Source organism: Aeromicrobium sp. 636, assembly GCF_024433585.1.
Lineage (GTDB): Bacteria > Actinomycetota > Actinomycetes > Propionibacteriales > Nocardioidaceae > Aeromicrobium > Aeromicrobium senzhongii.
This window is the reverse complement of record NZ_WNJU01000001.1, coordinates 111871-169541: the sequence shown is the minus strand read 5'-3', so window position 1 is coordinate 169541 and position 57671 is coordinate 111871. Positions and strand designations below refer to the sequence as shown.

General features: G+C 70.7%; 43 protein-coding genes and 1 tRNA gene (2 of these 44 only partly in view). 13 read left to right on the top strand and 31 right to left on the bottom strand.

Annotated features, from left to right (window positions below; genetic code table 11):
* Both coaE and GL325_RS00825 read right to left on the bottom strand, forming a co-directional pair.
* Positions 1-593 carry the 5' portion of a dephospho-CoA kinase gene (gene coaE, locus GL325_RS00830; RefSeq protein WP_187768312.1) on the bottom strand. The gene continues 16 nt to the left of window position 1, outside the view, so 593 of the gene's 609 nt are visible here — the first part of the coding sequence; the start codon lies at positions 591-593; its stop codon lies beyond the left edge, outside the window.
* Positions 594-595: 2 nt separating this feature from the next.
* Complete coding sequence (locus tag GL325_RS00825; protein WP_187768311.1) at positions 596-1501, bottom strand: SH3 domain-containing protein; 906 nt, start codon at positions 1499-1501, stop codon at positions 596-598.
* 101 nt (positions 1502-1602) lie between these two features.
* Here GL325_RS00825 and GL325_RS00820 point away from each other — a divergent pair, with 101 nt between their 5' ends.
* A complete protein-coding gene (locus tag GL325_RS00820; protein ID WP_187768310.1) occupies positions 1603-2931 on the top strand; it encodes a class I adenylate-forming enzyme family protein in 1329 nt (442 codons plus the stop codon).
* Positions 2932-2935: 4 nt separating this feature from the next.
* Here GL325_RS00820 and GL325_RS00815 read toward each other — a convergent pair whose 3' ends face one another.
* Entirely contained in the window at positions 2936-3892 is a 957-nt protein-coding gene (locus tag GL325_RS00815; protein ID WP_154594811.1) for a helix-turn-helix domain-containing protein, read from the bottom strand.
* A gap of 83 nt (positions 3893-3975) precedes the next feature.
* On the opposite strand from GL325_RS00815, the gene GL325_RS00810 reads away from it, so the two are divergent.
* On the top strand, positions 3976-4125 hold the full coding sequence (locus GL325_RS00810; protein WP_154594810.1) for a hypothetical protein: 150 nt from the start codon (positions 3976-3978) through the stop codon (positions 4123-4125).
* Positions 4126-4189: 64 nt separating this feature from the next.
* On the opposite strand, the gene rpsA is transcribed toward GL325_RS00810, so the two are convergent.
* The 6 genes from rpsA to GL325_RS00780 form a co-directional block, all read right to left on the bottom strand.
* Positions 4190-5647: a 30S ribosomal protein S1 gene (gene rpsA, locus GL325_RS00805; protein ID WP_154594809.1), complete on the bottom strand. Its 1458-nt coding sequence runs from the start codon at positions 5645-5647 to the stop codon at positions 4190-4192.
* Between the two features lie 127 nt (positions 5648-5774).
* A complete protein-coding gene (locus GL325_RS00800) occupies positions 5775-7799 on the bottom strand; it encodes a CotH kinase family protein (protein ID WP_187768309.1) in 2025 nt (674 codons plus the stop codon).
* Between the two features lie 68 nt (positions 7800-7867).
* Positions 7868-9118 (bottom strand): M18 family aminopeptidase, encoded by a 1251-nt coding sequence (locus tag GL325_RS00795; RefSeq protein WP_187768308.1) that lies wholly within the window; start codon positions 9116-9118, stop codon positions 7868-7870.
* A gap of 9 nt (positions 9119-9127) precedes the next feature.
* Positions 9128-10060 (bottom strand): NAD-dependent epimerase/dehydratase family protein, encoded by a 933-nt coding sequence (locus tag GL325_RS00790; protein WP_187768307.1) that lies wholly within the window; start codon positions 10058-10060, stop codon positions 9128-9130.
* Between the two features lie 61 nt (positions 10061-10121).
* The gene (locus GL325_RS00785; RefSeq protein WP_187411396.1) at positions 10122-10868 is read right to left on the bottom strand and encodes a bifunctional 2-polyprenyl-6-hydroxyphenol methylase/3-demethylubiquinol 3-O-methyltransferase UbiG; all 747 of its coding nucleotides are present in this window, start codon (positions 10866-10868) and stop codon (positions 10122-10124) included.
* On the bottom strand, positions 10865-11557 hold the full coding sequence (locus tag GL325_RS00780) for a class I SAM-dependent methyltransferase (RefSeq protein WP_222865750.1): 693 nt from the start codon (positions 11555-11557) through the stop codon (positions 10865-10867). The genes GL325_RS00785 and GL325_RS00780 overlap by 4 nt, the downstream gene beginning before the upstream one ends.
* Positions 11558-11764: 207 nt before the next feature.
* On the opposite strand from GL325_RS00780, the gene GL325_RS00775 reads away from it, so the two are divergent.
* Positions 11765-12868, top strand: a complete 1104-nt coding sequence (locus tag GL325_RS00775) for a glycosyltransferase family 4 protein (RefSeq protein WP_154594805.1) — start codon at positions 11765-11767, stop codon at positions 12866-12868.
* Between the two features lie 75 nt (positions 12869-12943).
* Here the strand turns inward: GL325_RS00775 and GL325_RS00770 are convergent, their stop codons facing one another.
* From GL325_RS00770 to GL325_RS00755, 4 genes are all read right to left on the bottom strand, one after another.
* Positions 12944-13915, bottom strand: coding sequence for a DUF3068 domain-containing protein (locus GL325_RS00770; protein ID WP_154594804.1), 972 nt, complete (start codon positions 13913-13915; stop codon positions 12944-12946).
* 94 nt (positions 13916-14009) lie between these two features.
* On the bottom strand, positions 14010-14579 hold the full coding sequence (locus tag GL325_RS00765; RefSeq protein WP_187768306.1) for an HAD-IIIA family hydrolase: 570 nt from the start codon (positions 14577-14579) through the stop codon (positions 14010-14012).
* A gap of 2 nt (positions 14580-14581) precedes the next feature.
* Positions 14582-15235, bottom strand: a complete 654-nt coding sequence (locus GL325_RS00760; protein WP_187768305.1) for an SIS domain-containing protein — start codon at positions 15233-15235, stop codon at positions 14582-14584.
* On the bottom strand, positions 15217-16299 hold the full coding sequence (locus tag GL325_RS00755; RefSeq protein WP_154594802.1) for a GHMP kinase: 1083 nt from the start codon (positions 16297-16299) through the stop codon (positions 15217-15219). Before GL325_RS00755 ends, GL325_RS00760 begins: the two co-directional genes overlap by 19 nt.
* A gap of 87 nt (positions 16300-16386) precedes the next feature.
* Between GL325_RS00755 and GL325_RS00750 the strand changes: the two genes are divergently transcribed.
* Positions 16387-17577, top strand: a complete 1191-nt coding sequence (locus GL325_RS00750; RefSeq protein ID WP_187768304.1) for an acyltransferase — start codon at positions 16387-16389, stop codon at positions 17575-17577.
* Here the strand turns inward: GL325_RS00750 and GL325_RS00745 are convergent.
* From GL325_RS00745 to GL325_RS00720, 6 genes are all read right to left on the bottom strand, one after another.
* A complete protein-coding gene (locus GL325_RS00745) occupies positions 17477-21271 on the bottom strand; it encodes an alpha-(1->3)-arabinofuranosyltransferase family protein (RefSeq protein WP_187768303.1) in 3795 nt (1264 codons plus the stop codon). The genes GL325_RS00750 and GL325_RS00745 overlap by 101 nt on opposite strands.
* A gap of 91 nt (positions 21272-21362) precedes the next feature.
* A complete protein-coding gene (locus tag GL325_RS00740; protein WP_154594799.1) occupies positions 21363-21509 on the bottom strand; it encodes a hypothetical protein in 147 nt (48 codons plus the stop codon).
* Between the two features lie 99 nt (positions 21510-21608).
* A complete protein-coding gene (locus GL325_RS00735) occupies positions 21609-23327 on the bottom strand; it encodes a hypothetical protein (protein ID WP_154594798.1) in 1719 nt (572 codons plus the stop codon).
* Positions 23324-24433, bottom strand: a complete 1110-nt coding sequence (locus tag GL325_RS15850) for a glycosyltransferase (protein WP_223110941.1) — start codon at positions 24431-24433, stop codon at positions 23324-23326. The genes GL325_RS00735 and GL325_RS15850 overlap by 4 nt, the downstream gene beginning before the upstream one ends.
* Before the next feature lie 10 nt (positions 24434-24443).
* Positions 24444-25259, bottom strand: a complete 816-nt coding sequence (locus tag GL325_RS00725; protein ID WP_154594797.1) for a glycosyltransferase — start codon at positions 25257-25259, stop codon at positions 24444-24446.
* The gene (locus GL325_RS00720; RefSeq protein ID WP_187768302.1) at positions 25252-29337 is read right to left on the bottom strand and encodes an alpha-(1->3)-arabinofuranosyltransferase family protein; all 4086 of its coding nucleotides are present in this window, start codon (positions 29335-29337) and stop codon (positions 25252-25254) included. The genes GL325_RS00725 and GL325_RS00720 overlap by 8 nt, the downstream gene beginning before the upstream one ends.
* Before the next feature lie 114 nt (positions 29338-29451).
* Between GL325_RS00720 and GL325_RS00715 the strand changes: the two genes are divergently transcribed.
* Positions 29452-30639, top strand: a complete 1188-nt coding sequence (locus GL325_RS00715) for a lipopolysaccharide biosynthesis protein (protein ID WP_187768301.1) — start codon at positions 29452-29454, stop codon at positions 30637-30639.
* Between the two features lie 6 nt (positions 30640-30645).
* Here the strand turns inward: GL325_RS00715 and GL325_RS00710 are convergent, their stop codons facing one another.
* Genes GL325_RS00710 through GL325_RS00695 form a run of 4 tightly spaced genes read right to left on the bottom strand, consistent with a single transcriptional unit; the run spans position 30646 to position 36182 of the window.
* Positions 30646-31479 (bottom strand): class I SAM-dependent methyltransferase, encoded by an 834-nt coding sequence (locus GL325_RS00710; RefSeq protein ID WP_187768300.1) that lies wholly within the window; start codon positions 31477-31479, stop codon positions 30646-30648.
* Positions 31480-31534: 55 nt separating this feature from the next.
* Entirely contained in the window at positions 31535-33568 is a 2034-nt protein-coding gene (locus GL325_RS00705; RefSeq protein WP_187768299.1) for an acyltransferase, read from the bottom strand.
* Entirely contained in the window at positions 33517-35481 is a 1965-nt protein-coding gene (locus GL325_RS00700) for an acyltransferase family protein (RefSeq protein ID WP_187768298.1), read from the bottom strand. Before GL325_RS00700 ends, GL325_RS00705 begins: the two co-directional genes overlap by 52 nt.
* The gene (locus tag GL325_RS00695; protein ID WP_187768297.1) at positions 35478-36182 is read right to left on the bottom strand and encodes a sugar phosphate nucleotidyltransferase; all 705 of its coding nucleotides are present in this window, start codon (positions 36180-36182) and stop codon (positions 35478-35480) included. Before GL325_RS00695 ends, GL325_RS00700 begins: the two co-directional genes overlap by 4 nt.
* Positions 36183-36249: 67 nt before the next feature.
* Here GL325_RS00695 and GL325_RS00690 point away from each other — a divergent pair, with 67 nt between their 5' ends.
* The 3 genes from GL325_RS00690 to GL325_RS00680 are packed head-to-tail and all read left to right on the top strand — an operon-like array spanning position 36250 to position 39911.
* Positions 36250-36711, top strand: a complete 462-nt coding sequence (locus tag GL325_RS00690; protein ID WP_154594790.1) for a hypothetical protein — start codon at positions 36250-36252, stop codon at positions 36709-36711.
* A gap of 27 nt (positions 36712-36738) precedes the next feature.
* Positions 36739-38679, top strand: coding sequence for an acyltransferase family protein (locus GL325_RS00685; protein WP_187768296.1), 1941 nt, complete (start codon positions 36739-36741; stop codon positions 38677-38679).
* Positions 38676-39911, top strand: a complete 1236-nt coding sequence (locus tag GL325_RS00680) for a lipopolysaccharide biosynthesis protein (protein WP_154594788.1) — start codon at positions 38676-38678, stop codon at positions 39909-39911. The genes GL325_RS00685 and GL325_RS00680 overlap by 4 nt, the downstream gene beginning before the upstream one ends.
* A 3-nt stretch (positions 39912-39914) precedes the next feature.
* On the opposite strand, the gene polA is transcribed toward GL325_RS00680, so the two are convergent.
* On the bottom strand, positions 39915-42575 hold the full coding sequence (polA, locus tag GL325_RS00675; protein ID WP_187768295.1) for a DNA polymerase I: 2661 nt from the start codon (positions 42573-42575) through the stop codon (positions 39915-39917).
* Between the two features lie 31 nt (positions 42576-42606).
* Positions 42607-43206, bottom strand: coding sequence for a GNAT family N-acetyltransferase (locus GL325_RS00670; RefSeq protein WP_154594787.1), 600 nt, complete (start codon positions 43204-43206; stop codon positions 42607-42609).
* 209 nt (positions 43207-43415) lie between these two features.
* Here GL325_RS00670 and GL325_RS00665 point away from each other — a divergent pair, with 209 nt between their 5' ends.
* The 4 genes from GL325_RS00665 to GL325_RS00650 are packed head-to-tail and all read left to right on the top strand — an operon-like array spanning position 43416 to position 47444.
* Complete coding sequence (locus GL325_RS00665) at positions 43416-44753, top strand: branched-chain amino acid ABC transporter permease (protein WP_187768294.1); 1338 nt, start codon at positions 43416-43418, stop codon at positions 44751-44753.
* A 3-nt stretch (positions 44754-44756) separates the two neighbouring features.
* Positions 44757-45752 carry a branched-chain amino acid ABC transporter permease gene (locus tag GL325_RS00660; RefSeq protein ID WP_154594785.1) on the top strand — a complete coding sequence of 332 codons (996 nt, stop codon included), beginning with the start codon at positions 44757-44759 and terminating at the stop codon, positions 45750-45752.
* Complete coding sequence (locus GL325_RS00655) at positions 45742-46653, top strand: ABC transporter ATP-binding protein (RefSeq protein ID WP_154594784.1); 912 nt, start codon at positions 45742-45744, stop codon at positions 46651-46653. The genes GL325_RS00660 and GL325_RS00655 overlap by 11 nt, the downstream gene beginning before the upstream one ends.
* On the top strand, positions 46650-47444 hold the full coding sequence (locus tag GL325_RS00650) for an ABC transporter ATP-binding protein (protein WP_154594783.1): 795 nt from the start codon (positions 46650-46652) through the stop codon (positions 47442-47444). The genes GL325_RS00655 and GL325_RS00650 overlap by 4 nt, the downstream gene beginning before the upstream one ends.
* A gap of 141 nt (positions 47445-47585) precedes the next feature.
* Here GL325_RS00650 and GL325_RS00645 read toward each other — a convergent pair whose 3' ends face one another.
* Both GL325_RS00645 and GL325_RS00640 read right to left on the bottom strand, forming a co-directional pair.
* Entirely contained in the window at positions 47586-48845 is a 1260-nt protein-coding gene (locus GL325_RS00645) for an ABC transporter substrate-binding protein (protein ID WP_154594782.1), read from the bottom strand.
* A gap of 148 nt (positions 48846-48993) precedes the next feature.
* Positions 48994-49602 (bottom strand): ANTAR domain-containing response regulator, encoded by a 609-nt coding sequence (locus tag GL325_RS00640; protein WP_255467021.1) that lies wholly within the window; start codon positions 49600-49602, stop codon positions 48994-48996.
* A gap of 28 nt (positions 49603-49630) precedes the next feature.
* Between GL325_RS00640 and GL325_RS00635 the strand changes: the two genes are divergently transcribed.
* Positions 49631-49713 (top strand) — tRNA-Leu (locus GL325_RS00635).
* Between the two features lie 91 nt (positions 49714-49804).
* On the opposite strand, the gene pyk is transcribed toward GL325_RS00635, so the two are convergent.
* From pyk to miaB, 4 genes are all read right to left on the bottom strand, one after another.
* Positions 49805-51271, bottom strand: coding sequence for a pyruvate kinase (gene pyk / locus GL325_RS00630; protein ID WP_187411401.1), 1467 nt, complete (start codon positions 51269-51271; stop codon positions 49805-49807).
* 62 nt (positions 51272-51333) lie between these two features.
* Positions 51334-52800 (bottom strand): glutamate synthase subunit beta, encoded by a 1467-nt coding sequence (locus GL325_RS00625; RefSeq protein WP_187768293.1) that lies wholly within the window; start codon positions 52798-52800, stop codon positions 51334-51336.
* Positions 52793-57331, bottom strand: coding sequence for a glutamate synthase large subunit (gene gltB, locus GL325_RS00620; protein ID WP_154594781.1), 4539 nt, complete (start codon positions 57329-57331; stop codon positions 52793-52795). Before gltB ends, GL325_RS00625 begins: the two co-directional genes overlap by 8 nt.
* A gap of 175 nt (positions 57332-57506) precedes the next feature.
* On the bottom strand, positions 57507-57671 hold the 3' portion of the coding sequence (miaB, locus tag GL325_RS00615; RefSeq protein ID WP_187768292.1) for a tRNA (N6-isopentenyl adenosine(37)-C2)-methylthiotransferase MiaB. The gene runs 1320 nt beyond the window's last position; the window shows 165 of its 1485 coding nt (coding positions 1321-1485); its start codon lies beyond the right edge, outside the window; it ends in the stop codon at positions 57507-57509.

The window sequence follows — 57671 nt, the reverse complement described above, 5'->3', positions numbered from 1 at the left end:
TCGACCAGGTCCTTCCAGACCTCGTCGATCCGGGCGCTCAGTTGTTCCAGGGTGCCGGTGTTCTCGATGACGACGTCGGCGACGGCCAGGCGCTCCTCGCGCGATGCTTGGGCGGCGATGCGCGCCCGGGCGTCCTGCTCGGTCATCTGACGGTCGCGGACCATGCGGTCGACCTGGAGCTGCTCGGGGACGTCGACGACGATCACGACGTCGCAGGCAGCGGCGGCGCCCATCTCGACCAGCAGCGGGTTGTCGTGGACGACGATCGCGTCGGGCCCGGCCCCCTGCTCACGGGCGGCGGCCAGGGCGCGGATCGCCGGGTGGGTGATGGCCTCGAGGTCCTTCAGCGCCGACGGGTCGGCGAACACGATCGCGCCGAGCACCGGGCGCACGAGGGTGCCGTCTGGCGCGATCACGTCAGCGCCGAACCGGGCGGCGATCTGGTCCAGGGCTGGGCTGCCGGGCTCGACGACGTCACGCGCGAGGCGGTCGTAGTCGATGACGACGGCTCCGAGCTCGGCCAACCGAGCACTGACCGTGCTCTTGCCCGACGCGATGCCGCCGGTCAGCCCGACGCGCCGTGCTCTCGGCACGCTCACAGGGATCCGGCGTTGCCGAACGTCGTCACGTGGACGTGGTCGTAGTGGTTGGCGGTGGCGCCGCCACGATCACTCATGCCGCGCCATCCCTCGCCGCCACGCTGGACGGTCCAGATCCGCTGCTCGTAGATGAGGTAGCTGACACCCAGCTCGACGCGGTTCGCCTGCAAGAAGGCGGCGATGTCCCAGCCGAGCTGGCCGCCGACCATGATGTCGAGCGAGTGGCCGGTGGCGTGCTCGCCGCGGCCGGCCAGACCGCCGTAGCTGGTGATCTGCGGGAAGCGCGCGCAGACGGCGCGGTAGACGCGCACCGTGTCGGCCTGCAGGCCGGACTCGATGCCGGAGCCGATGCCGCACGGGGCGGTCGACAGCGTGCCCTCCTCGGGGGCCAGCTTCGGCTCTTCCTCGTCGACGAGCTTCGTGGCGACCCAGCGCGGGAGATCGTTGTGGACGACCTGCGTCCACCCGCCGCGGGTCTCGCCGGTGACCTGGAGCGTCTTGCCCTTGGCGACCGTCGCCAGCACGGGCGAGTCCTCGGAGGCGTCGGCACGGACCGGCACGGTCTTCTGGGCGTACAGCGAGCCCTCGATCATGGCCTCGGCCTCGACGGCCGAGGGCAGCGGCGCGCGTTCGGCGCTGCTGCGGCTCGTGCGCACGGGAGCGGCTCCGTCGAGCGCCTCGGTGACGATGTCACCGGAGCCGGCGGGAGCGGACTCGGAGGTCGTGTGCGACACGTGCGTCGCATCCGCGACGGTAGCCGAGGAGGTGCCGAGCGAGGCGACCGCCGCGACGCCGAGCGAGGCGACACCGGTCGCGATCGCCGTGTGCTTGCGCGCACGGACGTACCAAGGGTCGCGGACCACGGGCTTGCGCCGGCGTCCGGGCTTGGAGGTCTGGGTCATCGATACCTATGCAGGTCGGGGGGTACTGCCGCTGGCCAGTCAACCATACTGACGTCCCAGATCCCAGTGAGACGGACAGGGTCAGGCGAGAGGAATGGGCGATGTCACACGATGAGGGCACCGTGCGGGCCACCACGGCCGCCGAGCTGCGCGATCTGGCGTCCCGCGTGGCCGCCGGTCTGCGCGGCCTCGGGGCCGGCGAGGGCGACCGTGTCGTGGTCAGCCTCCCGAACGGCATCGAGCTGCTGGCGGCGGTGTGGGCGTGCGTCGCGACGGGCCGCGTGCCCGTGCCCCTCGACCCCCGCCTGACGCCCCACGAGCGCGGTCCGATCATCGAGGACGTCTCCCCCGCCGTCGTCCTGGACTCCCTCGTCGGCTTCGCCGCTCTGGTCGGCGACGAGCGCGAGGAGCTCGACCCGGAGCCGCGCTGCCGGCCGATGCACTTCACCTCCGGGACCACCGGGCGGCCGAAGGGCGTGTGGTCGGGATTCTGGGACCGGGACGACGCCCGGTCCGCCGTCCTGGAGGAGCGCGACCTGTGGGGGTTCACCGCGACGGACGTGAACCTCGTGCTCTCACCGCTGTACCACTCCGCTCCCCTGCGCTTCGCGCTCGGGACGGCGCTGGCCGGTGGCGCGGTCGCGGTCCTGCCGGCCTTCACGCCCGAAGGATTCTGCGAGGCCGTCGAGCGGCTGCACCCCACCACGATGTTCTGCGTGCCGGCCCATCTGCAGCGGCTGCTGGCGCACCTCAAGGAGGCTCCGACGCCGGACCTCTCGAGCTTCCGCCTCGTGGCCCATGCCGGCGCGCCGTGCCCCGAGCCCATCCGGCGCGGCGCCCACGAGTTGTTCGGCACGGACGTCGTGTGGGAGTTCTACGGCTCGACCGAGGGCCAGTTCACGGCGTGCTCGGCCCAGGAGTGGATCGACCACCCCGGAACGGTCGGTCGGGCCCGACCGGGCCGTGTCATCACGGTCGACGCCGAGGACGAGCTGTGGTGCGCGGTGCCGCCGTGGGGGCGCTTCTCCTACTGGAACGACCCCGGGCGGACGGCGCAGGCCTGGCGCGACACCCCTGACGGGCCGGCCTTCACGGTGGGCGACCTCGGCCGCGTGGACGACGCCGGCTACGTGTACCTCGACTCCCGCCGCACCGACCTGATCATCAGCGGTGGCGTCAACGTCTATCCGGCCGAGGTCGAGGCGGCCCTGGTCGAGGTGCCGGGCGTCGTCGAGGTCGCCGTGTTCGGGCGACCCGACGAGCGCTGGGGCCAACGGGTCGCCGCGGCGTACGTCGGCGACGCCAGCGAGAGCGAGCTGCGCGACGCCGCGGCCCAGCGCCTCGCCCCACCCAAACGGCCGAAGGAGTACGAACAGGTCTCGGCGCTGCCCCGGACCGCGACCGGCAAGGTGCGCCGCACCGAGCTGTGACCCCTCAGGCGGACTCGACGCAGGTGAACGACCGGCGGTAGGCCTGCGGACTGGTGCCGCGCACCGCCCCGAAGTGGTGCCGCAGCGTCGCCGCGTTCCCGAATCCCACCCGCTGGGCGATCTGCTCGATCGCGAGGGTGGAGGTCTCGAGCAGCTCCTCGGCCATCGCGACCCGGCGCCCCAGCAGCCACTGCCACGGGGTCGTGCCGGTCTCGTCGCGGAAGCGGCGCGCGAACGTGCGCTCGGACATGTGCGCCCGGCGGGCGAGGGTGGCCACCGTCAGCGGCTCGGCGAGGTGCTCCTCGGCCCAGGCCAGCACCGGCGCGAGGGTCTCGGCCTCGACGACCGGCATCGGCGCCCGCACGAACTGCGCCTGTCCCCCGTCGCGATGCGGCGGGACGACGATCCGGCGGGCCGTCGTGGCCGACACCCGAGCGCCGTACCAGCGCCGCATCAGGTGCAGGTTCGCGTCGATCCCGGCCGCCGATCCAGCGCCGGTGACGATGGGGCCGTCCTCGACGTAGAGCACATCGGTGTCGACCTCGGCCTCGGGGAAGTCGGCGGCCAACTCGGCGCCGTAGCGCCAGTGCGTGGTGCACCGCCGCCCGTCGAGCAGGCCGGCGTGGCCGACCTGGAAGGTGGCCGTGCACGAGGCCATGATGGTCGCGCCACGCGCGTGGGCCGCGCGCAGGACCTCGCTGACCCGCGGGTCCTCGGCGCGGTAGTCGCGCTTGGCCGCCAGCGCCACGAGGTCGGCATCGGCCGCCGCGTCCAGCCCGCTCCCGATGACGAAGTCGAAGCCGCTGGCGCCCCGGACCACGCCGGGCTCGGGAGTGCAGGCGACGAAGTCGAAGACCGGGGTGTCGTCATCGGGGTGGTACTGGTCGCCCCAGACCTCGGCGAGGACACCCATCCCGAACGGCTCGGCCCGGTCGGACACGATCATCGCGATCTTCGTCATGCGATCCTCCTTGGCGGGAAAACGACGAGAGCTGTCATTCCCGCCACTTTTGGCAGGATAGCACCGAGCGCAGGATTGATGCCATGATGATCTTCCTGCTCCTCCTGCTGGCCACGGTCGCCGCTGCCTCAGCGGTGAGCCTGTGGTCGACCATCGCCCACGACGGACTCGGCGTCCGCCCCGCGCCCCGCAGCCACCGCACCGACCGGTTCGGCACGCCGCAGGACTCATGACCCCCCACGACAGAACGAGGCCCCGACCAACAGGTCGGGGCCTCGTTCGATTCAGCTCAGCGAATCACTCGCCGCCGGTCAGCTTCTCACGCAGCGCCTGCAGCGCCTCGTCGGAAGCCAGCGAACCGCCGGTCTGCTCCTGCTCGGCCGGAGCGGACGTGTACTCGCCCACCTCGCCAGCCTCGAGGTTGGCCTTCTCGGCCTCGGCGACCTGCTTCTTGTGGGCTTCCCAGCGCTCGTGCGCCTCGGCGTACTGACGCTCCCACGTGGCGCGGGCCTCTTCGAAGCCCTCCTGCCATTCGCCCGTCTCGGGGTCGAACCCGTCCGGGTAGATGTAGTTGCCCTGCTCGTCGTAGGACGAGGCCATGCCGTACAGCGTCGGATCGAAGCTGTCGTCGGTGGCGACCTCGGTCTCGTTGGCCTGCTTCAGCGACAGCGAGATGCGACGACGCTCGAGGTCGATGTCGATGATCTTGACCATGACCTGGTCGCCGATCTGGACGACCTGCTCGGGGATCTCGACGTGACGCTCGGCGAGCTCGGAGATGTGCACCAGGCCCTCGATGCCCTCCTCGACGCGAACGAACGCACCGAACGGGACGAGCTTGGTGACCTTGCCCGGGACGATCTGACCGATCTGGTGGGTCCGGGCGAAGTGCTGCCACGGATCCTCCTGGGTCGCCTTGAGCGACAGCGACACGCGCTCGCGCTCCAGGTCGACCTCGAGCACCTCGACGGTGACCTCGTCGCCGACCTGAACGACCTCGTTCGGGTGGTCGATGTGCTTCCAGGACAGCTCCGAGACGTGCACCAGGCCGTCGACGCCGCCGAGATCGACGAAGGCGCCGAAGTTGACGATCGAGCTGATGACGCCCTTGCGGACCTGGCCCTTCTTGAGCTCGTTGAGGAAGTTCTGGCGCACGGCGGACTGCGTCTGCTCGAGCCAGGCACGGCGCGACAGGACCACGTTGTTGCGGTTCTTGTCGAGCTCGATGATCTTCGCCTCGAGCTTCTGGCCGATGTACGGGTCCAGGTCGCGCACGCGGCGCATCTCGACGAGCGACGCGGGCAGGAAGCCACGCAGGCCGATGTCCATGATCAGGCCGCCCTTGACGACCTCGATGACGGTGCCCTCGACGACGCCGTCCTCTTCCTTGATCTTCTCGATGTCGCCCCAGGCGCGCTCGTACTGAGCACGCTTCTTGCTCAGGATCAGACGGCCTTCCTTGTCCTCCTTCTGGAGGACGAGGGCCTCGACCAAGTCGCCCACCTGGACGACCTCGTTCGGATCGACGTCGTGCTTGATGGACAGCTCACGCGAGGGGATGACGCCCTCGGTCTTGTAGCCGATGTCGAGCAGGACCTCGTCGCGGTCCACCTTGACGATGGTGCCGTCGACGATGTCGCCGTCGTTGAAGTACTTGATGGTCTTGTCGATCGCGGCGAGGAAGTCTTCTTCGCTGCCGATGTCGTTGACCGCAACCTGCGGGGCCGCAGAAGGAGTTGCGAGGCCAGAAGTCATGTAGAGGGGCTCCGATGGATGGATGGAATTGAAGTGCGGACAGGATTCGCGCCCGAGACCGGACACACCGGTCCCACAGCGCATCTCTCAGTCTAGGGCACATAGCCGACGCGGTAAAACCGGCCGCTCAGTCGCCGGGCGTCGCGAGCTGTTCGTCCATCCACGCGGTCCGCGCGACGATCCACGATCGTAGTGCGCCCACCTCCGTGCGCCAGGCCTCGGCCGGGTCCCCGCCCGGCTGCGTGTGGAAGACGTCCCAGGAGCTCGCGTTCTCCCATGGCGCCGGCCACACGGTGTGCCCGGCACCGCCGTCCGCGACGGGACTGAAGTTGGCGGTGGCCGCCGGGGCCAGCTCATCGGCGCGCGCATCGACATAGCCGGGCAGGGTGCGCAGATCGTCCACGACCTCGCTCCACCGCTGCCGCACCCGCTCCGCGAACCACGGATCGCTCATCAGGCGGATGTAGTAATGGCCCTCGGGCTCGTTCCACAGCTGCGTGGGCCACGACGAGAGCCACGCCGGATCGTCAGCCATGATCTGGTCTCGGAAGTTGCGCTGCAGGTACCACCCGGTGGCGCGCTCGATGCCGAACAGGTACCACCGGAACCGCCCGTAGGACGAGTCGTAGTCCCACGGCGGGCCCATCGCGAGCGTCCCGTCGGCCCGGCGGACCAGGTAGACGCTGTTGCGGAACGCACTGTCGTTGTTCTTGGAGAACTCGTTCAACAGGTACATCGTCACGAACGAGTCCACGTCGATCCGTTCGCGGTACCCGTTACTCGGGAAGTCCTCGGCGTAGAGCAGGTCCTCGAACCGTTGCACGTCGTCGCGCACGCCGGCTGGATCGCTCAGGTCGCCGTCCTTCAGGAAGACGCGCAGCCCTCGGTCGGTGCGGAACTGCGGATCCTCGTCGTCGTTGGTGTCGACCTCGAGCAGCGTGTCGCCCTCTCCCAGCTCAGCGCGGCCCTGCTCGGCCTCGATGCCCTCACCGACCTGGTAGACGCCGCAGAAGGCGTCGTTGATGCTGAGGGTCGTCGAGTCCAGGCGCGGCGCCCACGGAACATCGAGCAAGCGGGCGTTGTGCATCGCGACATCGTTGCGCAGCAGCGACCGGTCGAAGTGATTGGCCAGCAGGACCCAGTCCTTGCTCTGGTTGGCGCGCGCTCCGAGCAGCGCGACCTTCTCGTCCAGTTTGACCTTGTACGGTCTCTTGGCCGCGACCGTGGACGTCGAGTTGCCCCGGACCCGCAGCCGCGCGCGCACCGTGGTGTGCGTGCCGTCCGCCGTCTCGACCGACAGCGTGCCCGCGACGTAGTCGGTCTTCGACTCGATGAGCTGCGTGCAGGGATCGCGACCGGCGGGGACGTCGTCCACCTGGAAGTCGACCGCAGCGATGCGGCCCGAAGGGTCCGGCTCGGTCGTCGGCTCGGACGTCGGCTCAGACGTCGGCTCAGACGTCGGCTCAGACGTCGGCTCAGACGTCGGCTCGGACGTCGGCTCGGTCGTCGGTGGCGCCTCGGGGGGCGTCGGCGACTCGGGTCGGGGGCGGGCCGGAATGACCGCGGCCGGGCCGAGCACGGCTGCGGCCCCCTTCCACTTCCCCGCCTTCACACGGAAGGACCTACCGGCGAGACCTGCGTGGGATCCGACGTCACCGAAGTCGACGCGGCCGGCGGCGTTGCCCGCCCGGCCGGCGATCACCGTGCGCCACGTGGTCCCGTCGCGTCGCTGCAGGCTCATCTTGCGTCCCTGACGTCGGGGCGTGGTGGTGCCGGAGACCCGGACACGGCCGAACGCGTCGATCCGCACCGTCGCCGTGACGGAAGGCTTCACGGCCCTCACGACGATCCGCTTCGTGGCCAGCGCGCGGTACTTCTTGCCGCGGACCTTCGTGGCGGGCACCCGGGCCCGAAAGTACGTCCGAGCCGAGGTCGTGGCCGACCTGACGCGCACGCGCCCCTGAGCAGTCGTGGTGACCTTGATCCGGCGCCACGTCTTTCCAGTGCGGTATTGCAACACCACGGGACGCTTGATCTTCGTCCCGGTCCGGACGGTCACGACGAACGACTCCCCGGGCAGCACCGACGAGCGCGAGACCGTCACGGTGGCCGACACCCGGGCTTGCGCGGGTGAGGCAGACAGCAGTCCCATCAGCACCACAAATGAACTCGCGCCACACGCGAGAGCGCGGAAGGACCCTGCCATGTCTCAGAATCCGTTCAGGTCGAGGTCAAGAAAGCCCCCAGGGCTAGGCCGTACGCGTCGACGTCAGCGGCGGCCATCACCTCGCGAGCGGAGTGCATCGCCAACTGCGGGGCACCCACATCCACGGTCAAAATACCGGTCCGAGCGGCACTGATGGGGCCGATTGTGGAACCGCACGGAAGGTCGGCCCGGTGGACGTAGCGTTGCAGCGGCACGCCGGCGGCCTCGCACGCCGCGGCGAACAGTCCGGCACCCACGCCGTCGGTGGCGTAGCGCAGGTTCTGGTTGACCTTGAGCACCGGACCGCCGCCCAGGGCGATGCGGTGCAGGGGCTCGTGCTTGTCCGGCTGGTTCGGGTGCGTCGCGTGGGCCATGTCGCCCGAGACGCAGACCGAGGCCGCAACCGCCCGGAAGACGTCGTCGCGCGAGCCGCCGGCCGCCAGCACGATCCGCTCGAGCACGGACGAGAGCAGCGGGGAGTCCGCCCCACGCTCGGACGTGCTGCCGACCTCCTCGTGGTCGAACAGCACCATGACCTGCCGGGCCGCCGGATCGGCCGCCTCGACCGCGCCGAGCAAGGCGGCGACCGCCGCGGAGCAGGTCGCCTGGTTGTCGAGCCGCGGCGCCGCGACGAGCTCGCCGGCGACCCCGGTGCGCGCGGCGGGCCGCAGGTCGAAGGTCATGAGGTCGAACCCGGTGACGTCCGACGCGGCGAATCCCGCGCGCTCCCCCACTACCTCGAGGAAGGGCTGCGGCGTCAACCCGCTGATGGCGTCGAGGTGCCGCTGCCGGTCGACCTTCGAGCCGTCGCGGTCCAGGTGGATGGCCAGGCGCGGCACGCGCAGCAACGGCTCGTCGATCCGGACCAGGCGGGTGGTGCCGTCGCGCAGGACGACCCGGCCCGCGATCCCCAGGTCGAGGTCGAGCCACGACTCCAGCAACGGGCCGCCGTACGGCTCCAGCGCGACCGTCGCCTGCTCGCTGCGCCAACCGTCGTGATGCTGCTTCAGCCGCAGGTTCGGACTGTCGGTGTGGGCCCCGACGATGCGGAACCCCGCCGCGGCCGGCGCGTCGGGGCCGACCGACCAGGCGACGAGCGTGCCCCCGGTGACGATGAAGTGACGCCCGGCCTCGGTCGGCCAGGGGTCCCGCGGGTCCACCTCGCTGAAGCCCGCCGACCGCAGCCGTTCGGCTGCCGTCGCGCAGGCATGGAAGGGCGTCGGTGACGCGTCGACGAAGGAGATCAGGCGGTCCGCAGCGTCCATGGCGTCACCCTAACGACGATTGCGGAAGTCCTCGATGGTGGCCTTCAGACCGATCTCGGCGGTGGTCGACGGGGACCAGCCGAGCAGCTCGGCGGCGAGGGTGATGTCGGGACGGCGGATCTGGGGGTCGTCGATCGGGCGCGGTACGTGGACGATCTGCGAGTCGGACTCGGCCAGGTCGCGGATCCACGTGGCCAGGTCGAGCATCGAGATCTCTTCGGGGTTGCCGAGGTTGACCGGGCCGCTGGCGCCGGACTCCATCATCGCGACGAGTCCGGACACGAGATCGTCGACGTAACAGATGGAGCGGGTCTGGTGGCCGTCGCCGGCGACCGTGATCTCGCGTCCCATCAGGGCCTGGTGCACGAAGTTCGGGATGGCGCGGCCGTCCTCGACCCGCATCCGCGGGCCGAAGGTGTTGAAGATGCGCACGATCTTGGTGTCGACGCCGAACTCGCGGCGGTACGCCGCGGTCATCGCCTCACCGAAGCGCTTGGCCTCGTCGTAGACCGACCGCGGACCGACCGGGTTGACGTGCCCCAGGTAGGTCTCGGGCTGCGGGTGCACCTGCGGGTCGCCGTAGACCTCCGAGGTGGAGGCCAGCAGGTAGCGCGCGCCGTGGGCGTGGGCCAGGTCGAGGGTGTGCTTGACGCCCGTCGAGCCCGTCATCAGGGTGTGGATCGGCAACCGGTGGTAGTCGACCGGGGAGGCAGGAGAGGCGAGGTTGAAGACCTGGTCGAAGGGACCTTCGATCCCTTCCATCGCGGAGGCGTCGGTGATGTTCACCTCGAGGATCGTGACCTCGTGCGCCACGGCGGCGAGGTTCTCGCGCCGTCCCGTGCTGAAGTCGTCGACCACGACCACGTCGTGTCCCATCGCGACGAGCCGCTCCACCAGGTGCGATCCGACGAAACCGGCGCCGCCGGCCACCAACGCGCGCATCAGTGCATCCCTTCGTCTGAGTCCGCCAATGTCTACTGGCGAGTAGGACTCACGTCACACCCTACCTCGGTGTTCGTGCCGATCGGGAGGACTTGGCGTCTTCGCGGCGCAGCAGCAGCAGCAGGTTCCACGAGAGCACCTCGCGCACGACGGGCACCCGCACGAGCGGAGCGGCCCAGCGCGGCAGGTAGCGCGGGCGGGCGGCGAGGACGCGCACGTCGTCGCGGCGGCCGGACCACCGCATCCCCCACGCGACCGAGATCTTGAACAGGGTCTCGCCGACGCGGTTCTTGGGCGGGTGGCCCTCGCGACGGGTGTACCGCTCGATGGCCCGCCGGCCACCCAGCCAGTGCCACGGCGACGTCTCGTGACCGCCCCAGGGCGACCACCAGTTCGTGTACGACAAGAAGACCAGTCCCCCGGGTCGGGCGACCCGGACCAACTCGGCGGCGACGACCTCGGGATCGCGGACGTGCTCGAGCAGGTTGGACGAGAACACCAGGTCGGCCGAGCCGGTCGCGAAGGGCAGCAGCGCGGCATCGGCGGCGACACCACCGTCGGCCAGCGCGGAGACCTCCGGGTCGAGGTCGACCGCGACGTACCGGGCGCCCCGGCCGCGGAACTCCTGCGCGAACTGCACCGGGCCGGCGCCGACGTCGATCACGAGCTTGCCGTCGAGCGGCATCTGCTGCTCGACCAGGTCGGCCGAGTCGCGCGCGAGCGTGCCGTAGAAGTGGTCGGGGTCGGTCTGCTCGACCAGGAAGGAACGGAACAGCCGGACCGAGCGCGCGAGTCCGTCAGGGTTCACGACGCGCCCCTGGTCGCGGTCACGACGAGCGTGGGCCGCCAGCGCGGACGGAGCAGTCGCAGCAGCGCGGCGGCCGGCGCCAGCGCCATCGCCAGCCAGCGGACCCGGCGCGAGGCCAGCACGCCGGCGGGGCGATCCTGCGGGCGCAGCCGGCGGACGAGGCTGGCCCCCTCCATCGTCAGGTTGTCGGTGAGCGAACGCGTGACGCGCACGTCGACGAAGCCGGCATCGCGCAACAGCCGCGTGATGGACTCTGCCGAGAAGAACCGCACGTGGGTGGGGTCCTCCAGCAGCCACCAGGCGTCCGAGAACGACCGCAGCGACGAGCTGTCGGCCGCCGGCGTGAGGAACAGGACCCGGCCGCCGGGTCGGAGCAACCGGTGCGCGGCGGCCGACAGGGCGTGGACGTCCTGGACGTGCTCGACGACGTGGACCCCGTAGACCAGGTCGGCGGGCTCGGTGGACGCCGGGACCTCCTCGATGCCGCAGGCGTGCAGCTCGGCCCGCGCGAGCACCTGCGGGTCGACCTCGACGTGGAGCTGGTCGGGGTCGCAGCCGGCGACGCGATGGCCGCGGTCGAGGAAGCCGCGCAGCATGGCTCCGGCGCCGAAACCGATCTCGAACACCCGCGATCCGGGCGCCAACGGCGCCGCACGGCCGAGCGTGCGGGTGGTCAGGGCCAGCCGCACACGGTCGAGCCCCGGATCGCCGCCGTAGGCGACGTCGCGATGATGTGCCGGAGCCGCCTTGGGATCCCGCTCGATGTGAGAGCATTTCGGACAGGTCCCGAGCACCGAACGCCCGTCCCGCAAGGTCACGGACGTCGTCGGTGTGGAACACACCTCACAGGACATCGGGACCCCCTCGGACGGACAGGAGAGAACGCTATCAGCGGATTGCGCATCGCCATCCTCAGTTGGCGTGACCTGGAGCATCCCGAGGCCGGCGGCGCGGAGGTGTTCGCCGAGCGGACGGCCGCGACCATGGCCCAGCGGGGCCACGACGTGGTCCTGTTCGCCTCCTCGTTCCCGGGTGGAGCCGCCCACGCGCGGCGGCACGGATTCGCGATCGCCCGCGCCGGAGGGCGCTTCACCGTCTACCCGCGGGGCCTGTGGCACGTGTGGCGACGCCGCCGGGACTACGACATCGTCCTCGACGTCCAGAACGGCGTGCCGTTCTGGACTCCCCTGATCTTCCCCCGGCCCGTGCTGGCCGTCGTCCACCACGTGCACCGCGAGCAGTGGTTCACCTTCTTCCCCCGGCCCATCTCCTCGATCGGTTGGTTCCTCGAGTCGCGGGTCGCGCCGTTCGTGTACCGCCGCCAGCGCTACGTCACCGTCTCCGAGGCCTCGCGACGCGAGCTCGCTGCCGTCGGCGTCGACCCCACGAGGGTCTCGGTCGTCTACAGCGGCAACGAGGCGCCGCAGCACGTGCTCGACGGCGAGCCCGATCCGGTCCGCGGCACACGGCTCGCATGCCTGGGCCGCCTGGTCCCCCACAAGCGGGTCGAGCTGGCGATCGACGCCGTCGCGGCCCTGCGCGACACGTTCGAGGACATCGGCCTCGACGTCATCGGCGGAGGCGACTGGATGGACCCCCTCGTCGAGCACGCTCGCGCGCGCGGCGTCAGCGACCGGGTGGTGTTCCACGGCCACGTCTCCGACGAGCAGAAGCACGCGCTGCTGAGCCGGGCCGCCGTCCTGGCCATGCCCTCGATCAAGGAGGGATGGGGCCTGACCATCCTCGAGGCCGGCTACCACGCCGTGCCGACCGTGGCGTTCCGTTACGCCGGCGGCACGCAGGAGTCGGTGCAGGACGGTCACACCGGGCTTCTGGTGGACACCGACGAGGAGTTCATCGACGGGCTCCGCCACCTGCTGCTCAAGACGGACGAGCGGGCCAAGCTCGGAGCCGCCGCGCGCGAGTTCGCGCTCCGCTTCGACTGGCAGCGCACCGGCAACGAGCTGACCGACCTGGTCGAGCAGGTCGCCCGCCCCTGACCCGGTCGCACCGGACACGAGAGAGCCGCCGCCCCCGAAGGGGACGGCGGCTCTTGTTCTCGGTGCGGTGGCCCGTCAGGCGTTCGCGTAGGCGTCGTCGTCGGCGTCGGCGCCGTGACGACTCTTGAACCGGATGGCCAGAGCGGCACCGGCCAGCAGCGACAGGATCCCCAGGCCGCCGATGGCGAACGGGAGCCAGGTGCGCACGGCCTTGAGGGTCGTGGACTTGGAGCCGTACTCGTCGATGTTGGCCTGGATCGTCTCGGGCGAGGACGCGCTGACCGTGTCCATCGCGACGACGTCGTCGGCGCCGGGCTCATCGAGCTTCAGCCACTGCTTCTGGGCCTCTTCGATCTTGACCATGACGCCGGTCTCGGGCTCGACCCAGATGGTGCGGTCGTTCGCGTAGGTGCGGGTGGCCTCGACCGAGCCGGTGTCGGCCAGGCCGAACACGCCACGGGGAACCTCGCGGATGCCGAACTCGGTCTCGTCGATCGAGCCGCTGAAGCGGTAGGTGTTGATCGAGCCGTCGGTGCCCTCGACCTCTTCGGTGCCCTCGAACTCCATCTTCATCGGAGCCTTGACCGTCGCGTCCCAGTAGTCGTAGCTCTTCTTCTGGGTGTTGAACGGGAACTTGATCAGCTGACCCTCGAACTCGATCGGCTCGCCGTTCTGCGAGGCGCCGGACCACGGCACGGCCGCACCGGTGTACCGGTCGATCGCGAAGGTCTGCTCGAGGAAGTCGACCGGCGGGGCCTGGTCGTTGTTGTCGGTGCTCTGACCCTTGGTGAACACGGCGATGTCGCCGCCGTCGTTCTCGTCGGCGGCCTCCTTGGCCAGGTCGGGATCGCCGATGACGGTCGCGATGGTGGTGATCGGACCCGAACCCGGCGCCACGTTGTCGGCGTCGAAGAAGTTCGCGTTGTCGTCACTGAGGATCTGCTGGGTGTTCTGGTCCTTGGGGACCACAGCCAGGCGGTCGTACGCGTATACCTTCATCGCGACGCCCAGGGTGAGCAGGAACGCTCCGAGCGTCAGGAACGCCACGGCGCCACGAGAGAACTTCCGCACAAGTGCCTCCGAACTAGGGTCTTGCCATCGTATTTGTGAGTTACCTCTCGCGAGAGCGTAGCACCACGGATCATGTCAGGTGCGAAACCCTACCGATGAGTACGTCGGCGATCCGCGAGGGCTCCAGACCGGTCCGGCCGACGTCCAACCAGGCGACTCCGGCGGCCCGCGCCGCCGCCTCGTCGCTGGGCTGGTCGCCGACCATCACGACCCGTTCAGGGCGGGCCCACGGCGCCCGCGCCATCGCGTGCAGCAGCATCCCGGGCAGCGGCTTGCGACAGTCGCACGTGCCGGTCTCGTGCGGGCAGACCTCGATGCCGTCCAGCCGCCCACCGGCGCGGCCCAGCCGCGACACGAGCGCTCGGTGCACCTGCACCAGCTGCTCGCGCGTGAGCCGGCCGGTGGCCAGACCTCGCTGGTTCGTCACCAGGACCGTCCGGATCCCGGCACCCGTCAGGTCCGCCACCGCGCGGGCCACACCGGGCCGCAACCGCAGCTCGGCCGCGGACGCGATGTACCCGGGGCGATGGACGTTGAGCGTCCCGTCCCGGTCGAGCAGGACGAGGTCCCACGGGACGGGGCCCGAGGGAGGCGGGATCGGCGTGTCGTCGAGTCCCAGCAGCGCCTCGTCGGTCCACATCGTCAGGCGGAGCCGGTGGGCTGCGACAGGACGTCGACCGCCTCGCACCACGCGTGGGCCCACAGCATGTGGACCTCCTGGATCCGCGGCGTGAAGTCCGACGGCACGTGCAGCACGTGGTCCGCCCGGCCCGGCAGGTCGCCACCGGCCGCACCGGTGAGCGCGACGGTGCCGAGGCCGCGCTCGCGCGCGGCGTCGAGTGCGCGCAGGATGCTCTCGCTGCGGCCGCTGGTGGACATCGCGATCAGCAGGTCGCCGGGACGCCCGAGCGACTGGACGCCCCGGACGAACACGTCGTCGAACCCGTAGTCGTTGCCCACGGCGGTGATCGAGGTCAGCGAGTCCGCGAGGCAGACCGCCGGCAGCGGCGAGCGGTCGAGGATGCACTTGCCGACGAACTCGGCGGCGATGTGGCTGGCGATCGCGGCACTGCCGCCGTTGCCGGCGACCAGGATGGTGCCGCCCGCGCGCAGGGTGTCGACGACCGCACGACCGGCCGCGTCGACGGCCGCGACGAGCGCCGGCTCCTCGAGCGCACGGACCAGCGACGCCCACGCCTCGATGCCGAGCGTCTGGCGTTGGGCGACGACCTGCTCGATCGCGTCATCGGACACGGCGTGCACCGGGTGCTCGAACGTCAACTCTGTCCCCTCCACGTGACCAGCCCTTCCCTCGAGAACGTGAACTCCGAGACACCCAACCCCATCCGGGTCAGCTCCTCGGCCACGACGTGACGACGCTCGAACTCGCAGATGAAGACCAGGTGGCCGCCACCACCGGCGCCGGTGACCTTGCCGCCGAGCGCGCCCAGCGACAGGGCCTTGGTGATGGCCTCGTCGATGAGCGGCGTCGCGATGCGGTCCGACATCTTGCGCTTCTCGTCCCAGGCCTGGCCCAGCAGGCGCCCGAGCGTGTCGACCTCGCCGCGGACGAGCGCCAGTTTCATCTCGGCGGCGAGCTCCTTCTGGGCCCGTAGGCCCTCGAGTGCCGTTTCCTCACCGCGCTCGTACCGCGAGACCTGGTCGTCGATGATGTGGTCGCTGACCCGGGTGTTGCCCGTGTAGGCCAGCAGCATGTTGTGCTCGAGCTCGTGGATCGTCGCATCGCGGATGCGCAGCGGGTTGACGACGACCTGGTCGGCGAACTCGATGTAGTTGAAGCCGCCGAACGACGCGGCGTACTGGTCCTGGGCGCCACCGGGGATCTGCAGGTCCTCGCGCTCGAGCCGGTACGCCAGCTCGGCGACCTCGTACTCGGTGAGGTCCAGTCCCAGGTGCTGGGCCACGACCCCGATGACGGCCACCATGACCGCGCTCGACGAACCGAGGCCGGAACCGGGCGGGGCGTTGGTGTGGATGAACAGGTCGAAGCCCGTGGCCGCCTGGGCGCCGGGGTACTGCCGCAGCCGCGCGATCGTGGCCTTCGGCAGGTCGAGCTGTCCGTCGAGCTCGAGGTCGTCCTCGACGTTGAAGCCGACCGAGTAGCCGTAGTCGAGGGACTTGATCGTGACCTGGCCGTCCGAGCGCGGGCGCAGGGTGCAGTAGGAGTAGGCCGAGATGGTGGCCGACAGGACGGCGCCGCCCTCGCGCTCGGGGAACGGCGCGACGTCCGTGCCGCCTCCGGCGAACGAGATGCGCAACGGCGCGCGGGCCCTCAACACGGGCCGGCGGACGTCGGCCGTGACCGGTTCGGGTGACACCAGATGGGACTGCTGTGTCATCCGTACTAGCCTCCAGACGTGATGCGGCGCCCGAACGGGCGCAATGCGACGACAACCTACCCGATTCTCACTGAACCCGGAGGCTTCATGGGTCACCTGCGCCTCGTGGACGGACTGCGTGCCGTCGCGGCCGGACTCGTGCTGGTCTCGCACGTCGGGTTCTGGAGCGGCGCCTCCCAGATCGACCTCGTCGGAGGACTCGTGGCGCGCGGCGACGCCGGGGTCGCGGTGTTCTTCGCGATCTCGGCGTTCCTGCTGGTCCGGCCCGCGATCGGCCGAGGTCTCGACGGCGCGCAGACCCCCGGCGGCTCGATCGGTGTGTACGCCGCCCACCGGGCCGCACGCATCCTGCCCGCCTACTGGCTCGCCCTCGTCGGCGTGCTCGCTGCGGCGGCACTGATCCCCTCGGCGGGCGGTCTCGGCGGTGGCGAGCGGGTGCTGGCCCACGTCCTGCTGCTGCAGGGCTACACCGGCGAGTACTACCAGTCGTTCACCCAGACCTGGAGCCTGACGACCGAGGTCACCTTCTACGTGCTGGTCCCGGTCCTGGGCGCGGTCCTGGCGCGCGTCCTGTCGCGCCGGGGTGGCGCGCGGGGAATCCGGTCGCTGCTCACCGCGACGATCGCCATCGGCCTGCTCGGGTTGGTCGTCCAGGCGGCCGCCACCGCATGGACCCGCGCCGGCTCCGACGGTGGCGCCGGGATCCTGGCCACGAGCGTCCTGGGCCACCTCGCCTGGTTCGGCGTCGGCGTGGTCGTCGCCCTGTTGACCGAGGCCCGTCGCCGTGGCGTCGGTCCGCTGGTCACCCGGCCCGCCCTCGTGGCCGTCTGGTCCTCACGGCCGACGCTCGTCCTGCTGGCGGTCGTGACGTTCGTCGTGGCCTCCTCCCCCGTGGCCGGCCCGCGAGACCTGGCCGCGCCCACGGTCGCCCAGGCCGTCGCGAAGGAGGGGCTGTACGCCCTGTTCGCCCTGTTCCTGCTGGCGGCGGCCGTCCAGGAGCCGGCCGCGGACACGCCCGCCGGCGCGATCGCGCGCGCGGGCGTCACCCGGTGGCTCGGCGACATCTCCTACGGCGTCTTCCTGTGGCACGTGCTGGTGCTGCAGGTGCTGTTCGCCCTCACCGGCGCCACGATCTTCGCCGCGGACTTCTGGTGGGTGCTCTATGCCACCGTCGGGTTCAGCGTGGCGCTGGCGTCGGCGTCGTGGTGGCTGGTCGAGCGTCCGATCCTGACGGCAGTGCGCGCTCGAACGGCGCGCGACACACCAGCGCGAGCGTGAACAGCCCCGCCGCCTGACCCAGGATCGCCCCGGCCGAGGTGCGCTCGACGACACCCAGGGCGGCCATCGCCGCTCCGCCCACGGTCATCGCCACGATCGCGGCCGGGACGACGAAGCGGCGCGGCACGCACCACGCCACCACGGCTGCACCGAGTCCCGCGGGCCCGCCGCACAGGAGCCCGACGACTCCGGACACCGCCCAGCCGATCCGGCGGTCCGGCACTGAGTCGGGCGCGGGCCACCGGTCCCACGGCAGCCGCGAGCGGCGCGTGACGAGTAGGACGGCGAGCAGCAGCAGGAGCGCGACCGGGCCGATGGCGAGTCCCCAGCGGTGCGCGTTCGTGGGCGCGAAGTCGATGACGACCTCGCCCGAGACCGCGGCGGGCAGCCGGAATCCCTGACGCCAGCCGTCGACGACGACGGGGTCGAGCTCGCGACCATCGGCTGTCGCCCTCCATCCGTCGTTGGCGCCCTGGGTGGTCAGGAGGACGGCGTCCTCCCCCGGGCCGACCTCGGCGACGATGCGGCCGGGCGACGTCTCGCGCGACTCGACGGTTCGGCCCGACGCGGGCGTCGGGCCGAACGTGCCCAGGACGATGCGCTCGACCTCGAACGGGGCCGGCAGGTCGGCGCGCACATCCACGACACCGGCGTCGACCCGGGCCCGGGACGGGCCGCACGGCGACAGCTCCAGTGGAGCGCCGGCGGCGACGTCCGCGCGATCGACGGTGCCGCCGAATCTCAGGACGGAGTCCCCCACCGAGATCGGTGAGCAGGGTACCTCGAGGGACTCCGCCGGCTCGATCGCCGAGAAGTCCACCTCCGGAACCGCCCAGTCCCCCTCGCCCGGCGCACGGACGAAGGTGAGGGTGATCCGGTCCCCCGAGCGCTCGATCGACCCTCCGGTGGCCGGGAGCGTCGACACGCGGCCGCCGGCTGACGCCCGGATCGCCGCGAGTCCGGTGCCGGTCGACTCGAGGCGTCCGAACGACGTCCCTTCCGGCAACTGGACCTCCACCTCGGCGGCGTCACGGTCGGCCGGCACGCGCCAGGAGGTCGCGGGGTCGCCGTCGAACGCGGCTCCGGGGCGGTGAGCGGGATCGTCCCCCATGCGGTCGTCCGAGGTGAACACGGTGGGCGCGTCCAGCAGGGTCTCCAGCGCGGACCCTCGCCGCGCGCGGGCGGTCACCGAGACCGGGACCGAAGCGGCGCCGGTGGATCGGATCGCCCACCGTGGAGCGGCCGCGTCCTCGTCCAACGGGCTGAGCACCACGCTGGTGTCAGCCAGGTCCACCGTGCCCGGCACGGCGATGCGCGAACCCCACGCGTGCGCGTCGCTGCTGACCTCGGCGATACCGCGGACGACCGGTCGCGGCGACGTCGGCAGGACCACGTCGAGCCGGTCGAACCGCTCGGTGCCCAGATCCGCTGAGCCACTCCCCCCGTCGAGCGTGACGCGAACGCGGCGCGACGTGCCGTCCGGCCGGTGGGCGACCAGCGTGACGGCGTCGACGGCCGGGGTGGTCTCCGCGGCCCGCACCGTGACCGTGCCCAGCCGGGTCGGGCCCGGGAGCGTCAGGGTGAGACGCCCGGCCGTCTCCTCATCGGTGAGCCAAGCGGTGCCGGAGTCGCCGTCGAGCGCAGCGGCAGGACCGGATCGGGTGCCCGACCACGATGACGCGAACGGGTCCGCCCCACTGCTGCTGGCGTGGACGTCCCGCAGGCCGACCCACTCCCGGACCGGCTGCGTGGCGGGGTCGCCCGCCGGTGGCAGGTCGCGCGCCCCGATGACGGTCGGCGCGTCGTCCTCGGCCGTGAGGGTCGGGCCGTGGGCCAGCTGTGCCGGCCGGCCGCTGTTGAACTGACGCCACCGCACGGAGTCGGTGACGACGTCGGGGTCCATGGCACCCGGCTCGATCGTGGTCCACGTGCCCGGTGGCAGGCCTTGGGCGGTGAGGTCGACGAGGGCCTCAGGACCACCGGCGACGCGCACCCCGGCGTCGGCGTGGACCGCCTCGACGAGGTCGCCGGACGCGCCGTCGACCGTCCAGACGGACAGGTCGCCGAAGCGACCCTGCTGCGTGAAGCCGGGCGAGGCGGCGAGCGTCTGCTCGACCCGGTCGGCCGATACCGCCTGGACGAGCGGCAGGACGCCGTGCCGGACGACGACGCGCGTGACACCCATGCGGGCCAGCACCTGGGCCAGACCCGGCTGGGCGGTGCCCGAGGACACCGCTTCGTCGATCCGGTCCAACAGCCGGGTCGCTCCGGGATGTCCCAGCGGCGCCGAGGCGCGGACGATGATCGGCGAGTCCGCCAGGGCCACGAGCGGCTCGTCCGACGTCTTGCCCCAGGTGAACTCGGCCGTGCGTGCCGCCGGGAGGACGAGGGTGGATCCGCCGTCCTGCTCGGCGAGCGCGTCGATCTCCTCGGCGGCCTGCGACCAGGCGGCCGGGATCTCGGCGTAGGAGTTGGCGTCCCCACCGCGCCCCGACCACAGGGCCGTCGGCGAGACGATCGCGGCGACCACCACGGCCACGGTGACCGCCCGCGGGAGGCGACGCGACCGTCCGAGACCGCGTGCCACCAGCACGCCGACACCGAGAGCCAGCGGCAGGCGCACCAGCGGGTCGGCCTTGTGGACGTTGCGCAGGGCGGCGCCGACCCCGTCGAGGAAGTCGCGCACGGGCCCGGCGAACGGCGAACCCAGCGCACCGGCATGACCGATCGCCATCGCCACGACGCCGACGAGGGCGGAGCCCACGAGGAAGCGCACGGCATGGCTGCGCTCACGATCGCGGCCGAGCAGCAGGAGCCCGGCCACGCCGGCACCCGCCACGACCATGCCGCTGACGATCGCCACCAGACCCTGCGCCTGGACCCAGCCGGACTGCCAGACGGGGTGCGACTCGGCATCCAGGATGTAGGCGATCCAGTGGTCGGCCCCGCGCAGGATGTTCGGGACCGACGTGACGGCCGTGGTGATCCGGGCGGTCTCGATGAAGCCCAAGAAGGGATAGCCGTACCGGCCCAGCACCAGCAGGGGCACGAGCCACCAGGCCGCGCCCACCACCACGCCGGTCCCCCACGCCAGCAGGGCCCGGCCGCGCCGCGCGGCCCGCGGCGCGGTGAGGATCACCAGGAGGGGCATCGCCAGGACGACGGCCGACGCCGTGGCGTTGACGCCGCCGAGGGCGAACGTGAGCAGTCCGGTCCAGGCCGAGGCGCGCACGAGCTGGCGGGTGGTCGTCCCCGGTCGGACCATCGTCCACGCCACGAGGACGAGCCACGGGGCCACGGCACCGGGCCAGGCCTCGATCGAGATCTCGGGAAGGACCGTGACGACCCGCGGGGCCAGCGTGTAGAGCGCCGCCGCGACCAGCGCCAGATCGGTGCTGAGCCCGACGATGCGGCGGGCGACCAGATGCGTGCCGAGGAACCCCACGACCAGCAGCAGGCTCCACCAGATCCGCTGTGCGGCCCAGTCAGGGAGCCCGGCCGCCTCGGACAGGCCCATGACGGGGCCGAGGGGGAAGAGATAGCCGTAGGCCTGATTCTGCAGCTCACCGAGGCCGGCGTGCGAGTTCCACGCGTACAGGGCGCGGGAGAGGTAGTCCCACGGGGCGACCGTGAGATCGAGCTTGGTGTCGGGCTGGATCCGCCCGGGCGCGACGACCCACGGAAGAATCGCCACCAGCAAAGTGCTGGCGGCGATTCTGACCCGCTGGGCGACGTCTGGCGTCGCGCCGGGTTCGTCGGTGGTGGGGTGTCTCACCCCGGTTCGATCAGGACTCGTCGTACGCGATGACGGAGGAGTGCGTCTGATCCTGCTTGACGGCGGTCTGGCTCGCGACGAGACCGGTGACCGCGAGAACGCCGAGGACGCTGCCCGCGATGGTTCCGCCGATGATCATAACCAAGCTCTCGCTCATGTGCCCCAATTTTCCGTAGTCGTGGCGATACTGCTCAGCAGCCTAGCAGGGCTTCAGTGCCCTGTCCCGCACTCATCTCGGTTGCCAATACGGTGTCTGCTAGGCGCGGCGACGGCGCACGGCACCCGCCAGCGCGCCCCCGACAGCCAGGACCAGCCCGACCCCCGCGAGCACGAGCCCGGCGTGGTCCGCCGGTGCGGCGCTCGGCACGTCGGCCAGTCCTTCGTCGCCCAGATCCCACCACTGCAGGTTCTCGGTGCGCACGCGCAGCTCCGCACCCGCCAGCTGCAGCTCGTTGAGGGTCGGGCCGGGCTGGTCGGTCTGGATCAGGACGTGGCGGACCCCGGCGGCTCGCAGCGCCGCGAGCACGTCGCCGTCCGGCGCGCCCAGCGCCCGGGTGACCTCGGCGGCCCGAGGATCCTCGCCGGCCACCCACGTGTCCTTGAGCGGCAACGCGTCGTTCACGCGCACGTCGCGACTGAGCAGGCGTTGCCAGGGATCCAGCACGACGCGGTCGTCGTTCCAGTCGTAGCGCCGGTACTGCGTCCACGGCAGCACGGCGACGGCACCGGGCTCGGCCTCCTCGAGACGCTCGGCCACGAAGGTGAAGTCGACCGGATAGTCGACCGAGCCCCACCGGCCGTTCGCGCCGAAGGCCAACCCCGGAAGCGTCACGACGGTCACCAGCCCGCAGGCCACGGCCACGGCTCCGGTGAACAGGCGGCCCGCGTGGCGGCGCGCGACAGCGGCACCCAGCCGCGCCACGGACAGCCCGACCGCGAGGGAGACCGCGACCATCCACAGCGCCGCGAACTTCTGCCCGTCGCGCACCAGGCCCCCACCGGGTACCTGGAGCACGAGGAACGACACGAGCTCGCGGCCCCCGGGCAACCCGGCGAGGATCGCGCCGACGAGACCGAGGACGCCGGCGACCGCGGCTCCCAGGTACTCGGGACGCGAGCGCACCCGGGCATCGGACCACGCGGCGACGACAGCAGCCAGCACACCGACCAGCGCCACCCCGGACAACACGAGGTTCTGCCGCTCGGCGAACCAACTGGCCTGGTTCCAGATGCCACCGCCGGTCAGCACCGAGCCGACCATCCCCCACGGCGTGTCGGCCCGGGCGGCGAAGGCGTCGACGCCGGCGGAGTCGGCCGCGGACGAGGCCTCGGAGCGCAGGTACGGGAACCACCACGACGCCGCCACCAGCACGGACACGAGCATCGCCCAACCCCAGACACGCCAGGCGCGCGGCCACGCCGAACCGGCCAGCAGCACCGCCGTCGCGGTGACCACGGCCAGCACCGCGCCCGTCGAGCCCGACAGGCCGGCCAGCGCCATCACGATGCCCAGGGCCCCGGCCCCACCCTCGCCGCGACGGGCGCGACCCGCGGTGCGGATCACCCAGAACAGGGCCGCGTACCCGAGCAGATAGCCCCAGTGCCCGATCGCCAGCCGTTCGGCCACCCACGGGTTCCAGCACGCGACGAGGGCGCCGGCCACGGCGGCCCCGCGCCCGGGCAGCAGCGCGCCGGCCCCGGCACCCGCGGCGACGAACACCGTGAGCAGCAGGATCTTCTGCACCAGCCAGCCCGGGAGAACCGTCGACAGGGCGGCGACCACGAGGTCGTTGGGCACCGCGCGCGGCACCGCGCCGTCGACACCGAGCGTGCGCTCGCCGAACCCGAGGTCGGGGACGAACACGAGGTCGTAGTTCAGCTGGAGCCCCGGCAGCAGCGCCGGACCCAGGATCACGACGCCGGCCAGCAGGCCGACGAGTCCACCGACAGCGGTCGGCGTCGCGAACCGCCTCACCGGCGCACCCCGTGCAGCCGTTCCATCTCGGTGAACGCGTCGCCCATCCGCAGGCACTGCGTCCGCAGGTCGTGGTGCTCGGTGACCCAGGCGCGGTTCACGGCTCCCTGCCGGGCCCGACGCTGCGGGTCGGTCAGCCATGCGACGAGGTGCGCCGCGAGCGCCTCGACCTGGTCGGCTCCCTCGACGTCGAGCAGGTCGTTGCCCGGCGCCAGGGCCTCGTGGTTGCTGCCGCAGCGCGTCGTGACGACGGGCAGCCCGCACGCCTGCGCCTCGACGTAGGCGAGCCCGAACTGCTCCTCCCACTTCCAGGTGGGGCGCGGCGCGGTCGTGAACACCGCGGCACCCCGCAGCAGGTCGGCAACGCCGGCGGCATCGAGCCCTCCGACCAGCGTCACGCCGCTCGTCGGGTCGTCGGCCGCCGCGCGCACGAGCGGCTCGAGCGGGCCACGCCCCGCGACGACCAGCTCGGCCTCGGGGACCTGCCGGCGCACCAGCGTCATCGCCTCGAGGAGCCGGTCGATGCCCTTGTTCTCGGCCAGCGGGCTGACGAAGGCGACGACGGGCCGCTCGACGGGCGCCGGCGCGGGCGTGAAGATCACCGTGTCGACCCCCGGCTTGACGACCCGGATGACCGCGTCGTCGAAGCGGTTCTCGAGCAGGTGGTCGCGCGCCGCGTCGACCATGCAGAGCAGCAGCTCGGCGTCACGACACGACTCCAGCGCCTGGCGGTACGGCGGCACCTTGTAGATGGGCTGACGCGCGAGGTTCTCCCACGTGACGACGGCCTGCAGCGGCCGACGGCCGGTGGCGCGGCGCCGCCACCGGGACGCCTGACCCGTCACGAGCGAGCACAGCTCGAGCGAGGCCACCCAGTCGAACTCGGCCGGGTCCTGGTCGCGCAGCTCGTTGACCCAGGCCAGCGCGCCGGCCTCGATGAAGCGCTTGATCGGGCGTCGGTAGGTGCTGGGCACCCAGGTCAGATCGCCGACCGGCTCGTCGCGGGCGAGCGCCGTGACCTGCGTGTCGCCCATGAGCGACATGTAGAAGAGCTCGCGGCGCGGCCGCTGGTCGGGCAGGGACACCCACAGCAGTTCTCGCGTCACTCCACGATCCTCACACCTGCACCTGACGGCGCCCCGCCCGAGCCCCCCACAGATAGCCCGCGGCCTCCATCGCGCGCATGCCGGCCATGCCGAGCGCGTGCCCGGGCCGCCCGAGCAGCCGGCGCCAGTTCCGGGCGTACGCCCGCAGCACCCCCGCGCCCTGGTCGGCCATCGCGCCGTCGTGCTGCTCGACGAGGGTGGGCAGGCTCAGGCCGTAGTAATAGCGCTTCTGCCAGATGTCGCGCAGGGTCAGCCGGCCCTCGTCGTGGTCGACGATGACGGGCGCCAGCTCGACCGTGCCGCCGGCCTGGCGGATCCGGAAGCGCAGGTCGGCGTCCTCGGGCCCGGACATCGACTCGTGGAAGCCGTCGGCCACCATGTCGGACCGGCGCAGCAGCCGCGGGTTGTGCAGCCACGGCGCGTCGAGGTAGCACTCGCGCTCGAGGGCACGGCACGCCGTCCAGAACCCCTGCCCGATCGTGCGTTCGGGCAGAGCGACACCCGTGGCACCGGTCGTCGCCGCCGTGCGCACCGCGGCGCTGACGGCGTCGGGCGGCAGGTACATGTCGCTGTCGAGCCACAGGATCCACACGCCCTCGGCGGCGCGGATGCCGCGATTGCGCTGGGCGCTGCGCTCGGGACCACCGGTGATCACCACGTCAGCGAGAGCGCGGGCGATCTCGTCGGTGCCGTCGGTGCTGTGGTTGTCGACCACGATCAACTCGACGTGCGGGTGGTCCTGGGCCTTGACCGAGCGCAAGCACGCCTCGATCGTGCGGCGGTTGTTGCGGGTCGGCACGATCACCGACACCAGCGGCTCAGTCATCGTCGTTCCTCCGGGCGAGCAGGATCAGGCTCCCGGCGACAGCCACCACGAGCCCGGCGGCCGCGACATGGTGGGGCACCAGGCTGGCCGAGATGATGTCGGCGGACAGCTCGCCGAAGGCGCCGCGTCGCCACTGGACGACCAGCAGCGCCAGGACGGAGACGAAGGTGAGCGCAGCACCCGAGTACACGAGGCGACGCGGGTCCACGGGACGCAGCCACATCAGGAGGGCCACCGCGACGGCACCGGCCAGACCGCCCCAGCCGAGCAGCAGCCCGGCTCCGGCCACGCCCACGACCGCCAACACCGGTCCTCGGGCCCAGGCCGGACGCAGGCCGGTGGGACCGGCTGGTCCCTCGGGCAGCGCGAACAACCGTCGGCGCACCAGGGCGCCGATCACCAGGGCGAGCGCGGCGAGCAGCCCGAGGCCGCTGGCGCCCAGGGCGACGTTGGACCAGCGCTGCGGGGCGTAACGGATGTCGATCGTGGCGGCGGCGCCGTCCTCGATGATCCATCCGGAGGAGAACCCGTCGAGCGTCACGGGCGCACCGAGGTCCTCGCCGTCGGCCGTCGCCCGCCAGTCGGGGTTGTGGCTCTGGCCCGTGACGACGGCGTAAGGGCCGTCGGCCACCTCGACGTCGAGGGTCATACGGGTGTCCCCGTCGCGGGTGACCTCCGAGATGATCGGCGATCCGAAGCGTTCGAGCGACGCCCGGGTGTCGGTCAGGCGCAGGGAGTCCAAGATGAACGCCGGATTGGCGTCGATCGTGTGCTCGCCCGAGCCCAGCCGGGTGCGCTCGCAGCCGACCCACCGCGTGCCCTGCTGGTCGGCGCGCGCCAGCAGGCCCGTGGCCGGACGCATCTCCAGCCCGGTCCCGTCCGCGAGAGCGACCGGCAGGCAGTGGACGTCGTCGTCCGCCTCGTCCATGGCGATGCCGGTGTCGATCTCGGCGAAGGTCGAGGGAACACCCGTCGGATCCCCGGTGATCCCGTCGATCGTGACGCGGACCGCGGAGCCGCGGACCGGCTCGTCGAGGTCGATGGTCGTCTCGCCCAGTCCGATCTCGGACTCGCCGACGTCCTCACCGTCGACGCTGATCGTCACGCGCGTCGCGCGGTGGCGCGACTGGCCCTCCTCGATGTCGGCGGCCCGCTGGACGATCCGCACCTGGTCGATCTCGCGCTCGTCGCCGCGGATCTCCCACCAGGCGCCGCGCGTCGTGCCTCCGGGCACCCACCCGGTGTCCTCGTCCCCGTCGGCGGCGCGCGAGGCGCGGTTGGCGGGGTTGTCGAAGTAGAAGCCGCTGGACTCGGACTCGACGTCCGTGCCGCGTCCCTCGACCCGGTCGTACATGACCTCGACCGGGCCGGCGACGCGCACGTTCGCGCTGGTCTCGAAGGTGCGTCGGTCCGGGAGGGTGACGATCCGGTTCAGGGCCCGCTCGGAGTCGTCGCTGGTGGACGTCGTGTTCTGGACCCGCGTCAGCAGGACGTCCAGGGGCGTGCGCGAGAAGCGCTCGCGGTTGGCCTCGTCCAGCTCCTCGTACACCTTCGAGAAGGTCAGCGGGGTGCGGGCGGCGACATGCGCTTGGCGTCCCAGGCCGATCTCGGCGATCCCGACGAAGTTGTAGCCCTCGCCGCGCGTGGAGTCGATCGAGACGGTCACCTTGTCGGCCCGCACTCCCCCGAGTCGCGCCGTCGCCAACCCGGACTCGGGAAGGGTGATCGTGTCGCTGCGTCCGCCGGCCGACACCGTCACCTCGTCGATCTCGACGTCACCGATGGGCAGCTGGGCGATCGGCACCTCGTCGAGCTCGACCGGCTCGTCGAAGGTGGCGACGAGACGCTGGCCCACGGCGGTGCCGAAGTCACCGAAGCGCCAGCCGGTGGTCAGGTCGCCGTCGACGGCGAAGTCGCCCGTGCCGAACGGCAGGTCGAAGAACGTGCCGCCCGACCGCGAGGTCGAGACCTTCACGACCGAGTCGACCCGCACGGTCTGGTCCGTCGGGTCGGTGCCGAGCGTACGGGTGGCACCGGGATCCTGGTCCTCGCGCAGCAGCGGTCCCTGCCCGACGGTCAGCCGGTTGGAGATGACACTGCGGCGAGCGTTCGTGTCGGTCAGCACCAGACGTCCGGCGGTGTCCAGGGTCCGGGTGAACTCGTCCGTCGAGAGGTTCTGGGCGTACCGCACGAGCGGGGACGTGTCGAGCAGACCGGCATCGGTCAGCGCCGGGAAGGCGAAGCCGTCGCCGGCCACGACGACCTGTCCGTCCAGGGGTACGGCCCGCAGCGGCTCGCGGGCGTTGCCGACGTCGTACACCTGGACCGGCGGCAGCAGGTGCTCGCCGTGGAAGAAGGGGTCCTCCATCGCCGGGGACAACGTGTTCTGGCCGGGCACGCCGAAGTTCTGACGGCCGAACAGTCCCGGGTCGGTCGAGATCCGCTGGTTCATCTCCGCCGGGCGGGCTCCACCGGTGTTCTCCCACACGACGTCGTTGCGCAGCAGCACCTGACCGGCGCCCAGGTAGCGCGCCATGGTCGAGACCACCGCGCCCGGCGCCGTGCCCGACTGCACCGAGCCGTCCAGCGCGGCGAGGAAGTTCACGCCCGCCGGCGAGGCGTTGGGGGTGGTCTCGGGCAGCACGGCCCGCCGGTCGAACAGGGCGTTGATGACGTCGTCGGGTCGTTCCTCGGTCCACCGGTAGAACGGCCGGACCTGGCCCGGGAGCACGAGCACGGAACCCGGCTGGGTGCTCTCGTCGACAGCAGTCGCGGCCTGGCTCCAGTAGTCGGGGATGTCGATGGGCGAGATGTAGAGGCGACCGGAGAGCGCCGGCAGCGACCACGCCGCGAAGACACTGGCGACCACCACGACGACGACGGCCCGGGCGGGTGCCCAGCGCCAGACCCGGGGCAGGAGATGCATCAGGGTCACGACCAACGCGATGGTCATCGCCACGACCAGCACGGCGCCGATCTTGTTCGTCGTGCGGAACGCCGACAGGGCGGGCACCTGGAGCACCTCGGCCAGCAGTCGGCCGAAGGGTGACGCCGGGCCCTTCTCGGTCGGGAACACACCGACCATCACGATGGCGGCACCGAACACGGCCGTCGTGATGAACACGCGGGCCCGCGTGCGCGCCCACGCCAGCGCCGTCAGCCCCAGCGCCGGCCACAGGGCCGTCAGGACGACGATCAGCGGACTGACGACGTACACGGCGTGCTCGGGCACCCACGGTCCGGCCGAGCTGGAGCCGTAGAGGGGCCACAAGCCCAGGCCGCGCAACACCTCGGTGAGCGACGAGACCTTGGCGATGCCGGTCAGTGTCTCGGAGCCCTCGACGATCTGCGAGCCGGTGGTCAGGGCGGCGAAGGCCGGGACGAGCCAGTACAGCGAGAGCACGACGACGAACAGCGCCGACATCGCCAGGACCTTGACCGCGTCGAGCCAGCGCAGACCGTCGCTCGCGCGGATGGCCAGGACGACCGGGATGACGGCCAGCAGCTGCAGCAACGGGACGACCGCGACGTTCATGCCACTCATCGCGAAGAAGGTCAGGCCGAACAGGGCGGGCCACGCCCAGCTGCGAGGGCGGCGCAGCGCGTGGATCAGGCACAGCAGCTGCCACGGCAGCAGGGCCATCGGCAGGGCGATCGCCAGGGTCGCACCGGCGCTGATCGTGTACGGGTTGGCCAGGAACAGGACCGCGGCCAGCAGGCCGCCCCAGCGGCCGACGCGCGGGGCGACCACGCGGGTCAGACGCGCGGCGCCCCAGGCGGCGATCAGCCACAGGACGAGGTGGAAGACCTTGAACGTGATCTCCGGCGACAGGCCGATCCCCCGCAGCGCCGAGAGCACCAGAAGAACGGGCGCCAGACCGACGTTGAAGTTCGGCGACCCGAGGTAGGGCGAGGCCGTCCACGACGACATGTACTGGGCGAGCATCTCCCAGGGCCGGACGTACACCTCGGGCTTGATGTCGGTGTAGAAGGTGCCCCACCCGTTCAACCCGATGACCAGGGCGAGAGCGAGGATCGCCAAGCCCACCACGACGCGGTAGTGGGTGAACAGACGCACAGGGGACTCCCTCGGGGGTTCGGCCGGGTGGCCGTGGGCACAGCGCCGTCCAATATAGCGTCGGTCACACGTTCGGTTACCCGAGAGTCACCAAGCCGATACCCTGAGGTCGCCATGCCCCTCCCGTCACGCCTCAGCCGGCCCCGTCCGGGTTCGGGAGCCGCGCTCGGCGTCACGATGGCCGTGGCCAACGTCCTGAGCTACGTCTTCGTCCTGATCCTGTCGCGGGCCCTCGGTCCCTCGGACTTCGGCGGCTTCTCGGCGCTGTCGGCCTACGGCATCGTCCTGTCGGTCCCGGCCGGCGCCCTGCAGGTCATCGTGGCGCGTCACGTGGCGGGCGCCCCTCCCCACTCGCGGGGACTGCGCACGGCACTGGTCGTCGGCGTCGCCCTGGCGGCCGCGACGATCATCGCCGCTCCCCTGCTCGCCGACGCCTTCCGGCTCGACACGACCTGGTCGGCGGTCTGGCTGGGTCTGACGCTCGTGCCGATGACCCTCACCGGCGCCTTCCAGGGCATCCTGCTGGGGCGCAACCGCCTGGCCGCACTGTCGGCCGTCTACGTCGCCACCGCCGCGGGCCGCCTGGCCGCCGGCGCCGGCGGGGCCGCGCTCGGACTGACGGTGGCGCAGGTCTTCCTGCTGCTGCTGCTCGTGGCGGTCGGTGTCGCCGCGCTCGGCGCGGCGCTGTGCCGCAGCGACCTGACCCTGGACGACGATCGGCGACTGGGCACCGAACTGGTCCGCGCGACGATGTCGCTGGGTGCCTTCATCGCCCTGACCAACGTCGACGTGACCTTGGCGCGTGCCTACCTCGACGACCACGACTCGGGCGGGTACGCGCTGGCGGCCACCTTCGGCCGCGCCATGGGGTGGGGCACCCAGTTCGTCGCGCTGCTGCTCGTCCCCCGCATGCAGGGGGCCGGAGCCGCCCGGTCGTTCCGCCGCTCCCTGGGCCTGATCCTGGGGTTGGGAGTGGCAGGCGTCGCCGTCATCGCCGTCGCCCCGTCGTTCTGGATCCGCCTGGCCGGCGGCGCCGAGTACGCCGAGTTCGGGCCGCTGGCCATCGCGTGCGTCGCGCTGGGCGTCCTGTGGGCGCTCGTCCAGGTCTCACTGTTCGCCGAGATGGGCCTGGACAGCCCCTGGCTCGGTCGCTTCACGTGGATCGTGCTGGCGCTGCAGTCCGCCGTGATCGTGCTGTGGTTCCACGACACCCCGTACGAGCTGGTCACGGTGTGTGCGATCGGCGCCGCCGTCATCGTCGCGGCGGCGCTGGTCCGGTCCCGGAACCTCGGCCGGGCCTGACCGGCCTCAGTCCTGCTTCTGCTCGATCGCGCGCGAGCGGCCCATGATGATGCGGGCGCCGAACTTCATGACACCGGGGAACTTGGTGGCGGCCTTCCAGGCGATCCGGTTGAGCCGGTTCTGCAGGTGCACCTGATAGCGGCGCAGCCACTCGTCGCGGCCCTTGAGCACGGTCGGGCCCGTGCGGCGGAACGTCAGGGCGTGCAGTCCGTTCGCCCAGCGCGGATCGTCGTCGGACTTCGCGTCCCACGTCGCGTCGATCGTCCACCCCGGGTGACGCTCGAGGAAGAGACGGTGTGCGCGCTGCACGACGGGCCACGTGGCGTCGTCGACCAGCACGAGCGCCTCGTCGGCCAGCAGCGGCTCGACCACGGCGAGCGCGAGGTAGTGCGCCAGCAGCGTGTGCTCACCGTCGTAGAAGTACACGCCGACCGGGCGGTCGATGACGTTCGGACGCGCCATCAGGTCGAAGCAGTCGCCCTCGAGCAGCCGCACGTCGGCACCGTGGCCGTACTTGGCGAGGTTCTCCATCAGCTCGGCGCGGGCCTCCTGGCCGGCCATGCCGAACTCCAGGAAGTTCTCCATCGCGTAGAACACCTTGTCGGCGTTGTCGCGGACCGTGCCGCACATCGAGCGGCCCTTGAACGTGCCGACCTCGAGGTAGGCCTCGTCCGCCGGCATGATCGCCGCGGCGAGGTTGAGCATCGCCAGCTCGTTGGAGGACGTGAAGCCCGCGACGTCGGCCTTGACCTGGTCCCAGTAGGGATCGATCGGGTCGGTGTCCTGCGGGTCCCCGGGGAAGAGTGTGGGGGCGCGGTCGAAGAATGCGGAGGTGTCCATGAGTGCCTTTCGTGCGGCGATCAGCCTAGCTGTCGGTTCGGGTTCCGGGGGCGGGTCACGCGAGTTGGTCCCACGCGTCCCGGATGGCAGGGGCGAGCCACGTCCAGAGCATCGGATTGGCCTCCTCCGAGAAGTGCAGCGCGTCCCGGAACAAGGTGATGCCGTTGATCTGCTTGCGGAAGCCATCGTCGCACCCGAGTGCGCCGTGCAGGTCCAACAGAGGCGTGTCGGTCCGGTCGGCCCATGAGGCGAACCAACGGTTCGCCCGGTCGGGCTCGGCCAGGTTGCGCGTGACCTCGGTGTGCTCGCGCATCCAGTCGCGGTCGAAGGGCGGCGACGGGAGCCGCTCGACCGACACGTCGCGGCACGGCAGGGTGACGAGCTGGACCTGCCGGACCCCGGCGGCATCGGCCGCCGCGCGCAGGTCGTCGAGCTGCTCGCGCACCAGCGGGCCCAGTCGTCGATCGTCCGGACCGATGAGGGAGCCGTCGGCCTGCTCGTGCAAGGTCCCCAGGTCCGTGCCGACCATGAGGACCAGGACGTCGATCTCGTTCTTCCTCAGCTCGTCGGCCATCTGCTCGCGACTGTCCCGGCACTGGGGCTTGACCGGCTCGCGATAGCCCGGCGACCAGAAGGTGGTGAGGGGCAGCAGTCCGCAGCCCTCGACGGCGAGATTCGTCAGGTGCAGGTCGGGGTAGCTCTGCGCCGGGAAGCCCTGCGCCAGGTAGTACGGGACGGAGTCGCCGTAGATCGCCACGCGTAGCGGCGTCTCGCGGGCCTCGTACGGCGCGGTCCCGGGGGTGAGCTCGGGGACGCGACCGGCAGCGATGTCCTCCTGGACCGTGGGCACGGCGCCGACCCGGAACGCCGTCACCAGGACCAGGACCGTGGCGCCGACGGCGAGGGCTCGGCCGGCGTTGACGCCGCGGGCCAGCTCGGCCAGTCCGCCGCGCATCACCGGGACCTCGATCAGGTGGAAGCTCAGCGCGGCGATCGCCAGTGTCGCCGTCGAGCCGATGAGCAGCTCGGCGACCACCGGCAGATCGGCCGCGTACCGGTCGAGCCACAGTTTCACGGGCCAGTGCCACAGGTACAGCCCGTACGTCAGGATCCCGAGGTAGACCAGCGGGCCCCACGTGAAGATCCGGCGGTACGGTCCCCGCCCGACCTGGACGATGCCGGCGATGCCGAGCGCCGTGAGCAGCGACAGGGCCAGCATGCCGCCGCGCTCGAACATCACCGGCGCCATCGGCCGCACCAGGAAGAACCCTGCGGTGGTGACGAGCGTGGCGGTCCACGCCAGGAGCCCGGCGGTCCGGGCGCTCATCGCGCGCGGCCGACGCCCCACGCGGTCGGGACCGACCGCGAACGCCATCGCCATGCCCGCGAGCAGCGCCTGGATGCGCGTGTCCGTGCCGTAGTACGCGTGCGCCTGCGCCTCGGACGTGGCCAGGCCTATCTGGGCCGTCCAGACCGCCGAGGCGACCGCCACGGCCAGGACGATGGACACCCGCAGGGCCCGCGAGGCGACCAGGCGCACGAGCAGGACCGCGGCGATCGGCGCCACGATGTAGAACTGCTCCTCGACCGACAGCGTCCACACGTGCCGGAAGAACGAGGGGTTGCCGAACTCGGCGAAGTACTGGTCGCCCTGCGACACCAGGCGCCAGTTCATGACGAATCCGACGGTCGCCAGGATGTCGTCCTTCATCGGCCGACGGGTGGCGTTGTCGGCCGCCACGACGGCCCACGTGCCGACCACCACGATCAGCACGGCGAGCGCGGGAAGCAGACGCCGGGCGCGGCGCCGGTAGAAGTCCAGGATGCTCACCCGGCCGAACCGGGCGTGCTCCTTCAGCAGGATCATGACGATCACGTAGCCGGAGAAGACGAAGAACAGGTTGAGACCGACCCACGCACCCTGCAGGGACTCGACCCCGAAGTGATACGCCATGAGCACCAGCACGGCGTAGCCGCGGGCGCCGTCGAGCGCGGCGCTGCGCGCACCCTGGGTGGGTGTCAGCTGCTCGGCGAGCCTCATCGCGTCCCCGCCCTCGAGGCGTGGTCGCGCACGCGGGGCGCGAGCCACGTCCAGACCATCGCGGCGCCCTCGTCGGAGAAGTGCAGCTGATCGCCGTACAGGTTCACCCCGTTGACCTCGGGACGGAAGCCCTCCGAGCACTCGAGCACCTCGTAGAGGTCCAGGACCGCGACGCCCCGATCGCGCGCCCAGGCCCGGATCCAGGAGTTGACGACCTTCGGGTCGGAGGTCGCCTCGGCGACGTCCGGATGGGCCTCGAAGTAGGTGCGCAACGCCGGCGCCTGGCCCTGGCGGCCGTCGATCCGGCACGGCACGGTGGCGATCTGCGGCGTGACACCGGCACTCTCGGCCTGGGCGACCAGTCCGTCCAGGGCCTCCTCGACGGCTCGGCGGTAGGGCCGGTCCTGAAGCCACCACACCTCACCCTCGGGCGAGTAGTGCGGGATCGAGATCAAGGTGCCCAGCACCATCACCACGGTGTCGGCGTCCAGGTCGCGCAGCCGCTCCCCCAGGTTCGTCCAGCTGCGACGGCACTCGGCGTCCGGCGCACCGCCGAGCTCCTCGTTCCAGGCGGGCTTGAGGTCGACCACGTCGCACCCGGGCACCGCCAGGCCGCTCACGAGCAGATCGGGATAGTCCGCCGACGGGAAGTACGTGACGAGGTTGTCGGCGACGGAGTCGCCGTAGAACGCGATCCGCGTGGGCTTCTCGCGCGGGTCGTAGGCCGCGCTGCCCGCGACCAGCGGCGGCACGTCCACCGAGCGGCCACCGACCTGCGAGGCCGTGGCGCCCACCTGGCCCACGGCCAACGCGACCAGGACGACGCCGAGCGGCGCGGCGACGGCGACCCGCCCGGGTCGACGCAGGCGCGGCAGCAGGCCACGGACACCGCGGCGCATGACCGGCTCCTCGATCCACCGGTAGCTGGCGGCGGCAGCCGCGATCGAGATCGCCAGGACGACCGGTGCCGCGACCCAGACCGGGGCGGTCGGGAAGGCCTGGCCGAACCACACGGTGAGCGGCCAGTGGAAGAGGTAGAGGCCGTAGCTGCGCACGCCGAGGTAGGCCAGGGGCGCCCAGGAGAGGACCCGACCGGCCGAGCCTCCGACGCCGTGCGCGAGAGGCAGGATGAGCAGACCGACCACGATCGCCTGCAGCAGCAACCCGCCGCTGAGGAACATGAACGGCTCCATCGGCTCCACGACGACCAACAGGGCCAACGCCGTGGCGAGCATCGTCCAGGCCAGCACCGGACCGCAACGGCGCAGCACCGCCGGCGTGCGGTCCCGCCACCCGTCGTCGATGAACGCCACCAGCATGCCGATGAGCAGCGACTGCGCTCGCGTGTCGGTGCCGTAGTACGCATGGGCGATGGCCGACGGGTCTCCGAGGCCCACTTGGGCGGTCCACCAGGCCGACCCGACGGCGGCCAGGGCCAGGACGACCATCGCGACGCGGCGACGCATCAGCGCGAGGATCGCCAGCAACAGCGGGACGCACAGGTAGAACTGCTCCTCGACCGAGAGCGTCCAGGCGTGCCGCAACAGTGACGGGGAGCCGAATGTCGAGAAGTACTGATCGGCGTCGAGCACCAGTCGCCAGTTCATGACGAACCCCAGGCTGGCCAGCATGTCGCCGCGCAGCTGGCGGCGCGCGAACTCATCCGCCACGAGGAGCCCCCACACGCCCAGGGCCAGCAACAACAGGATCAGCGCGGGCATCAGTCGCCGGGCGCGCCGCCGGTAGAAGCCCGGGACGTCGACACCGCCGAACCGGCGCCGCTCGCGCAGGAGCAGCCGGGTGATGAGGTAGGCCGACAGGACGAAGAACAGGCTCAGCCCCGTCCACGCTCCGTCCAGCCCCGGCACCCCGAGGTGGTAGAGCATGAACAGCAGCATGAAACCGCCGCGGATCCCGTCCAGGGCGGTGACCCGGCCGCGCTGCGGCGGGGCGCTGGTCATCGCCACGCCTGACGGGCCCGCTCGAGGGCGTCGGGGGTGCCGACGTCGAGGAAGGGCGCGTCATCGCGGTGGGCGCGCACGTCCGAGTCGGCGGCCAGACCGGGGAAGACGTCGACCTCGAGGGAGAGCGGCACCGTGTCGGGCAGGTCCAGCAGGACCGCGCCGCGCATCACGTACGTGCCGGCGTTCACCAGACCCGGCGCGGCGATCCGCGGCTTCTCGCGGAACCCACGGATCCGGGTCCCGGAGTCGTCGAGCGAGACCACGCCGTACGGGCGGGCGTCGTCGACCTCGCGGACGTGGATCGAGACATCGGCGCCCGACCGCTCGAAGGCGTCGATCTGGGCCGCGAGGTCGTGGGCCGACAGCAGGTCGCCGTTGACGACCACGACCGTGTCGCCGGGGGCGACGGCAGCGCGGGCCGCGAGGGCCAACGCACCGCCCGTGCCGAGCGGCTGCTGCTCGCGGCTGTAGGTCAGCCGCACGTCCCAGCGCGAGCCGTCGCCGAGCTCGTCCTGCACCTGCTGCGCGCCGAAGCCGGCGGCGATCACGATGTCGGGCACACCGGCAGCGGCCAGCCGTCGGAGTTGATGGGCCACGAGCGGCTCTCCCCCGACGTCGACCAGAGGCTTGGGCAGGTCGCCGACAGCGGGCCTCAGCCGGGTCCCCAGACCCCCCGCCAGGACGATCGCTCGTCGCACAGATCCCTGCCTTAACTCTTGGTTACCCGCGCGTACGCACGGCGCTGGTCATAGTAGTATGCGTCACATGCTCGACGACTCCGATGTGCGTTCTCGACCCCTGCCCAACCTGGGGACGAAGGTCGCGATCCTCGCCGCCATCCCCTTCCTGGCGTACGGGATCTACCTGCTGCTGACGCCGATCACGGACATCCAGACCAGCTCCGGAGCCATCTTCGAGTGCGGGTCCGCCCTGCAGCCGCCCTCGGACGACTTCCAGGCAGGCGTCTGCGGCCCGATCAACACGCAGTACCTGTACCGGAGCATCGCGGCGATCGCCGCGGCCGTGGGCATCGCCGGCGTCGGCGCCATGCTGTTCGGCTTCAGCCACCAGGTCGAGCGTGCCGTCAGCCGTTCCGAGACCGGCGCAGCCGGCACCGGTGACGAGGCGCAGCGTCTGTCCCGCGAGGACGACCAGCGCTTCTCCCGCGAGGACGACTACTACGCCGACGGCGGCGCCCGCCGGCGACTCCTCGACGACGGTCGCTGAGGACGGCGGTAGCCGCCCGCCCGTTCGATGACGCACCCCATCGCACCGCCGCGCGCGCGGCTGCCCTACCGCCCGGCCCTCGACGGCCTGCGAGCGGTGGCGATCGCCGGCGTCCTGGTGTTCCACCTGGACGAGAGCCTGCTGCCCGGCGGCTGGCTCGGGGTCGACCTGTTCTTCGTCCTGTCGGGCTTCCTGATCACCCACCTGCTCATGGCCGAGCAGGACCGCTGGGGCCGCATCAGCGTCGTGCGGTTCTGGGGCGCCCGCATGCGCCGGCTGCTTCCCTCGCTGCTGACCGTGCTGCTCGCGGTGGCGGCCGCGGCGTGGATCTGGACCGTGCCGGGTCGCCGATCCGCGGTCGCGTGGGACATCGTCTCCTCCTTGTTCTATGTGTCGAACTGGCGGTTCATGCTCGGCGACGAGCAGTACTTCGACCAGCTCTCGCTGCCCTCCCCGGTGCGGCACACGTGGTCCCTGTCCATCGAGGAGCAGTTCTACATCGTCTTCCCGCTGCTGCTGATCGCCGTGGGCGTCATCGCCCGGACGCGGTACCGACAGGCCGCGGTGTTCGCCGCCCTGGCCGTCGCCTCGGCCGGTGCCATGGCGTACGGCTACCTCCATGGCGCTGAGATCACGGACCTGTACTACAGCACCTTCACCCGCGCCTTCGAGCTGTTGATCGGGGTGTGCGCCGCGCTCGTCCTGGGCCGGTCCGCCTTCGCCGAGCGTCGGGCCTCCCCCGCACGCGACGTCCTGGCGTGGGGCGCGCTCGCGGCGGTCGTCGCTGCGATGCTCCTGCTCGATTCGAACTCCGGTGTGGTCTTCACCGGGGGTCTCGTCGTGGTGTGCCTGGCGGCCCTCGTCACGATCCTGGCGGCTGCGGGCGGGCGGCCCGGCACGTTCACGACGGTCCTGGGCAGCCCGGTCCCCCGCTTCATCGGACTCATCAGCTACCCGTTGTACCTGTGGCACTGGCCGATCATCGTGTTCCTGCGTCCCGGCACGACCGCCCTGGACGGTGTCGCGCTGGACCTCGTCCGGGTCGGCCTCGCGGTCCTGCTGGCCTGGCTCACCTACCGCTTCATCGAGGCGCCGATCCGCGGCCGCCGTCCGATGATCACGTCGCTTCGTGGTGTGTCCCGGGTCGTCACGGTCCTCGCCGCGCCGTTGGTGGTGGCCGGCGCGGTCGTCGTCGCCCACTCCGAGCCGCTCGACCGCGGCCTCGTCGCCCAGCACAGCGACTCCGATGCGCCACCGCTCGTGCTCACGCCCGAGCCCTACACCGCCGAGGCGCGACGTTCGGCCATGTTGCTGGGCAACTCGATCCCGTTCAGCCTGTACCGGAACGTCGCGACGCACGAGTTCCGCCAGCTCTCCCTGAGCCAGAGCACGCATCTGGGGTGCGACCCGTTCGAGTTGCAGAAGGTCGTCGACGGCAAGCCCACCGAGCCGACCCGCAGCTGCCTGCAGTGGCGTGAGGAATGGCCCGAGACGGTCAAGGCGAACCGACCCGACGTACTGTTGTTCTTCGTGCCCCAGACCTTCGTTTCGGACCTCGTGCGCGACGGCGATGTCGCCGAGTTCGGCACCGCTGAGCACACCGAGCTGATCCGGGACGGGCTCGACCAGGTGGCCGCACGCGCGACGGGCGCCCGCAGCCTCGCGTTGTCGACGCTGGCGTGCCATGACATCCCCGCGTTCGACATCGTCGAGATGCAGCAGTTGAACGACGTCGACCGGGTCAAGCAGGTCAACGCGGTCGTGACGGACTGGGCACGTGAGAACGACGTGCCCGTCGTGGACTCCTTCGGCGCCCTGTGCTCCGACGGATACCGCCCGATGCTGGGCGACGATCCCCTGTACGAGGACGGGCTGCACTTCACGACCGAGTCCGCTCCGCTCGTGTGGGCCTGGATGATGCCCCAGGTCCTGCGCTTCGCCGACGCGGCCCACGGGGAGGCGCGATGAACCGCTCGACCCGCGCCACCGTCTCCAGCGGCTCGATCGTCGCCGTCGCGATGATGGTGATGAACGTCGCCACCTACGGCTTCAACCTGCTCGCCGCCCGCCAGCTGGTTCCCGCCGAGTTCGGCGCCCTCACCGCCTTGTTGAGCCTCACCCTCATCGCCAACGTCGTCGCGCTGGGACTGCAGGCCTCCATCGCCCGCCGGATCTCGGTCCGTCCCGGGCAGACCATCCAGATCGTGCACACCGCGTCGCGGGTCGCCCTGGCGCTGTCCCTGCTGGTGGGCCTGGCCACCGCCCTGTCCAGCCCGATCCTGACCCCCGCATTCTCGTTCGACTCGGTGTGGGCCGTCATCTGGTGTGGGGCGATGCTCGTGCCGCTGACCCTGGCTGGCGCCCAACTGGGCGTCGCGCAGGGCACGGGACGCTGGGGGAAACTGGCGGCGCTCTACCTCGGCAACGGGTTCGGCCGCCTCTTCGGCGGCTTGGCCGGCCTGGCGATCGAACCGACCGCGACGAACGCGATGATGGGGCTGGCGATCGGATCGTGGCTGCCGGTCATCCTGGGCATGGGACTGCTCAAGGCCACCGGCGGCGGCGATGCCCACAGCCGCCGGCCGCTCGTCTTCGAGACCGTGACATCGGCGTCGACACTGCTGGCCTACTTCGCCTTCAGCAACGTCGACGCCCTGATCGCCCGCGGCGGCTTCGACGCCCACGACAGTGGCCTCTACGCGTCGGGCCTGATCCTGACCAAGTCCACGCTCTTCCTGCCGCAGTTCGTCAGCGTCGTGTTCTTCCCGAGCCTCGCGCGCGACTCCAGCCACCGCACACGCCTGCGCGCCGTGGGTCTCGTGGCCCTGCTGGGCGTGGCGGTCGTCGCGGGCGCCGCCGTTCTGCCGAAGCTGGCGCTCATCCTGGTCGGCGGCGACCAGTACGCGGAGATCACCGGCGACCTGTGGCTCTTCGCCGTCTCGGGCACCTTCCTGGCGATCGTCTACCTGCTGGTGTTCGACGCGCTGGCTCGGCGCGAGGGCGGCGTGGCCGTGCTGGTGTGGATCGCAACGGCCACGGTCTTCTGCGTCGCGTACTTCAACCGGATCGGCATCGTCGGTCTGGTGACGACGATGGCCATCACGGCCGCCGCCCTCTCGGCCGTCCTGCTGGTGTGGCCGCTGATCCGCCGCACTCCCGAGCCGAAGCAGACCGAGGTGACCGAGCCACCCGTCCCCTGAGGACTAGTGGCCGGCCTCGTGCCAGGTCCGCCCCACGCCGACCGAGACGTCGAGCGGGACCGACAGGTCGGCCGCCGCAGCCATCTCACGACGGACGAGCGCCGTGAGCTGCTCGAGCTCGCTGTCGGTCGTCTCGAGCACCAGTTCGTCGTGGACCTGCAGGAGCATCCGCGACGACAGCCCGGCTTCGTCGATGGCCCGCTCGACGTTGAGCATCGCGACCTTGATGATGTCGGCCGCCGATCCCTGGATCGGGGCGTTCAGGGCCATCCGCTCGGCCATCTCGCGGCGCTGGCGGTTGTCGCTCTGCAGATCCGGCAGGTAGCGGCGCCGGCCCATGATCGTTTCGGTGAAGCCCGTCTGCCGCGCCTCGTCGACCAGCCCGCGCAGGTAGTCGCGGACGCCGCCGAAACGCTGGAAGTAGTCGTCCATCAGGCCCTGCGCCTCGCCGGTCGAGATCGACAGCTGCTGGCTGAGCCCGTACGCCGACAAGCCGTAGGCCAGACCGTAGTTCATCGCCTTGATCCGGGCCCGAAGCTCGGTGTCGATGTCCTCGGGATCGCGTTCGAACACCTTGGCCGCCATCACGGTGTGGAAGTCCTCACCGGAGTTGAACGCCTCGATCAGGTCCGCGTCCTCGGACAGGTCGGCCATGATCCGCATCTCGATCTGGCTGTAGTCGGCCGTGAGCAGCGTGTCGTACCCCGCGCCGACGACGAACGCCTCGCGGATGCGCCGGCCCGAGGCCGTGCGGATCGGGATGTTCTGCAGGTTCGGATCGTTCGAGCTGAGCCGTCCGGTGGCCGCGATGGTCTGGGCGTAGGTCGTGTGGATCCGGCCGTCGTCGGAGATCGAGCGGCGCAGGGTCTCGACCGTCTGACGCAGCTTCGTCACGTCCCGGTGCGCCAGCAGGTGCTCGAGGAACGGGTGCCCCGTCTTGGCGTACAACTGCTGCAGCGAGTCGGCGTCGGTCGTGTAACCGGTCTTGGTGCGCTTGGTCTTGGGCATGCCGAGCTCGTCGAACAGCACGACCTGCAACTGCTTGGGCGAACCGAGGTTGATCTCCTTGCCACCGATCGACGCGTAGGCCGCATCGGCGGCCTGCTGGGCGCGGGACGCGAACTCCGACTCGAGGGTGAGCAGTGCATCGTCGTCGACGGCGATCCCCGCCCGCTCCATCCGGGCCAGCGTCGAGACCAGGGGCAGCTCGACGTCGGCCAGCAGCTTGGTGCCGCCGGACTGCTCGACCTCGGTGGCCAGGGCCACGGACAGGTCGAGTGTGGCGCGCGCCCGCAACATCGCGATCTCGGCGTCGTCGTCGGTGTCGAGGGAGAGCTGGCCGCTGTCGGCGGCGTCGTCGCGCAGCTCGCGCTTGAGGTAGCGGACCGACAGGTCGGCCAGGTCGTACGACCGCTGGTCGGGACGCACGAGATACGCCGAGAGCGCGGTGTCGGCGGCCAGGCCGCGCAGGGTCCACCCGCGATCGGCCAGCGCCAGCATCGGGCCCTTGGCGTCGTGCAGGACCTTGCCGCGGGTGGGATCGGCGAGCCACTCGCCCAGGGCGGACTCGTCCTGCGGCGTCAGCTCGGCCAGGTCGAGCCAGGCCGCCTCGTCCTGCGTGGCCAGTGCCATCGCGATCACGTCGCCCCCGCCGCGGCCCCACGATCCCTGGACGTGCAGGCCGACGTCGCCGACGGCGTGCTGCTCGAGCCACGCGGCGACCTCGCCGGGACCGAGCACCCGGCCCGCGAGGTCGAAGCCCGCCTCGGGCTCGACCTCGTCGGTGGTGCCGGGGAACGTGGTGAAGAGGCGATCGCGCAGTGCGGTGAACTCCAGCGAGTCGAAGACCGTGTGCACCTTCTCGCGGTCGAACGCGGTGTCGAGCGTGAGGTCGGCCGGCCCGAGCGGCAGGTCGAGGTCGCGCACCAGCGCGTTGAGCCGACGGTTGCGCAGGACCGAGTCGAGGTGGTCGCGCAGCGACTGCCCCGCCTTGCCCGGGACCTCGTCGACGTGGCCGATCAGCGCGTCGAGGCTGCCGTAGCCGTTGATCCACTTGGCGGCGGTCTTGGGACCGACGCCGGGCACGCCCGGCAGGTTGTCGCTGGTCTCGCCCACGAGCGCGGCGATGTCGGGGTAGAACTCCGGCAGGACGCCGTACTTCTCCTGCACGGCCGTCGGCGTCATCCGGGCCAGGTCCGACACGCCCTTGCGCGGGTACAGCAGCGTCACCTGGTCGGTGACGAGCTGGATCGCGTCACGGTCGCCGGAGCAGACCAGGACCTCCATGCCGGCGGCCTCGGCGCGGGTCGCGAGGGTCGCGATGATGTCGTCAGCCTCGTAGCCGGCCTTGTCGACGTGGCGGATGTCCATCGCGTCGAGCACCTCCTTGACCAGGGCGACCTGGCCGGAGAACTCCTCGGGCGACTTCGACCGGTTGGCCTTGTACTCGGCGTACTCCTCGGTGCGGAACGACTGACGCGACAGATCGAAGGCGACGCACACGTGGGTGGGCGCCTCGTCGCGCAGGACGTTGATGAGCATCGAGGTGAAGCCGAAGACGGCGTTCGTGCTCTGTCCCGTGGAGGTCGCGAAGTTCTCGACCGGGAGTGCGAAGAAGGCGCGATAGGCCACCGAATGGCCGTCGATCAGCAGGAGTCGGTCCACCCCACGACCCTAGTCGGCCGGTCCGACAGCGTCAGCCTCGGACGGCGGCACGCCGCCGCAGCGAGCGACGGACGGCGAGCAGACGCCCGGTCTCGCGCGAGCCGGAGGACTTGGTCGCCAGGCGGGCGTTGAGCTTGCCCAAGGGGATCGCCCGCAGCACGGCGATCTGGTTGAAGCCGAGCTTCGTCAGGTACCGGTTGGGCTCGCGGGCGTGGGCCGCGGAGTTGGCCAGGACCAGCTCGCAGTCCTGCTCCTCCGCGTACGCGGCGACCACCGAGAGCAGGCTCGACGCGATGGAGCGCCGGCGATGGCTCGGCTTGACCTGCAGATCGGTGACGATCATGACCTTGCACATCGTGATCGGGTTCAGTGTCGCGAGGTCGGCCGCCACGGCTCCGACCAGCTCGCCGCCCACGAGGGCCACGATCAGCCGGCGGCGGTGCTCGCGGGCGTTGAACTCGATCGCGGCACGGGCCTCGGCCTCGTCGGGGCAGCGCCACAGGGTCTGCTGGGTGTAGGCCTCGGATCCCTCGTCGCTGACCGCCTCGGCGCACGCGACCCAGAGCTCGATCAGCGAGGCGGCGTCGTCGAGCTCGACATCGCGGATCTCGATGGGCTGGCGCAATGCCATCGACGTGAACCTCCGGGCGGGGGACGGGGACGTCGACAGCCTACGCCCCCACGCCGGTGCCTGGGAATGACCCGGCGCGACCCGAATCGAAACCGAACTGTTACCAAAGGGATCCTCGAGAGCCCGCCGCCGGGACGTTCACATGGCTATGCTCTTCGGGATCGACTCTGGCGTGCCCGACCGGTGCGCAGACACCGACAGGAGAATGTGTGCGACTGCGAACAGCGGCGCTGTTCTGGGTGATGACGGCCGGGCTCGTGCTTCTTGCGAACCCCGCGTCCGCCGAGACCACGTCCCCCTCCCCCCAGCCCAGTGCCTCGGCACCGGCCTCGGACGCTCCCGTGACGGGAGCAGCGATCCGGGTACGGCTGCTCGACCAGAAGGGTGGCAAGGCCGGCGACAACCCGCCCCCGGTACCGAACGTCACGGTCACCGTGTCGGACGAATCCGACACCGAGATCGGACGGGGCGTCACCAACGACATGGGTGTGGCGGCCATCGCCATCCCCGGCAAGGGCAAGTACGCGGTCTCCATCGACGAGTCCACCCTGCCCGCCGAGGTGAAGCTCACCGGCAAGAAGACGCTCGACGTCACGGTCAACCTGGCTTCGGGACAGAACGTCGCGTTCCCGTTGAACGGCGAGGTCGTCGAGACCACCCCGTTCGCCGAGCGACTCGTCGACAGTCTCATCTCGGGCGTGAAGTACGGCCTCATCATCGCCCTGGCGGCTCTGGGCCTCTCGCTGATCTTCGGCACGACGGGCTTGACGAACTTCTCCCACGGTGAGCTGATCACCTTCGGCGGAGTCGCGGCGTATCTCTTCAATGTCACCCTCGGCCTACCGCTGCTCCTCGCCGGCGTCCTCGCGATACTCGCGGGCGGCGTGTTCGGCTGGTTCCAGGATCGCGGCCTGTGGCGTCCGCTGCGGAACCGCGGCACCGGCCTGATCGCCATGATGATCGTGTCGATCGGCCTGGGTCTGCTGCTGCGTAACCTCTACCAGTACTTCTTCGGCGCCGGAACGCGCTCCTACACCGAATACACGTCGCAGCGGGCCCACGACTTCGGGCTGTTCGACCTGTCGGACAAGGAGATCGCGATCATGGTCATCGCGGCCGTGGCGATCGGCATCGTCACGACGATCATGGCGCGCACGCGCCTGGGCAAGGCGATGCGTGCGGTCTCGGACAACCCGGCGCTGTCGGCCTCGTCCGGCATGCGCGTCGACGGCGTCATCTCGAACGTCTGGATCCTGGGCACGGCCCTCACGGCCCTGGCCGGAGTCCTGCTCGGCGTCAACAGCCAGGTCAACTTCATGATGGGCTACCAGTTGCTGCTCATGGTCTTCGCAGCGAGCGTCCTGGGCGGGCTCGGCACCGTGTGGGGTGCCATCCTCGGCTCCCTGATCATCGGCATCATCACCGAGGTCGGGCCGTTGTTCGGCGTCCCCAGCTCGATCAAGGAGGTGGGCGCGCTCATCGTGCTCATCCTCATCCTGCTCATCAGGCCGCAGGGCATCTTGGGCCGCGCGGAGAGGATCGGCTGACCCATGGACATCGGCAACATCATCGACGCGGCGTTCTCGAACGCCTTCGGCCCGCAGGCGATCGTGTTCGCACTCGCCGCGATCGGCCTGAACATCCACTTCGGCTACACCGGCCTGCTGAACTTCGGCCAGGCGGGCTTCATGGCCGTCGGCGCCTACGGCCTGGCCGTGACCATGGTCCAGCTGGACCTGCCGCTGCCGGTCGGCATCGCGGCGGGCCTGTTCGCGGCACTGTTGCTCGCCCTCGTGCTCGGCGTTCCCACGCTGCGACTGCGAGCGGACTATCTCGCGATCGTCACGATCGCAGCGGCCGAGATCCTGCGCCTGGTCTTCGGCGCCGTCGAGACCAAGAAGGTCTTCGGTGGCTCCAACGGTCTCAACGGATTCACGCAGACCTGGAACGACCTCAACCCCTACAGCTCGGGCGTCGATCTGGGCTTCGCCTCCTGGGGACGCAACGACCTGTGGGCGATGACCGCCGGCTGGGTCGCCGTCGCGCTGTGCTGCCTGCTGACCTGGGCGCTCATGCGCAGCCCTTGGGGACGCGTCCTGCGCTCGATCCGTGAGGACGAGGACGCCGTGCGCTCGCTGGGCAAGAACGTGTTCCTGTACAAGATGCAGGCGCTCATGCTCGGTGGCGTCATCGGCGGCCTGGGCGGCATCTTCTTCGCCCTGAAGCAGGGCTCGGTCGTCCCGTCGGACTACAGCACCAACCTGACCTTCTTCGCCTACACGGCGTTGCTGATCGGTGGTGCGGCCCGCGTCCTGGGCCCCGTCGTGGGCTCCATGATCTTCTGGTTCCTCATCAGCGGCCTCGGCGAGTTCTTCAGCCAGGCCACGCGCGGCATCGACCCGTTGATCCCGGCCTCGGTCATGACCGACACGCAGGCCAGCCTCATCCGCTACATCCTCATGGGCCTCGGCCTCATGCTGCTGATGATCTACCGACCTCAGGGGATCTTCGGCGATCGAAGGGAGATCGCGCTCGATGACCGTTGACCTCAACAGTGCCCGCGCGGCACTGGCCGCCCTGCCCAACGATCCGGGAGTGCGCAAGCCCGACCCGATCGTCGTGGGCGACGACATCACCCGCACGTTCGGTGGCCTCAAGGCCGTCGACGTCCAGCACGTCGAGATCCAGCGTGGCGTCATCACGGCGCTCATCGGACCCAACGGCGCGGGCAAGACGACCCTGTTCAACCTGCTCACGGGATTCGACGTCCCCGACAGCGGGTCGTGGGCCTTCAACGATCAGCCCCTCGCCAAGGTGCCGGCCTACAAGGTCGCCCGACTGGGCATGGTGCGCACGTTCCAGCTGACCAAGGTGCTGTCCAAGCTCACGGTCATCGAGAACATGCGCCTGGGGGCCACCGGCCAACGCGGCGAGAAGTTCTTCCCGTCGATCTTCAAGTCGTTCTGGCGCAGCCAGGAGGACGAGATCACCGCTCGCGCGGACGATCTGCTCGCCCGGTTCAAGCTCGACGCCAAGCGCGAGGACTTCGCCGGATCGCTGTCCGGCGGTCAGCGCAAGCTGCTCGAGATGGCACGCGCCCTCATGGTCGACCCCGAGCTGATCATGCTCGATGAGCCCATGGCCGGCGTGAACCCGGCCCTCAAGCAGTCGCTGCTGGGGCACGTGAAGTCGTTGCGCGACGAGGGCCGCTCGGTCCTGTTCGTCGAGCACGACATGGACATGGTGCGCGACATCTCCGACTGGGTCATCGTCATGGCCCAGGGCCAGATCGTCGCCGAGGGCACACCCGAGGCCGTGATGGCCGACCAGCGTGTCATCGACGCCTACCTGGGCGCCCACCACGACACCGACCTCAGCGAGGTGGACGAGTCCGTCCTCGAGGCCGAGGTCGAGGCCGAGATCAAGGCCGAGGAGGCCGATTCATGAGCGACGCGATCCCCACCCCTCAGACGCCCGAGTCCGAGCGTCGCAAGCACCTCGACGGTGCCGACGGCGCCGTTGTCCGCGCCGACAACCTCATCGCGGGTTACCTGCCGGGCGTGAACATCCTCAACGGCGCCGACCTGTACTGCCAGCCCGGCGAGCTGGTCGGCATCATCGGCCCCAACGGCGCCGGCAAGTCGACGCTGCTCAAGGCCCTGTTCGGCCTGGTCAAGATCCACTCGGGCACCGTGCTGCTGAAGGGTGATGAGATCACCAATCAGCGTGCCGACGTGCTGGTCAGCAAGGGCATCGGCTTCGTCCCCCAGACGAACAACGTGTTCCCGAGCCTGACGATCGAGGAGAACCTCGAGATGGGCTGCTACCAGGCCCCCTCGAAGTTCAAGGACCGCTTCGCCTTCGTGACCGACCTGTTCCCGACGCTGGGCCAGCGCGCCAAGCAGCGGGCCGGCTCGCTGTCAGGTGGCGAGCGCCAGATGGTCGCGATGGGTCGCGCCCTGATGATGGACCCGTCGGTGCTGCTGCTCGACGAGCCCTCGGCGGGCCTCTCCCCCGTCATGCAGGACGAGGTCTTCGTCCAGACCCGCAAGATCAACCAGGCCGGCGTCTCGATCATCATGGTCGAGCAGAACGCCAGTCGCTGCCTGCAGATCTGCGACCGCGCCTACGTCCTCGACCAGGGCACCACCGCCTACAGCGGCACGGGCCGTGAGCTGGCGAACGATCCCAAGGTCATCGAGCTCTACCTCGGCACCCTGGGCAAGAAGGCCGGCTGACTCCCCCAGCACCACCGAACGCCCCGTCTCCGTCAGGAGGCGGGGCGTTCGTCATGGGTGTCCGTCACGTGGCGGGCAAGACGAAGGGCCCGAGGCTGATGCCCCGGGCCCTTCTGCCTACCTCAACAGTGAGTCATCGACTCAGATGTCACCGGCGATGTACTTGACGGAGTCGTACGTGCCCTTGCCGTTGTACTGGTAGATGCCGATGGAGGCGGACGTCGGGCTGCCCGTCTCGCCCATCTCGATCGGGCCGGAGACACCGTCGTAGTCGATGTCCTTGCCGTCGGCCAGCAGATCAGCGCACTGCTTGAACGTCGTGCACTTCTCGCCGCCCTTGGTGACCTCGACCAGCTCCGAGGCGACAGCCTCGCCCGAGTCGTTCTTGGCCGCGATGGCAGCCAGGGCGGACGTGACGACCGCGTCGTAGGACTCGGCCGCGTAGGAGTAGTCCTTCAGCTTCGGGTCGATGCTCAGCAGGCGCTTCTTGAAGTCGCCGGCCGCCTCGGCGCCGGGGACCGTGCCCTTGACGCCCTTGAGCTGCGCAGCGAAACCGTCACCCGAGTAGTCGGCCACGTTGCCGTCGACGAAGTACGTCGCGACGTCCTGCGGGCCGACACCCTTGCCGACGAGCTGCGGGATGATCTTCTTGGTCTCGTCGAACGCGATCAGCACGACGGCGTCGGGCTTGGCCGCGGCGACATCGTCGACCTGCGCGTCGTACGAGGGGGCCTTCTCGCCGTAGAACGACGTGACGGCGACCTTGGAGCCGGCGGCCTCGAGGCCCTTCTTGACCTCCTGGGCCAGCGTCTCGCCGTACGAGTCCTGGCGGGCCAGGATCGCGACGTTCTGGCGGTTGTCCTCGACCAGCAGGTTCGCCATGACGGCGCCCTGGAGGATGTCGGACGGAGCCGTACGGAAGTACAGGTCGGGCTTGTCGTACTTGCCGGTGTCGAAGTCGGTCGACGTGTTGGCGGGCGAGTACTGCACGACGCCGGCGCCGAGGATCTTGTCGATGACGGTCATGGAGACGCCGGACGAGGCGGCACCGACGATGACGTCGGAACCGGCCTTGATCAGCTTGTCGGTCTCGGTGGGCGCGATGCCCGAGTCGGTGTCACCGGAGTCGCCCTTGACGTGGCGGGCGGGCTTGCCCAGCACACCGCCGGCCTCGTTGATCTCCTTGACGGCGAGGTCGACGCCGGCGAACTCCGGCGGGCCGAGGAAGGCGAGGCTGCCGGTCTGCGGGAGCAGCGAGCCGACGACGAATTCGCCGTCACCCTTCGCAACTTCCTTGTCTTTGTCGTCAGAGCTGTCGTCGCCGCCGCCGCAGGCGGCGAGGACGAGCGCGCTGGCGCTGGCCAGGGCGGCCAGACGGAGCGTCGTGGTGGAGCGCTTCATCAATCCTCCGTGTTAGTCAATCCGAGCACGGGTCGGTTCGCCCGGCACGATGTGACATGAAACCTAGTGTGCGGAGGTTTCAAAAACTCTCATGTTGAGTAATTGGAACGTTTCGTAGCCAACTTGTAACCGTTGTCACACTGGGTCGTCAACCCTGCAACGACGGCCCATTCTCCATGACGGCCTCGGCCACCTGGCGCATCGAGAGGCGCACGTCCATGGCGGTCTTCTGGATCCAGCGGAACGCCTGCGCCTCGGTCAGTCCGAGCGTCTCCTGCAGGACCGACTTGGCCTGCTCCACGACCTTGCGCGTGGCCAGTTGCTCGTGCAGGTCGCCCACCTCGGCCTCGAGCGCCCGCAGCTCGGCGTAGCGGCTGCGCGCCATCTCGATCGCCGGGACCAGGTCCGAGGCCGTGAACGGCTTGACCAGGTAGGCCATCGCCCCGGCGTCACTGGCGCGCTCGACCAGCTCGCGCTGGCTGAAGGCCGTCAGCATCACGACGGGGGCGATGCGCTCGGCGGCGATCTGGGACGCGGCGGTGATGCCGTCCACGCCGGGCATCTGGATGTCCATCATCACCAACTCGGGGCGGTGCTCACGCGCGAGGTCGACGGCGGCCTGCCCGTCGGCGGCCTCGCCCACGACCTCGTAGCCCTGCTCGGCCAGCATCTCGGCGAGGTCCATCCGAATGAGGGCCTCGTCCTCTGCGATGACGACACGCGGCGTGGGGGGCGTCGACTGCACTGATTCGGTCACACCGTAAGGTTATCGGGCACGGCGGTGCGCCGAGATGGCGGAATGGTAGACGCGATGGTCTCAAAAACCATTGTCCGAAAGGGCGTGCGGGTTCGAGTCCCGCTCTCGGCACCGATGGCTCCCCGAGGGAGCCGATTCTCCCGAGTTCGCCCACGCCACCGCGCCTGTCCTGACACGGCGGCGTCCCCCGGATCGCCGAGCGTCAGCTGACCGGCGGGGGCAGCTCGTCGGGATCGTAGGCCGCAACGACGCGGTTGATCGCGTCACCCATCTTGTGCACGCGCAGCGCGTTGGTCGAGCCGGGGATTCCCGGAGGCGCCCCGGCCACGATCACCACGCGACGACCCTGCTCGCACCGCTGCTGGCCGAGCAGCTCGCGGTCGACCTGCAGCGCGATCTGGTCGGTGTGGCTGATCTCGGGGGTCAGGAACGTCTCGACGCCCCACGTGAGCGCCAGCTGGTTGCGCACGAGGACGTGCGGCGTGAACGCCAGGACGGGGATCGACGAGCGGTAGCGCGCCATGCGACGCGCGGAGTCGCCCGTCGTGGTGAAGGCGATCATCAGCTCGGCCTGGACCGACTCGGCGACCTGCGAGGCCGCCCGGCAGATGATGCCCGTCGTGGTGCGGGGCTCCCACGTGAACGAGGCCATGCGCGGCAGGCCGTGGTCCTCGGTGGACGCGACGATCCGCGACATGATCCGCACGGTCTGGATCGGGAAGCGCCCCACGCTCGTCTCGCCCGAGAGCATGACCGCGTCGGCGCCGTCGAGCACGGCGTTGGCGACGTCGCTGGCCTCGGCGCGGGTGGGCCGCGGCGCCGAGATCATCGACTCGAGCATCTGCGTGGCCACGATCACCGGCTTGGCGTTGCGGCGGGCCTTCTCGATGATGAGCTTCTGGACGATCGGCACGTCCTCGAGCGGGAGCTCGACGCCCAGATCGCCGCGGGCGACCATGAAGCCGTCGAACGCGTCGACGATCTCGTCGAGGTTCTCGACCGCCTGGGGCTTCTCGATCTTGGCGATGATCGGGCGGTGGATGCCCTCCTCGTCCATGATCGCGCGAACCTCGGCCGCGTCCTCGGCGTTGCGCACGAACGACAGCGCGATGAAGTCGACGTCGGCGCGCAGGGCCCAGCGCAGGTCGTCGATGTCCTTCTCGCTCATGGCGGGGACGCTGACGTTGACGCCGGGCAGGTTGATGCCCTTGTTGTTGCTCACCTCGCCGGGGACCTCGACGGTCGTCACGACGTCGGTGTCGGTCACCCCGACGGCGCGCAGACGCACCTTGCCGTCGTCGATGAGGATCTCGTCGCCGGCCCGGACGTCACCGGGCAGGCCCGAGTAGGTCGTGGAGCAGACTTCGCGGTCACCGGGGACGTCACGCGTGGTGATGGTGAACTCGTCGCCGAAATTGAGCTCATGGGGTCCGTCGGAGAACCGGCCGAGCCGGATCTTGGGGCCTTGCAGGTCGGCCAGCACCGCGATGGCCTTGCCGGTCGCCTCAGCGGCCTGGCGAACCCGGGTGAGCCGCTTGAGCTGCTCACTCTGCTCGCCATGGCTCATGTTGAGTCGGGCGACATCCATGCCGGCAATCGCCAGCTCGAGGATGCGTTCGGCGGTGTCGGTCGCAGGACCGAGGGTGCAGACGATCTTGGCTCTACGCACCTTCTCACCCTATCCCTGCCTCGAACCGAACCGCGAGTCACAGGACCCGCGGTTCGGTCCGGTCACACCGTCAGAGGACGTGCGGTCGGCGGAATCGGCGTGGGAAGCGTGGTCGAACCGGTCAGCCACGCGTCGACGCCGGCGGCGGCTCCACGGCCCTCGGCGATCGCCCACACGATGAGCGACTGGCCGCGACCGGCGTCACCGGCGACGAACACCCCCTCGACACTGGACATGTAGTTCAGGTCGCGCTTGATGTTGCCCCGCTCGTCGAGGTCGACGCCGAGCTGCTCGACGACGCCCTCGGGCTGCGGGCCGGTGAAGCCCATCGCGAACAGCACCAACTGCGCCGGGATCACCCGCTCGGTGCCGGCGACCTCCTCGAAGCGACCGTCCACCAGCTCGACCTCGGTGATCCGCAGACCGCTCACGTGGCCGTCGTCGTCGCCCACGAACTCCTTCGTGTTGACGGCGTAGACCCGCTCGCCGCCTTCCTCGTGGGCCGAGGCGACGCGGTAGACCATCGGGTACGTCGGCCAGGGGTGGGCGTCCGCCCGCTCCTCGCTCGGACGCGGCATGATCTCCAGGCTGGTGACCGAGCGGGCGCCCTGACGGATCGCCGTGCCCAGGCAGTCCGCGCCGGTGTCGCCGCCGCCGATGATGACGACGTCCTTGCCGGTCGCGAGGATCTGGTCCTCGACCGTCTCGCCGACCGCGACGCGGTTGGCCTGGGGCAGGTAGTCCATCGCCTGGTGGATGCCCTCGAACTCGCGCCCGGGCGCCGGCAGGTCACGACGCACGGTCGAGCCGATCGCCAGGACGACCGCGTCGTACCGCTCACGCAGCTGCTGACCGGTGATGGCCTCGCCGACGGCGACGCCGGTGCGGAAGACGGTGCCCTCGCGCTGCATCTGGTTGATGCGACGGTCGACGTGCGACTTCTCCATCTTGAACTCGGGGATGCCGTACCGCAGCAGTCCCCCGGCCTTGTCGTCACGCTCGTACACCGCGACCGTGTGGCCGGCGCGCGTGAGCTGCTGAGCGACCGCCAGTCCGGCCGGGCCGGAGCCGACGACCGCGATCGTCTTGCCGGTCAGCCACTCGGGCGTCTCGGGCTTGACGGCGTGCATGTCCCACGCCTTGTCGGCGATCGACACCTCGACGTTCTTGATCGTCACCGGGTCGCGGTTGATGCCCACGACGCAGGCGGTCTCGCACGGCGCGGGGCACAGCCGCCCGGTGAACTCCGGGAAGTTGTTCGTCGCGTGCAGGCGATCGATCGCGTCCTCCCAGTCGTCGCGCCAGACCAGGTCGTTCCACTCGGGGATCAGGTTGCCCAACGGGCAGCCCTGGTGGCAGAACGGGATGCCGCAGTCCATGCAGCGCCCGGCCTGCTCCGAGATGATCGGCAGCAGGGCTCGCCCGGCACCGCCGGGATAGACCTCGTTCCAGTCCTTCACCCGCTCCTCGACGGGGCGGCGCTCGGCCACCTTGCGGGGCGTGGTCATGAAACCTCGGGGATCAGCCACGTGCGGCCACCTCCATCATCCGTGCAGTCGTCTCGTCCTCGGAGAGTCCCTCGGACTCCGCGGACGCCTTGGCTTCGAGAACGCGCCGGTAGTTGACCGGCATGATCTCGGTGATGCGGGCCAGGCTGGCCGGCCAGTCCCGGAGGAGCTGCTCGGCGACCGCCGAGCCCGTCTCCTCCAGGTGGCGGCGCACGATGGCCTCCAACTCGACTCCCGTGGTCTCCGGGACCGGTCGCAGCTCGACCATCTCGGGGTTGACCACGTCGGGGTCGAGATCCAGCACGTACGCCGAGCCACCGCTCATGCCGGCGGCGACGTTGCGCCCCGTCGGCCCGAGGATGACCACGCGGCCGCCGGTCATGTACTCCAGCGCGTGGTCGCCCACGCCCTCGACGACCGCGGTGGCGCCCGAGTTGCGCACGCAGAACCGCTCGCCGACCTTGCCTCGCAGGAAGATCTCACCGCCGGTGGCACCGAAGCCGATGACGTTGCCGGCGACGATCTGCGCCTCGGCGGCGAACTGCGACTCGCGCGGCGGCCGCACGATGATGCGGCCCCCCGAGAGTCCCTTGCCGACGTAGTCGTTGCCGTCGCCCTCCAGGCGCAGCGTGATGCCGCGCGGGACGAACGCACCGAACGACTGGCCGGCCGACCCCAGGAACGTGATGTCGATGGTGTCGTCCGGCAGCCCTTCACCGCGGTACCGCTTGGTCACCTCGTGACCGAGCATCGTGCCGACGGTGCGGTTGACGTTGCGGATCTCGAGCTGCGCGCGGACCGGCTCGGCCTTCTCCAGCGCGTCGCCGGCCAGGGCGATCAGCTCGACGTCGAGGGCGCGGTCCAGGCCGTGCTCCTGCTTCGTCGTGCAGCGCAAGGAGGCGCCCTCGGGCAGCTCGGGCACGTACAGGACGCGGGTCAGGTCCAGCGAGCTGGCCTTCCAGTGGTCGACGGCCTCGCGGACGTCGAGCACCTCGGCGTGGCCGACCGCCTCGTCGATGCTGCGGAAGCCCAGCTCGGCCAGGATCTCGCGCACCTCCTGGGCGATGAACTCGAAGAAGTTCACGACGTACTCGGCCTTGCCCGAGTACTTCTCGCGCAGCGACCGGTTCTGGGTCGCGACGCCGACCGGGCAGGTGTCGAGGTGGCAGACGCGCATCATGATGCAGCCCGACACGACCAGCGGCGCGGTCGCGAAGCCGAACTCCTCGCCGCCGAGCAGCGCGGCGATGACGACGTCGCGGCCCGTCTTGAGCTGACCGTCGACCTGAACCACGATGCGGTCACGCAGGCCGTTCAGCAGCAGCGTCTGCTGGGTCTCGGCCAGGCCGAGCTCCCAGGGACCGCCCGCGTGCTTGAGGCTCGTGAGCGGCGACGCGCCGGTTCCGCCGTCGTGGCCGGAGATCAGCACGACGTCGGCCTTGGCCTTCGAGACGCCGGCCGCGACCGTGCCCACGCCGACCTCGGAGACGAGCTTGACGTGGACGCGGGCCGAGGGGTTCGCGTTCTTCAGGTCGTGGATCAGCTGCTTGAGATCCTCGATCGAGTAGATGTCGTGGTGCGGCGGCGGGCTGATCAGACCGACACCCGGCGTCGAGTGCCGCGTCTTGGCCACCCACGGGTAGACCTTCGGTCCGGGCAGCTGGCCGCCCTCGCCGGGCTTGGCGCCCTGGGCCATCTTGATCTGGATGTCGTCCGCGTTCGTCAGGTACTCGCTGGTGACGCCGAAGCGGCCGGAGGCGACCTGCTTGATCGCCGAGCGGCGCTCGGGATCGTAGAGGCGCTCGGGATCCTCGCCGCCCTCACCGGTGTTCGACTTGCCGCCGAGGCGGTTCATCGCGATCGCGAGGGTCTCGTGGGCCTCCTGGCTGATGGACCCGTAGGACATCGCGCCGGTCGAGAACCGCTTGACGATCTCGCTGACCGGCTCGACCTCGTCGATCGAGATCGGCTGGCGGTCGGAGTTGAACTTCATCAGTCCGCGCAGGGTCATGAGACGGCTGGACTGGTCGTCGATCCGCTGCGTGTACTGCTTGAAGACGTCGTACCGGCCCGTGCGCGTGGAGTGCTGCAGGCGGAAGACGGTCTCCGGGTCGAACAGGTGCTCCGGGCCGAAGCGGCGCCACTGGTACTCGCCGCCGACCTCGAGGCGGCGACGCGGGCTGGCGATGCCCTTGGTCGGGTACGCCTTCAGGTGCCGGGCGTGGACCTCCTGGGCGATGACGTCCAGGCCGACGCCGCCGAGCTTGCTGGAGGTGCCCGTGAAGTACCGGTCGACGACCTCGTGGGACAGGCCGATGCACTCGAAGATCTGCGCGCCGGTGTACGACGAGACCGTCGAGACGCCGATCTTGCTCATGACCTTGAGAACGCCCTTGCCCAGGCCGTAGGCCACGTTGCGCGCAGCCTTCGTGGGGTCGACGCCCTCGACGTAGACGCCCTCGCGAGCGAGGTCCTCCGCCGTCTCGAGCGCCAGGTACGGGTTGACCGCGGTCGCGCCGAAGCCGATCAGCAGCGCGACGTGGTGCACCTCGCGCACGTCGCCGGCCTCGACCAGCAGGCCGGCCTGCGTGCGCAGCTTCTCGCGGACCATGTGGTGGTGGACCGCACCGGTCAGCAGCAGCGACGGGATCGGGGCCAGGTCGACGTTGGAGTGACGGTCCGACAGCACGATGATGCGCGCGCCGCGGTTGACGATCGCGTCCGACACCTCGGCGCAGATCTCGTCGAGGCGCTGGGCCAGGGCCTCTCCCCCACCCAGGACGTCGTACAGGCCGCGGACGACGTGCACGCTGAAGCCGGGCATGTCGCCGTCACGGTTCATGTGGCGGATCTTGGCCAGCTCGTCGCTGTCGATCACCGGGAACGGCAGCTGCAGCATCCGGCACGAGGCCGGCGTGGGGTCGAGCAGGTTGCGCTCGGGGCCGATCGTGCCGGCCAGCGACGTCACGACCTCCTCGCGGATGGCGTCCAGCGGCGGGTTCGTCACCTGGGCGAACAGCTGGCTGAAGTAGTCGAACAACAGGCGCGGACGGTCCGAGAGGGCCGCGATCGGGGTGTCGGTGCCCATCGAGCCGATCGTCTCGGCGCCGGTGCGCGCGATCGGCGCGACCAGCTTGCGCACCTCCTCGTCGGTGTAGCCGAAGACCTGCTGGCGACGCGCGACCGAGGCGTGGTTGTGCACGATGTGCTCGAGGTCGGGCAGGTCCTCGAAGCGCACGAGGCCCGAGTAGAGCCACTCCTCGTAGGGGTGCTCGTTCGCGAGCGACGCCTTGATCTCGTGGTCCTCGACGACGCGGTGCTCCTCGAGGTCGAGCAGGAACATCTTGCCCGGCTCGACCCGGCCCTTGCGGACGATCGTCTTCGGGTCGATGTCCAGGACGCCGGCCTCGGACGCGAGCACGACGAAGCCGTCCTCGGTGATGACGAAACGGCCCGGGCGCAGTCCGTTGCGGTCCAGGACCGCGCCGATCTGGGTGCCGTCGGTGAAGCACACCGCGGCCGGGCCGTCCCAGGCCTCCATGACCGTGGAGTGGAACTCGTAGAAGGCGCGGCGGGCCGGATCCATCTCGGCGTTGTTCTCCCACGCCTCGGGGATCATCATCATCACCGCGTGCGGCAGCGAGCGACCACCCAGGTGCAGCAGCTCGAGCACCTCGTCCAAGGACGCGGTGTCGGAGCCGTCGGGGCTGCAGATCGGGAACAGTCGCGAGAGGTCGCCGGGGATCAGGTCGCTCTCGAGCAGCGCCTCGCGGGCGCGCATCCAGTTGCGGTTGCCGCGGGCGGTGTTGATCTCGCCGTTGTGCGCGACGTAGCGGAACGGGTGCGCCAGCGGCCAGCTCGGGAACGTGTTGGTCGAGAAGCGGCTGTGCACGATCGCCAGCGCCGACTCCATGCGCTCGTCGAGCAGGTCGGGGAAGAACACGTCGAGCTGCTCGGTGGTGAGCATGCCCTTGTAGACGAGCGTGCGCGACGACAGCGACGGGAAGTACACGCCGGCCTCGTGGTGCGAGCGCTTGTTGACGGCGTAGGTCAGCCGGTCCAGGCCGATCCCGGACACCTCGCGGTCGGCGGTGGTCACGAAGAACAGCTCGAAGGCCGGCATCGCGGCGTACGCCATCGAGCCGAGGATGTGCGGGACGACGGGCACCTCGCGCCAGCCCAGGACCTCGAGGCCCTCCTCGACGGCGATGGCCTCGACCTGGGCCTTGGCCTCGTCGGCACGGTCGCGCGGCAGGAACGCCATGCCGGCGGCGTAGTGGCCGGACTCGGGCAGCTCGGTCGGGGCGACGCCGCGCAGGAAGCGGTCGGGCACCTGCATGAGGATGCCGGCACCGTCACCGGTGTTCGGCTCGCCGCCGACGGCGCCGCGGTGGTCGAGGTTGCGCAGCGCGGTCAGACCGTGCTGGACGATCTCGTTGCTGGGCACACCCGTGAGCGTCGCCACGAAGGCGACACCGCAGTTGTCGTGCTCGTTGGCGGGGTCGTAGAGGCCTTGCGCCTGGGGCGCGGCGGAGAAGAGCGGACGGTCCATGAAACAACCTGTCGTCGATGCCAAGGGGAAAGTCACTGGGCGAGGACGACATTGGCCTCATCAGCAGATTCAGATTACCTCAAGGTTTCGCGCGGAGCGGGTGAGGCACCCCTCATGCGCGCGCTTCTCGCCGCTTCCGCCTCGTCGACGCGAGGTTCTCGGTGGGACGACGGGGTCAGGCGGGGGCGCAGGCCGGCGCGGGCGGCAGCGGCGCGGGCACGCCGATCGACGGCATGCCCAGTCCGACGGAGCCGGGCGTCACCGCGGTGCGTCCCTGGCGGGACTCCCATGCGTCGCCCGCGCGGGTGCGGCGCACCTCGAGGGGCTCGTCGTCGGCGAC

Coding starts and splice junctions, on each gene's coding strand:
- GL325_RS00825 (WP_187768311.1), bottom strand. CDS start 1,501: ATGACCCAGACCTCCAAGCCCGGACGCCGGCGCAAGCCCGTGGTCCGC.
- GL325_RS00820 (WP_187768310.1), top strand. CDS start 1,603: ATGTCACACGATGAGGGCACCGTGCGGGCCACCACGGCCGCCGAGCTG.
- GL325_RS00815 (WP_154594811.1), bottom strand. CDS start 3,892: ATGACGAAGATCGCGATGATCGTGTCCGACCGGGCCGAGCCGTTCGGG.
- GL325_RS00810 (WP_154594810.1), top strand. CDS start 3,976: ATGATGATCTTCCTGCTCCTCCTGCTGGCCACGGTCGCCGCTGCCTCA.
- rpsA (WP_154594809.1), bottom strand. CDS start 5,647: ATGACTTCTGGCCTCGCAACTCCTTCTGCGGCCCCGCAGGTTGCGGTC.
- GL325_RS00800 (WP_187768309.1), bottom strand. CDS start 7,799: ATGGGACTGCTGTCTGCCTCACCCGCGCAAGCCCGGGTGTCGGCCACC.
- GL325_RS00795 (WP_187768308.1), bottom strand. CDS start 9,118: ATGGACGCTGCGGACCGCCTGATCTCCTTCGTCGACGCGTCACCGACG.
- GL325_RS00790 (WP_187768307.1), bottom strand. CDS start 10,060: ATGCGCGCGTTGGTGGCCGGCGGCGCCGGTTTCGTCGGATCGCACCTG.
- GL325_RS00765 (WP_187768306.1), bottom strand. CDS start 14,579: ATGTGGACCGACGAGGCGCTGCTGGGACTCGACGACACGCCGATCCCG.
- GL325_RS00755 (WP_154594802.1), bottom strand. CDS start 16,299: ATGACACAGCAGTCCCATCTGGTGTCACCCGAACCGGTCACGGCCGAC.
- GL325_RS00750 (WP_187768304.1), top strand. CDS start 16,387: ATGGGTCACCTGCGCCTCGTGGACGGACTGCGTGCCGTCGCGGCCGGA.
- GL325_RS00740 (WP_154594799.1), bottom strand. CDS start 21,509: ATGAGCGAGAGCTTGGTTATGATCATCGGCGGAACCATCGCGGGCAGC.
- GL325_RS00725 (WP_154594797.1), bottom strand. CDS start 25,259: ATGACTGAGCCGCTGGTGTCGGTGATCGTGCCGACCCGCAACAACCGC.
- GL325_RS00715 (WP_187768301.1), top strand. CDS start 29,452: ATGCCCCTCCCGTCACGCCTCAGCCGGCCCCGTCCGGGTTCGGGAGCC.
- GL325_RS00710 (WP_187768300.1), bottom strand. CDS start 31,479: ATGGACACCTCCGCATTCTTCGACCGCGCCCCCACACTCTTCCCCGGG.
- GL325_RS00700 (WP_187768298.1), bottom strand. CDS start 35,481: ATGACCAGCGCCCCGCCGCAGCGCGGCCGGGTCACCGCCCTGGACGGG.
- GL325_RS00690 (WP_154594790.1), top strand. CDS start 36,250: ATGCTCGACGACTCCGATGTGCGTTCTCGACCCCTGCCCAACCTGGGG.
- GL325_RS00685 (WP_187768296.1), top strand. CDS start 36,739: ATGACGCACCCCATCGCACCGCCGCGCGCGCGGCTGCCCTACCGCCCG.
- GL325_RS00680 (WP_154594788.1), top strand. CDS start 38,676: ATGAACCGCTCGACCCGCGCCACCGTCTCCAGCGGCTCGATCGTCGCC.
- GL325_RS00670 (WP_154594787.1), bottom strand. CDS start 43,206: ATGGCATTGCGCCAGCCCATCGAGATCCGCGATGTCGAGCTCGACGAC.
- GL325_RS00660 (WP_154594785.1), top strand. CDS start 44,757: ATGGACATCGGCAACATCATCGACGCGGCGTTCTCGAACGCCTTCGGC.
- GL325_RS00655 (WP_154594784.1), top strand. CDS start 45,742: ATGACCGTTGACCTCAACAGTGCCCGCGCGGCACTGGCCGCCCTGCCC.
- GL325_RS00650 (WP_154594783.1), top strand. CDS start 46,650: ATGAGCGACGCGATCCCCACCCCTCAGACGCCCGAGTCCGAGCGTCGC.
- GL325_RS00645 (WP_154594782.1), bottom strand. CDS start 48,845: ATGAAGCGCTCCACCACGACGCTCCGTCTGGCCGCCCTGGCCAGCGCC.
- gltB (WP_154594781.1), bottom strand. CDS start 57,331: ATGGACCGTCCGCTCTTCTCCGCCGCGCCCCAGGCGCAAGGCCTCTAC.